Below are 57,671 nucleotides of genomic sequence, written 5' to 3'. Positions count from 1 at the left end.
GTCCACGCCAAGCTGCCGCCCGAGCGGCTGTACGCGGTCAACGGGCTGCAGTTCCTGCCGTTCAACACGCTCTACCAGCTGGCCGCCGAACGGTTCCTCGACCGGGCAGAGACGCTGCTGCTCATCCCCGACCTGCTCGCCTACTGGCTGACCGGGGAGCGCGGCGCGGAGGTCACCAACGCCTCGACCACCGGCCTGTACGACGCGAGCACCGGTGCCTGGTCCGCCGAGGTCGCCGGAGCGGTCGGGCTGCCGTCCGGGCTGCTTCCCGGGCTGCGTCAGCCGGGGACGCCGTCGGGGCTGCTGAAGGCGTCGACAGGGCTTCCCGGGGTGCCGCTGACGGCTGTGGCGTCGCACGACACCGCGTCGGCGGTCGCGGCGGTTCCGGCCGCGGACGAGAACTTCGCCTACATCTCCTGCGGCACCTGGTCGCTGGCCGGGGTCGAGCTGCCCGCGCCGATCCTCACCGAGGCGAGCCGCGCGGCGAACTTCACCAACGAGGCGGGCGTGGACGGGACCGTCAGGTACCTGCGCAACGTCATGGGCATGTGGCTGGTGTCGGAGTCGATGCGCGCGTGGGGGATGCCGTCGGCCGAGCTGCCCGCGCTGCTCGCGGCGGCCGCCGAGGTGCCCGGGCCGCGCAGCGTCGTGGACCCCAACGACCCGTCGTTCATGCCGCCCGGCGACATGCCCGCGCGGATCGCCGCGTACTGCTCGCGGACCGGGCAGACGGTCCCCGGCACTCGGGCCGAGACCGTCCGCTGCATCATGGACAGCCTCGCGCTCGCGCACCGGGCGGTGCTGCGGGAGGCGGCCGAGCTTTCGGGACGCAGGATCGACGCGGTGCACCTCGTCGGGGGCGGGTCGCGCAACGCGCTGCTGTGCCAGCTCACCGCCGACGCGACCGGCCTTCCCGTCGTCGCGGGCCCGGCCGAGGCGACCGCGCTCGGCAACATCGGCATGCAGGCGCGCGCGCTCGGGCTGATCCCCGACCTGCCGTCGCTGCGGTCCCTCATCGCCGAGACCCAGCCGCTTGAGCGGTACTTCCCTGCGACGTCGCAGACAGCGTGGCTTGACGCCGCCGCGCGTCTTGAGGCGTTCGCGGCCGCCTAGGGCGGGTCTCACCATCTGAACCGGTTCACTCACCCGGTGTTACCGAGAAAATCGCAAGATCTCGATATTTCCTATTGAGTTCATATGGATTCGGAGGGATCATCGCGGATACCTGACGGGCGCGTTCGGGGGACGCCCGGGAAACCTAGACGGCACTGCCGTGGAAAGGCGATCCGCGATGAGCGACCCCGAAAAGCCGACGGCGGCACCCCCGCCCACCACCACGGAGACCGAGACCGAGACCAAGACGGCCTTCAACGAGGACTGGGCCGCGACCGCGCTCGGCCTCGTCCTGCTCGCGCTCGCGCTGACCGGGATCATCCCCGTCGGGCTGGTGCCCTGATGAGCACCGACCAGCAGGCGGTCAGCCCCGCCCCCGCGCCCAAGACCGAACGCGCCCTGCTGTGGGGCCTGCTCGGCTTCCTCGTCGTCCTGATCCTCGGCTCGATCACGCGGCTGCTGGAGACGAAGGTCCCCGAGTGGTTCTCCGGCTCCGACCTCGCCTCGGCCATCGAGTACCCCATCTACGCGATCCTGCTCGGCCTCGCGGGCAACGCGATCCTCACCGTCACCGGCGTGCGCGACAGGCTCTCGGGCGGCTTCCGCACCGAGTTCCTGATCAAGACCGGCCTCGTGCTGCTCGGCGCGTCGATCAACCTGAAGGTCATCGTCACCGCCGCCGGGCCCGCCATCATCCAGGGCATCGTGCTCATCAGCGCGGTGTTCCTGTTCACCTGGTGGCTCGGCGGCAAGCTCGGCCTCGACGACAAGCTGCGCGCGCTGCTGTCGGCGGCGGTGTCGATCTGCGGCGTGAGCGCCGCGATCGCCGCGGCCGGGGCCGTCCAGGCGCGGCGCGAACAGCTCGCCTACAGCGCGAGCCTCGTCATCGCGTTCGCGCTGCCCTCGATCTTCATCCTGCCCGCCCTCGCCTCGGCGTTCGGGCTGTCCGACGCCGTCGCGGGCGCGTGGATCGGCGGCAACATCGACACGACGGCCGCGGTCACCGCGGCGGGCGCGCTCGCCGGTGACGAGGCCCTGGAGATCGCCACGATCGTCAAGGTCACCCAGAACGCGCTCATCGGCGTCGTCGTCATCGCGCTCACCGCCTGGTTCGCGTTCAAGATCGAGAAGACCCCCGACGCACCGCGTCCGACCCTCGGCGCGTTCTGGCAGCGGTTCCCGAAGTTCGTCCTCGGCTTCATCCTCGCCTCCGCCGTCGCGACCTGGTTCCTCACCACCGTCTCCTCCGCCGACGGCAAGGCGACCATCGGCGTCGTCAACGACCTGCGCGTCTGGTTCCTCATCCTCGCCTTCGTCAGCATCGGCCTCGAGTTCCGCGTCAGCGCCCTCAAGGAAGCCGGCTGGCGCCCCGTCATCGTCTTCGCCTCCGCCACCGTCGTCAACATCCTCCTGGCCCTCGGCCTGGCCCTCCTCCTCTTCAACAACTTCACCGTAAGCACCTAGCCGTCCACCCTGGGCCCGGGCCCGCCACGCGCGCACCCCGGGCCCAAACCCATGCCTAACGTCACTTTCCGGACATTCCTTTGCGGCCCTGCCGTTGACGGCCAACCGCCGCGTCCCTACTTTTTGGGAAGAGCCCCCGCCCGCCGCACACCCGACATGTGCGGACCGGGGGCCCGACACCGCCGCGACGCGGGCGGAGAGGCCACGGCCTCGGTGATGGAGTGGCGCGACTCGTTCGTCGCCGGGGTCGTCCCGGCGCGTCCTTCCGGGCGACTGACCCGCCGGGGAGGACGCGCCTCACAGGGGGCTTTAGGTGGTGTCGGTCAGGCGGACTAGCATTTTGCCGGTGTTGTCGCCCTTGAGGATGCCCAGGAAGGCGTCGAGGGCGGAGTCGATGCCGGTGGTGAAGGTTTCGCGGTACTTAAGTTCGCCGGAGGCTACCTTGGGGGCCATGTCGCGGTGGAACTCGCCCGCGAGGTCGGCGTGGTCGCCGACCAGGAAGCCCTCGATCCGGCCTCGGGTCTGGATGAGGCGGGAGAGGTTGTTGGGGCCGGGGGCGGGCTCGGTGTCGTTGTAGCGGGAGATCATGCCGCAGATCGCGATCCTGCCCTTCAGGCGGAGCGCGCCGAGCGCGGCCTGGAGGTGGTCGCCGCCGACGTTGTCGAAGTAGACGTCGATACCCTCGGGGGCGGCCTTGGCGAGCTGCTCGTCCACCGGGGCGTCCTTGTAGTTGAAGGCCGTGTCGAAGCCGAGTTCGTCGCGCACCCACGCGACCTTCTCCCGGCTGCCCGCCGAGCCGACCACGAGCCCCGCGCCCTTGATCCTGGCGATCTGGCCCGCGGTGCTGCCGACCGCGCCCGCCGCGCCGGACACGAAGACCCGGTCGCCGGGGCGCAGGCCCGCGATCCGCATCAACCCGGCATACGCGGTCAGACCCGTCATGCCGAGGACGCCGAGGTAGGCGCTCAGCGGGACGCCCTCGGCGGGCTGGAACTGCGACGCCTCCCCCGCCTCGAGCAGCGCGTATTCGCGCCAGCCGAGCATGTGCCGCACCAGGTCGCCGCGCGCGAGGCCGTCGGCCTCGCTGGCGATCACCTCGCCGATCGCCCCGCCCGTCATGGGCTCGCCGAGCTCGTAGGGGGCGGCGTAGGACTTGGCGTCCGACATCCGCCCCCGCATGTAAGGGTCGACTGACAGGAAGAGGTTCCGGACGAGCACCTGCCCGCCCCCGGGCTCGGGGACCTCGACCTCGGTCAGGGCGAAGTCCTCGGGCACCGGGGTTCCGACGGGCCGACGCATGAGCCGCCATTCGCGGCCGGTGACAGAAGCCATGCCCCACCCCTACCCCCGGGGCGTCATGCCGTGGTCAAGGCCCCTCCCTGACGGGGGTTCAGGCGGCGCAGGATGTCGGTGATCGTGACGACCCCGGCGACCTCACCGCCCTCGGTCACCAGCACGAGCTGGTTGGCGGTCTCCCGCATCTGGGTGAGGGCCGCGTAGACGGGGGTCGCCGCGTCGATCGCGTGGGCCGGACGGACCAGCGGGGCGATGGGGGCGTCGGCGGGTGAGACGAGGGTGTCGCGCACGTGCACGACCCCCCAGTCCGCGCCAGGGCCGGGCACGAGGATGCGCAGATGGCCCGAGCGGCGGCTCATCTCCTGCACGTCGGCGACCGTGGCGTCCGGCCCGACCGACGTCGGGCTGACGCCGGGCCTGACCAGCTCGCCCATCCGCAGGTTCTGCAGGTCGATCGCGCCGGAGAACTGCGAGGAGTAGCTGGGGTCGAGCGCGCCGACGTTCGCCGAGTGCTCCACGAGATGGCGCAGCGCGGCGGGGTCCTGGCCCGCGCCGACCTGGTCGGCCGGGTCGACCCCGACGAGGTGCAGGCACCTGTTGGCGAGGCCGTTGAGCGCCTTCAGCAGCGGCCTGGTCAGCCACATGAAGCCGCGCATCGGCAGCGCGAGCAGCGTCGCCGACTTCTCCGGGTGCGCGATCGCCCACGACTTGGGGGCCATCTCGCCGATCACCAGGTGCAGGAACGTCACGATCACCAGCGCGAGGACGAACCCGGCGGCATCGGCGACCCACAGCGGCGCGCCCCAGTGCTCGAACACCGGGGTGAGCCAGTGGTGCACCGCGGGCTTGGTGATCGCGCCGAGCGCGAGCGTGCAGATGGTGATGCCGAGCTGGGAGCCGGCGAGCAGGACCGTCAGCTCCGAGGCGCTGCGCAGCGCGGCCCGCGCCGACCTGCTGGTCTGCGCGGCGTCCTCGAGCCGGTGCCGCCTCGCGGCGATCAGCGCGAACTCGACGGCGACGAAGAACGCGCTCAGCGCGATGATCACGACGGTGACCAGCGCGACGAGCCACGGGTTGCCGGTCACGCGTCCCTCCCTTCCCTGACGGCCTCGACCGACTCGTCCGCCTCATGGGGTTCGTCCGGCTCGTTGACCTCGAGGCGGATGGACGACGGCACATGGTTGTCGATCTCCAGGACCTCGACGTGCACCCAGCGGGTGGGCGGCTCGTCGGTCCTGGCGAGGTCGGCGGGGTCGGCGGGCAGCTCGATGTCGATCTTGGCTCCGGTCTCCGGCAGGCCGCCGTGCGCGGCGATGACGAGGCCCGCGATGGTCTCGTAGTCGCCCTCGGGAAGGCGGTGGTCGATGGTCCGCTCGACCTCGTCGATGTGGAAGTCGCCGGGGATGATCCAGGCGTCGCCCGAGGCCGTCGCCGACGCCTCCTCGTCCACGTCGTGCTCGTCGGTGATCTCGCCGACCAGCTCCTCGGACAGGTCCTCGAGGGTGAGGATGCCCGCGAAGCCGCCGAACTCGTCGATGGCGCAGGCGAGCTGGGCGCGCTCGGCCGTCATGTGGTCCAGGGCCGCCGGGAGCGGGGTGAGGGTGGCCAGGACCGTCGCGGAACGCATGATCGACGTGGCGGGCAGCGCGTTGTCCGGCGCGGCGAGCACGTCGTCAAGGTGGATGACGCCGACGACGTGGTCGTCGTCATCAAGGACGGGGTAGCGGGAGTGGCCGGTGGCCATCCGCGAGCGGACGTCGGCGATGGTCTCGTCGGTCTCCACCACGTCGACCCGCGAGCGGGGGATCATGGCGTGCTCGACGTCGCGGTGCGGGAAGTCGAGGATCCGGTCGAGCAGGATCGACAGGTCGGGCGGCAGGTCGCCGCTGCGCCGCGAGTCCTTGACGATGTGGGCCAGGTCGCGTGCCGTCGCGGAGTGCTCCACGTCGTGGACCGGCTCGATCCGCAGCGTGCGCAGCAGCAGGTTGGAGGCCGCGTCGAACACGTGGACGAGCCAGCCGAACGCCTTGAGGTACACCAGCGTCGAGGCGGCGAGCCACTTGGCGACGGGCTCCGGCCTGGCGATCGCGAGGTTCTTGGGGAACAGCTCGCCGAAGACCATCTGCACGAGCGTGGAGAAGGCGAGCGCGAGCACCGTGCCGATCGCGACGCCCGCGCCCTTCGGCACGCCGGTGCCGCCGAGGAGCTCGCCGAACGCGCGGCCGATCAGGGGCTCGGCGACATAACCGACGAGCAGTCCCGTCACGGTGATGCCGAGCTGCGCGCCCGAGAGCATGAACGAGGTGCGGCCGGTGACCTTCAGGGTGCGCGCGGCGGCCTTGTCTCCGGCGTCGGCGCGGGCGTGGAGCCTGGAGCGGTCCACGGACATGAAGGCGAATTCCTGGGCCACGAAGTAGCCGGTCAGGGCGGTGATCGCGAGGACCACGGCGACGCCGAGCAGCAGGGAGAGCACGGTGATCATCGGTCGACCGGCCTCTTTCTGGCGGCGCTACCGGATCGGGTGGCGCGGGATCGGCCCGCGCCGGTGGTCGTGCGGTGGGTATGGTCGGGGTCCAAGGTGGCTCTCTGTGTTCGTACGGGATCACGGGATACAACGATCAGGCGTTCTGTCCGGTTCCCGGAGGAGGACGCGCTGATCACACAGGTCATACCCTGCCCCTTCCCGCTCATCGGCGTCGCCCTCCCCCTTTCGGCAGCGCGTCCCTGGCCGGAATACATCGGAGTTTTACCGTGGTAGTTTCAACGTCTGACCTTTGCGAGCGGGACGGGGTCGAAGGATGGCGAGACAGAACGAGGACGGCGCGGCCCCGTCACTGCCGGTGACCCGGCTGCGGCCCGCCTACCAGCAGGTGGCCGACCAGCTGCGCGACCTCATCCTCGACGGCTCCCTCGCGCCCGGCGACAGGCTGCCGCCCGAGAGCGAGATCGGCGGGAACTTCGGCGTCAGCCGCAGCACGGTCCGCGAGGCGCTGCGCGTCCTGACCTCCCAGGGCCTGGTCCGCACCGCGCGCGGCACGACGGGCGGCACGTTCGTCTGCCGGATCGCGCCCGACCAGATCAGCGACTACCTCGAGGTCGGGCTCGGCCTGATGTCCGGGTCCGCCGACCTGCCCCTCGCGGCGATCCTCGAGGCGCGTGAGCTGCTCGAGGTCCCCGCCGCGGCGCTGGCGGCCGAGCGCCGCGAGGACCGGCACCTCGAGGCGCTGACCGCGGCGATGGAGCGGGAGAAGCGCACCCGGGGCCGGAGCATGAAGTTCCGCGAGCACCGCAACTTCCACGACGTGGTCATGGACGCGACCGGCAACGGGCTGCTGACGATCATGACCGAGCCGGTGTTCCACGTGCTGCGCACCCGCTTCCTCAAGCCGGAGCAGCCCGAGTTCTGGAGCCGGGTGGACGACGACCACCAGCTGATCATCGACCGGATCGCGGCGGGCGACGGCCCCGGCGCGAGCGCGGCGATGCGCGAGCACCTCGGCAACATCCGCGGGGCCTACCGACAGTAGTGGCGGGCTTGACCCGCGCCCCGGCCCCTCCCCTAGACTCCGCGATATGTCTGACATTAACCGTCGGACGGCTCTCCATCTCCCTAGGGACGAGGCATGAAACTCCTGACCGATGAGGTCCGGGCGCTCGTCGGAAGCAAGCGGGTCTACACCGCGCCGGAGGAGTTCGGCGGCGCGGCGGGCCGGTACTTCGGCATCGCGATCGGCGACCACAACCCGCTGTACTCCGACCCCGACTACGCCCGCGCGCAGGGCCTTGACGGCGTCACCGCGCCGCCGACCCTGATCTGCGAGACCAACCAGTACGCCAACCTGCCGATCCCGCCCGACGGGTACGCCGGGCACGAGTGGGGCATCGAGATCCCCGGCACCCGCAAGGTGCGCGGCGGGAACTCCTACACCTTCCACCGCCGCCTGCGCCCCGCCGACGTCGTCACCGCGACGTGGGAGATCACCGACGTCACCGGCAAGACGACGCGGTCGGGCGCGGAGATGCTGATCATCTCCTCCAAGGCGACCTACACCGACCAGAACGGCGGCCTCCTCGCCGAGAACGAGGAGACGATCATCTTCGTGGAGCTGGAGGGAAGCCGGTGAGCGAGGCGGGCACGCACACGGTCGGGGAGACGGTTCCGCCGCTCGAGCGCAAGATCGGCCTCGCGGACATGGTCGCCTACGCGGGCGCGACATGGGACTGGTACCGGCTGCACTACGACCCCGAGTACGTGAAGAAGGCGCAGGTCCCCGGCCCGGTCGTGGACGGGCAGGTGTTCGGGGCGCTGCTGGTGGAGCAGATCCAGGACTGGCTGGGTCCCCAGTCGTTCGTGCACAAGCTTGACTTCACCTTCAAGGCGCTGGTGTTCGCCGAGGAGACCGTCCGGTGCGAGGGCACGGTGACCGAGGTCGGCGAAGACTATCTGGTGCTCGAACAGCGTGTGGTCGTCGTCGGGCCGGACGGGGCGGCGGCCCGGGTGGCGGCGGCCCCCGCGCACGCGCGCGTCCTGCTCGGCGTCCCGGACGGCCCGGCAGCGCGCTGAACCCCGGGACTTGAACCCGAATACGTCAGACCTTTAGTCTTCTGGGTAAAGGTCTGACGTTTTAGCCAGCAGGAGGAGTCGCGGTGACCGTTCACGAGGCCGGTATCGGCAAGTACTACGAGGACTTCGTCATCGGCGACGTCTACCAGCACCCGTTCGGCAGGACGATCAACGAGGCCGACAACACCTGGTTCACGCTGCTCACCCTGAACACCAACCAGAACCACTTCAACGCCGACTTCGCCGCCCGCGCCCCCTACGGCAAGATCATCGTCAACTCCGGGCTGACCGTCGCGATGGTGCTCGGCCTGTCGGTGATCGACATGTCGCAGACCGCGCTGCTCAACCTCGGCTGGACCGACATCAAGCTCACCCACCCGGTGTTCGTCGGCGACACCCTCTACTCGGAGTCGATCGTGCTGGACAAGCGCGAGTCCAAGTCGCGGCCTTACGCGGGCATCCTCACCTGCAAGACACGCGGCCTGAACCAGGACGGCGACGAGGTCGTCTCCTGGACCCGCTCTGTGATGATCTACAAGAAGGGCGCACAGAACGACAAGGGGTACTTCCCCGTCGCCAAGACCGGGGAGATGACCCTTCCCGAGGCGTCCGCGTGAGCAAGCTCAAGATCACCTTCGGCCCGTGGGGGGAGACCCTCACGGAGCTCGTCGCGGCGGGCCGGGCGGCCGAGGAGGCCGGGGCGACCACGCTGTGGGTGCCCGAGCTGCACCGCAGCGCGACGGTCTCGGCGGCGGCTCTGGCGGCGGGCACGTCACGGGCCAGGGTGGGGACCGCGATCGCGCTCGCCTTCACCCGCAGCCCGATGGTGACCGCGCTCGAGGCGATGGACCTTGACGAGATGTCGGGCGGGCGTTTTGTGCTCGGGCTCGGCACCGGCGTCAAGCGGCTGAACGAGGACTGGCACAACGCCCGCTGGGGCAAGCCGGTGACGCATCTGCGCGAGACCGTCGCGGCGGTCCGGCACATCGTCGCGCGCGCCGGGGACGGTGAGCCGATCGCGCTGGACGGCGAGCACGAACCCGTCAGGATCAGGGGCTACCAGCGGCCCTACCCGCAGGCGCGCAAGGAGATCCCGGTCTACCTCGCCGCGATGGGCCCGGCCATGACGCGGCTGGCCGGCGAGATCGGCGACGGGTGGATCTCGCACGAGCTGTGCTCGCCGTCCTGGCTCGCCGAGCGGTCACTTCCCCCGCTGGAGGAGGGCCTGGCGAAGGCGGGCCGTGACCGCGCCTCCCTCGACGTCGTCGTCTCGGCCGCCTGCTCGATAGACGGCGACAAGGCGGTAGCGCGCGGCAGGGCCGCCGGGACCGCAGGGTTCTACGCCTCGGTGCGCACCTACGCCGAGTTCTTCGCCTTCCACGGCCTCGCCGACGACCAGGACAAGGTGATCGAGGCGTTCCGCGCGGGCGCGGGCGCGGACTTCCTCGCCCCCGCCGTCTCCGACCGGATGACCGACGCCCTTACCCTGACGGGCACGCTGGACGAGGTCGCGGAGCGGGTCTCGGCCTACGCGGGCCTCGCCGACTCCGTCAAGCTCACCCCGCCGACCCACGGGATCGACGCCGCCGACATCAGGGCCGCCCAGGCCCGCATCATCGAACTGATCAGGGAGCTGTCGTGAAGCCGCTGGAGGACGTCAGGATCATCTCCCTCGAGCAGTACGGCGCGGGACCGTTCGGGTCGCTGCACCTCGCCGACCAGGGCGCGGAGATCATCAAGATCGAGGACCCGCGCACGGGTGGGGACGTCGGACGTTACGTGCCGCCGTACGCCGAGGAAGAGGACTCGATCTTCTACGAGACCTTCAACCGGAACAAGAAGTCGATCTCGCTCGACATGGCGACACCTTCTGGCCGCGCGGTGTTCGAGGACCTGGTGCGCGGCGCGGACGCGGTCTACTCCAACCTGCGCGGCGACGTCCCCAAGAAGCTGCGGATCACCTACGACGACCTCAAGCACCTCAACCCGAAGATCGTCTGCTGCTCGCTGACCGGCTTCGGGATGACGGGTCCGCGCGCGAAGCAGCCCGGATACGACTACATCCTCCAGGGCCTCGCGGGCTGGATGGACATCACCGGCGAACCGGACGGGCCGCCCACCAAGTCGGGCCTGTCGCTCGTGGACTACACGGGCGGGTACGTCGCCGCCCTGTCCCTGCTGACGGCGCTGCACGCCGCGCGGCGCGACGGCGTCGGCATGGACTGCGACGTGTCCCTGTACGACACGGCGATCTCGATGCTCACCTATCCGGGCACCTGGCACCTGAACGCCGGGTTCACCCCGATTCGCACCCGGCACTCGGCGCACCCGTCGCTCGTGCCGTTCCAGGCGTTCGAGGCGGCCGACGGCTGGATCGTCGTCGGCTGCGCCAAGCAGAAGTTCTGGGAGCGGCTGACCGTCGTGCTGGGCCGTCCCGACCTCGCCGAGGACGCCAGGTTCGCGACCTTCGCCGACCGGCAGCGCAACGCCGACGTGCTGCTCCCCGAGCTTGAGAAGATCATCGCGACCCGGACCGTCGCGCAGTGGCTTGAGCCGATGACGGCGGCCGCGATCCCGTGCGGGCCGATCAACGACGTGTCCGAGGCGCTCGCCGAGGAGCACACCGTCGCGCGCGACCTCATCGTGGAGACCGAGCACCCGCGCTACGGCACCCTGAAGAACCTCGCCTCGCCCGTGCGGGTCGGGTGGGACAAGCCCGAGTACGTGCGCGCGCCGCAGCGCGGGGAGCACCAGGACGAGGTCCTGGCCGGGCTGCTCGGCTACTCCCCCGCGCGGATCGCCGAACTGACCGGCGACGGCGCGTTCGGGACGCCCGCATGAGCACGATCGCCGAGGAACTCGCCGCCCGGGCCCTGCGCCTCAGGCCCGAGGACGTGCCCGAGACCGTCCGGCGCGCGGCGCTGCGGCATCTGCTCGACGCCGTCGGCGACGCGTTCGCCGGGGCCCGCGCGGGCGCGGCCGACGCCGCCGTCCGCACGGCCGAGGCGATGGGGCCAGGCGACGCGCTGATCCTCGGCGGCCGTACCCGGGTCTCCCGGCCCGCCGCCGCGCTGGCCAACGGCGTCCTCATCCACGCGCTCGACTTCGACGACACCCACGCGGGCGGCCTCGTGCACGCCTCCGCGCCCGTCGTCCCGGTCGTGCTCGCCGAGTCCGCCGGGGTGTCCGGCGCGGAGGCCGTCACCGCCCTGGTGGTCGGCCTTGAGACGATCTGCCGGCTCGGCGCGGCGGCCCCGCACGGCTTCCACGCGGTCGGCCTGCACGCCACCGAGGCGTGCGGGGTGTTCGCCGCCGCGCTCACCGCCGCCCGGCTGCGCGGCCTGACCGTCGAGCAGACGGTGAACGCGCTCGGCATCGCGGGCAGCCGCGCGGGCGGCCTGCTCGAATTCCTCAACACCGGCAGCTCCACCAAGCAGCTGCACCCGGGCTTCGCCGCCTCCGACGGCCTCACCGCCGCCGCCCTCGCGAGCGCAGGGGCCACCGGCCCCGCGACGGTCTTCGAGGGCGAGTACGGCGTGTACCGCGCGCTGGCCCGCCGCGACGCCGACCGCGCCGCGATCCTCGACGGCCTCGGCACCCGCTGGGAGGCCGCGCGGATCACCGTCAAGCCGTATCCCGCCTGCCAGCTCATGCACGCCCAGCTCGACGCCGCCCGCGCGGCGCGCAACGCGGGCGTGCCGCTCGACGGCGTCGTGGAGATCGCCGTCCGGGCGCACCCGGACGCCGCGAAGATCGTCTGCGGCCCCGGCAAGGAGTCGCCGCGCACGTCCTATGACGCGAAGTTCAGCCTCCCGTGGAGCGTCGCGGCGATGCTGACCGACGGCGAGGTCACCGTCGCGACCTACGACCGGATCGAGCGGCCCGAGCTGCGCGCGCTCGCCGCGAAAGTGCGCACCGAGGTCGTCGACTTCCCCGGCGTCGCCGCCGACCAGCCGGGACGCGTCGTCGTCCGGCTCGAATCCGGCGCGACCGTCACGGGCGAGGTCGCGCGCAGCGGCGGCGGCCCCGACGACCCCGCGATCGACGCGCTCGTGCGCGCCAAGGCCCTGGCCAACCTCGGGCCCGGCGGCCCGGCGCTCTCCGACGTGATCCTCAGCCTTGCCGACGCGGCGTCCCCGGCCGCCCTCATCAGCGCATTGGAGAACCATGAGCTCTAGCACCACCCGGCTGTCCGCGGTCGCGGGCGGCGTCGCCGAGGCATACGCTGGCGCGTTCGCGGCCCTCGCCGACGCGGGCCTCGGCCCGTCCGACGTCGTGTACGTGGTGGAGTACGCCACCGGCGCTGCCCTCGACGGGTACGCCGAGGTCGCGGCCGCGCGGGAGGCGGCCCTCGCCGGGCAGCGGGTGCCCGTCGCGACCGTCGGCGTTGAGGCGCTGCCGGAGGAGGGCGCGACCCTCGCGGTGGAGCTCACCGCGTTCCCGGGCGGCGGCACGCTGGTCGAGGCGCACCCCGACCACGGCTTCCACCGGGGCACGGTACGGATCGCCGACGACATCGTCTACCTGCCGAGCGTCCACCCGCACGACGGCACCGCGATCGTGCACGCCGACGACTTCCGCGAGCAGTACCGCCACACCCTGGAGAAGACCGGCGAGCTGCTGAAGGCGGCGGGGCTCGGTCTCGACGCGCTCGTCCAGACGACCGACTACACAGCGCGCGCCACCCGCGCGCAGTACCCGCGCTGCGGCCGTCCCCGCAAGGAGCTGCTCGGCGGCACCGGAAGCGACGGCAAGCCGGTGCACCCGGGCGCGGCCGGGATCGTCATCGACCAGGCCGTGGTGCCCGGCGCGATGGTCTCGCTCGACGCGATCGCCACGACGACCCCGTTCAAGGCGGTGAACCCCGGCTGGAAGCGGTACGCGACGCTGACGTACAAGCCCGGCCTGTCGAACGGGCGGACCCTGTTCATGTCGGGGTTCGGGTCGCTGGAGCCCGCCACCCAGAAGGCGATCTTCGAAGGCGACCTCCTCGCGCAAGCCGAGTACACGTACGCGAGCATCGCCGCTGTGCTGCGCGAGGCGGGCCTGGGCGAGGACCTGCCTTACGGCTCGGTGACGCGGCTCGTGGAGTACATCACCCCCGACGCCGTCGAGCGTTACCCGGAGATCGCCGAGATCCGCCGCAAGTACTTCGGCGACTCCCCCGCGCTCACCTCCGTGGTCTGCTCGGCGCTGCTGCGTCCCGAGTTCCTGATCGAGGTCGTGCCGACCGCGGTGTTCGGGGACGGGGCATGACCGTCGCGATCGTCGGGGCGGCCGAGTCCGACCTCGGGGTGACCGGCAAGTCGATCCTCACCCTCCAGACGCAGGGGATCACCCGCGCGCTGGCCGACGCCGGGCTCACCCTCGCCGACGTCGACGGCCTCGCCACCTCGGGCGTCTCGCGGTTCTCGACGCCGCAGCTCGCCGAGTACCTCGGCATCGCCCCTGCCTGGTCGGACTCCACGTTCGCGGGCGGGTCGGCGTTCGAGATGTACGTGGCGCGGGCCGCGCAGGCGATCGAGGCGGGGCAGTGCTCGACCGTCGTCATCTCCTACGGCTCCAACCAGCGTTCGGCGAGGTCGCGGTCGCTGGGCGGGGTGCAGGAGTCGCACCTTCCCCAGGCCCAGTTCGAGGACCCGTACGGGCCGCTGTTCCCGCTGTCGTACTACGCGATGGCCGCGCAGCGGTACCTGCACGCCTACAAGGGCGACCGTGAGTGGCTCGCCGAGGTGGCCGTCGCGGCACGGGAGTGGGCCCTGCTCAACCCGAAGGCGTTCCGTTACGGGGCCGGGCCGTTGACCGTCGAGGACGCGCTCGCCGCCAAGCCGATCTCCTCCCCGCTCACCGTGGCGGACTGCTGCCTGGTCACCGACGGGGGCGGCGCGGTCGTGCTGACGTCGCTGGAGCGGGCGCGCGACCTGCCCAAGCCGCCCGTCGTGGTCCTCGGGTACGGGGAGTCCACGACGAACGCGGGCATGATCGCGGCCGACGACCTGCTGCGTCCGGGGTCCGTGGCGTCCGGCGCGGCGGCGTTCGCGATGGCGGGGCTCACGCCGTCCGACGTGGACGTCCTCCAGCTGTACGACTCCTTCACCATCACCGTGCTGCTCACCCTCGAAGGGCTCGGGTTCTGCGCGCCGGGCGAGGCCGGCGAGCTCGTCGCGTCCGGGGCGACCCGGCCGGGCGGGTCGCTGCCGACCAACACCTCGGGCGGCGGCCTGTCCTACAACCATCCCGGCATGTTCGGGCTGCTGCTGCTGGTCGAGGCGGTCCGGCAGCTGCGCGGCGAGTGCGGAGACCGCCAGGTCGCCGACGCCGAGATCGCGCTCGCGCACGGCACGGGCGGCATCTTCTCCACCCACGCCACAGTCCTGCTGGGGGCCGACCGATGAGCGCACCGGAGATCCCCACCGACGAGATCACCGAGCCGTGGTGGGACGCGACGCGTGCGCGTCGGCTGACCGTTCAGCGCTGCGCGGCCTGCGGACGCCTCCAGCACTACCCGCGCGCGCTGTGCACCGGCTGCGGCGGCACGGACCTGGACTTCGTCGACGTGTCCGGCGACGCGACGGTCGACGCGTTCACCGTCGTGCACCGCTCCCCGAGGCCCGACCTTCAGGCCCCCTATGTCGTCGCGCGCGTGCGGCTCGCCGAGGGGCCGATCCTGCTCACCCAGCTCGAAGGCGCGGAGCCCGGCGTGTGGCGGTGCGACGACCCCGTCAAGGTCGCCTGGCGGGCGCTGCCCGACGGCCGTCACCTTCCCGTGTTCCGTCCCGCCGCGTCCGGCGCGGACCAGAAAGCCGAGGACTAGATGGACTTCTCCCTTTCGGAGGAGCAGAAGCTCTTCCGCGACACCCTGCGCGACTTCGCCAACAAGGAGATCCGCCCGGTGGCGATGGAGTGGGAGGCCACGGGCCGCTACCCCACCGAGATCGTCGAGGGCATGAAGCAGCTCGGGCTGTTCGGGCTGACCGTGCCCGAGGAGTACGGCGGCCTCGGCGTCGACATGGTGTCGTTCGCGCTGGTCTTCGAGGAGATCTCCAAGGCGTGGATGGGCATCGCGGGCATCCTCGGCAGCCACTCCCTGGCCTGCTGGATGATCGCCAAGCACGGCACCGAGGAGCAGAAGGCGCGGCTGCTGCCCGCGCTGGCGACCGGCGAGCGCCGCACCGGCATCGGCCTCACCGAGCCGGGCGCGGGCACCGACCTGCAGGGCATCGCCACCACCGCGCGCCTGGACGGCGACCACTACGTCGTCAACGGCGCGAAGACGTGGATCACCAACGCGCGGTACGCGGACCCGCTGCCGGTCCTGGTGAAGACCGACCCGACCGCGTCGCCCGCGCACAGGGGCATGTCGGTGCTGCTCATCGACGCCGACACCCCCGGCTTCGAGGTGTCGCGCGACCTGCCCAAGCTCGGCTACAAGGGCACCGAGTCGTGTGAGATCACCATCACCGACTGCCGGGTGCCCAAGGAGAACCTGCTCGGCGGCGTCGAGGGACGCGGCATGCAGCAGGTCCTTTCCGGGCTGGAGATCGGACGGGTGAACGTCGCCGCGCGCTCCCTCGGCATCGCCCAGGCCGCCTACGACGAGGCGCTGTCCTACGCCGGGCAGCGCGAGGCGTTCGGCAAGCCGATCCACGACTTCCAGGCGATCCAGCTCAAGATCGCCGAAATGGGGATCAAGGTCCAGGCGTCGCGGCTGCTCGTCTACTGGGCCGCCTCCCAGGCCGACGCGGGCCACCGGATCGACATGGAGGCGGGCATGGCCAAGACCTTCGCGTCGGAGGCCGCGATCGAGTGCGCGCTGACGTCGATGCAGGTCCACGGCGGCTACGGGTACTCCAAGGAGTTCGTCGTGGAGCGTTTGTACCGTGACGCGCCCTTGATGAGCATCGGCGAGGGCACCAACGACATCATGCGGACGGTCATCGCCAAGGCGCTCATCAGCGGCAAGGGCGTCGTCGGATGACGGCACGCTCGGCCCTCTACGTCCCCGGCGACGCGCCCGACAAGCTGGCCAAGGCGCTCGGGCGCGGGGCCGACGAGCTGATCGTCGACCTTGAGGACGCGGTTCCGCAGGGGGGCAAGGAGGCGGCGCGGGAAACCGTCGCATCCTGGCTCGCTTCTCGCGAAGAGGGCGTTCCTGGCCCTGCGGTATGGGTGCGCATCAACCCGGGCGAACAGGGCCATGAGGACGTCCAGGCTGTTGTCGCCCGGGGCGTCGCGGGCGTCTGTGTGGCGAAGGCGGAGGATCCGGACGACCTCGTGGCGCTCGACGCGCTGCTGACCTCGTTGGAGGCCGAGCGTTCCGTGGCTCCCCTGGGCGTGGTGCCTTTGCTGGAGTCCGGTGAGGCGGTCTTCCGGGCGCGTGAGCTGGCCCGCGCCCCGCGCGTCACGCGGCTCCAGCTCGGCGAGGCCGATCTCGCCGCTGACCTCGGCGTCGAGCCCGGCCCGGACGGGCTTGAGCTGCTGTGGTGCCGTTCCCAGGTCGTCGCGGCGAGCGCGGCGGCGCGGATCGCCGCGCCGATCGCGCCCGTCAGCGTCAACTTCCGCGATCTCGCCGGGCTGCGGGCGTCCACCGAGGCGCTGCGGCGGCTCGGGTTCTGGGGACGCGCCTGCATCCACCCGGCCCAGATCCCGGTGGTGAACGAGGTATTCACGCCGTCGGCCGAGGCCGTCGCGAAGGCCAAGGACGTGCTGGCGCGCTATGAAGCGGCGCTGGCTTCCGGCTCCGGCGTCTGCGTGGACGCCGAGGGCCGGCTGATCGACGAGGCGGTGGTCCGCTCCGCACGCCGTCTCCTCGGGTGACCTCGCGCGGCCCCCGTGCCGCGCGAGGTCGTCTATGAGCCCGCCGGGGGACCCCGGCGGGCTCTCGCTCTCTCAGTCCGCGACGAGCCTGGCCCGCAGGCCCGACATCTCGCGCTGCCGCCGCACCGCGTAAGCGCCGGGCGCGCATCCTGAGCCGCCGTGCTCGGGGTGCAGCAGGTACACCGGGGCGGTCGCCTCGAAGACCCCCAGCGCGAGCCGGTCGAGGTCGAACACGTCGAGCGTCCAGCGGCAGGTCCCGGGGTCGGCGACGAGGGTGTGCGGGTTGCCGCCGTCCTCGCCGCGCAGCAGCACGGCCCCCTCGGGCGGGACGTCGGTCCAGCGCGCGGCGCTGTGCGCGCCGACGCGTCCGGCCAGCAGGGGCAGCGGGACGACGATGAGGTCGCCTTGGGCCTGGAGGCCGTCGACCACGGGGATCGCGACGTCGAACTCCAGGTGGTCGAGCGGGACGAGGCCGGTCTGGTGGCAGAGGTCGGTAAGTGTCACGTTCATGCGCATCACCATGAGGGGTTCTGGCCGGGCCTCAGGTCCGGCGGGAGAGGGTGGCGTACACGTCGCCGGACAGGCCGTAGGTCCAGGCCGCGGCCTCGACGGGATCGGCGAGATGGCCAGGCACGGTCAGGCCGTAGCGGCGGCGGTGCCCGTCGCGCTCGACCGAGCCGTTCACCGCGAGCAGGACCCGGGTGTTGCGGCGTTCGGTGTCGTAGAGCCGCAGCTCGAAGCCGGGATTGCCGGGATCGGGCGCGGTCGCGACGAGGGCGAGGCCCGCCTCGTCGAGGTAGGCGCCCCAGCCCATCCGCTCGATCGCGCACCGCCGGATCTCGACGTTGTGCTCCCGGGCGATCCGCGCGGCCGACGGGCGTTCCACCACCCACTCCGGGACGGTCGTGCCATGCCAGGCGTGCGCCGACCAGCCGTCGGCGTACCTGACGGCGGGGCCGTCGGCGCGGTGCAGGCGGACCTGGCCGTCCGGCGAGTCCGGCTCGGTGTGGATCTCCCTCGGCCGCTCGGAGACCACGCACACGTCCTCGCGCGGCCACCATTGGCCCGCCGACGCCGCGGCGGCCTTCCACAGGTCGAGGAACCTCTTCGACCCCTCTGGGAGGGCGACGCCGTAGCGGCGGCGTGCGGCGTCGGCCTCGGCCGCCCAGTCGCCGCGCAGAGCCCCGTACCACCCGGTGGACCTGAACCGCGTCTCCCAGGCGTCGACAAGGCCCGGCTGGTGGACCGCCGTCGCACAGGCCGCGACCGGAAGGCCGACCTCACGGCGCACCTCGGCGTACGCGCCGGCCGGGCGGATCAGCGGGTCGAGGGCGAGCCTGACGTCCACGATCCTGGCGCGCAGCGCCACCACCACGGGCAACGCGTCGAAGCCCAGCTCCGCCGGCGGCGTCGCCGCGCGGAGGCCGGGTGGCGCGGTGTGCAGGGCGGCGAACGGTGAGGGGACCCAGTGGAAGCGCGGCGGGGCGAATCCCGCCTCTTCGTACAGTCCGGACAGGGCGGCTTCGGCGGCCGGACGATCGGCGGGCGACGTCGAGAGCGTCATGCCCAGCCATTCCTGACGGATCAGCGCGACATCCCGTCGCTGCGATCCCGTCATCTCACGAGGGCGTGACGCCCCTTTCGCATGATCATGTCGCCGAGGATGACAGAGATCTCCCGGTCTGTCCAGCGCGTGTTCGGCGGGCCCGGGCCCGTCTCGGGGTGCGAGACCGGCGTCTTCGCACGTCGGGGGCGTTTCTGGAGGGAACCGTCAGACGGGGTCGGAACCGGACGGGATCTCGGCGAGGGCGTGGACGAGCGGGGCGAGCTCGGGCTTGGCGGCGGCGTCGGCGAGGGCCTCGCGCAGGGCGCGTTCGTTGGTCGGGCGGGCCGCCTCGAGGAGCGCGCGGCCCTCGGGGCTGACGTCGGTGTAGATGCCGCGCCGGTCGGTCGGGCACAGGTAGCGGGCCAGCAGGCCCCGGTTCTCCAGCCGGGTGACCAGGCGTGTCGTGGCGCTCTGGCTGAGCACGACGGCCTCGGCGACCTGCTTCATCTGGAGGTGGCCGCCCTCGCCGTCGTGCTGGCGGCTGAGCACGTCGAGGAGGGAGAACTCGCGGACGCTCAGGCCGTGCCCCGCCTCGAGGGCGCGTTCGATGTGCGCCTCGATCCTGCCGTGCAGCAGGGACAGCGCGCACCAGCCCTGGGCGAGCGAGGCCGTCGCTGGTCCTTGTGCGGCGGGGCTCGGGGCGGTCATGCCGCCAAGGATAGCAAAGGCCAGCCGATAGCCAGCGTTTGCAAGTATCCGGCGTCTGCAACTATTGTCGGCGACGGTTACATTCTCAAGCAAGTGATCAGGAGGGCCGTCGTGCCTCTCGCGCTCCTCGCCCTGGCCATCGGGGCGTTCGCCATCGGCACCACCGAGTTCGTGATGATGGGGCTGCTCCCGCTCACCGCCGCCGAGTTCGGCGTCTCCATCCCCGTCGCCGGATGGCTCGTCACCGGCTACGCCCTCGGCGTCATGGCCGGGGCCCCGATCATGACCGCGCTCGGCACCCGCGTCTCCCGCAAGAAGATGCTCATGCTGCTCATGGGCCTGTTCATCGCGGGGAACGCGCTCTCAGCCGTCGCGCCAGTCTTCGGGGTGATGCTCGCCGGACGCGTCGTGGCCTCGCTCACCCACGGCGCGTTCTTCGGCATCGGCTCGGTCGTCGCGGCGGGACTCGTCGCGCCCTCGCGGCGGGCCGGGGCGATCGCCGCGATGTTCACCGGGCTCACCGTCGCCAACGTCGTCGGCGTCCCCCTCGGCACGTACGTCGGCCACGCCCTCGGGTGGCGCGTCGCGTTCGGGGCGGTCGCCCTGCTCGGGGTCGTCGCGCTCGTCGGGATCGCCCGGCTCGTCCCGGAGATCCCCGCGCCGAGCGGCGTCAGGCTGCGGCACGAGATCCGCTCGCTCGGCGACGTCCAGGTGCTCCTGGCGATGGCCATGACCGTGCTCGGCTTCGGCGGGGTCTTCGCCGCGATCACCTACATCGCGCCGATGATGACCGAGGTGGCCGGATTCGCCGAGTCGTCCGTCACCTGGCTGCTCGTCCTGCTCGGGCTCGGCATGGTCGCGGGCAACCTCGTCGGAGGCAGGTTCGCCGACCGCGCGCTGATGCCGATGCTGTACACGTCGTTGGGCGGGCTCACGCTCGTCCTCGCCCTGTTCACCTTCACCGCGCGCTCACCGCTGCCCGCCGCCGTCACGCTCGTCCTGGTCGGCGCGCTCGGCTTCGCGACGGTGCCGCCGCTGCAGAAGCGCGTCCTCGACCACGCCTCGGGCGCGCCGACCCTCGCCTCGGCGGTCAACATCGGCGCGTTCAACCTCGGCAACGCACTCGCCGCCTGGCTCGGCGGGCTCGTCATCGCGGCGGGACACGGCTACACCGCGCCCAACGCCGTCGGCGCGGTCCTCGCCGCGCTCGCGCTCGGCGTCGCGGGCGTCTCGCACGCGCTGGAGCGGCGCGCGCCCGTGGTCGCGGTCCCGGCGGGTTGACCTCGGAGGCGAAGGGGCAATCCATCCGTAACCGCACCGGAACAGCGCGGACACCGGAATGGGACACCTTCTTTCCGACAGGATGTTCCGGTTCACGGACGGAGGTGGGACGGGTGCGGGCAACGGGTGATCTGCGGCGGCTCGTCCACCGGACCGCGTGGACGAGGGGGCGCGTCGCGCACGGGAGCCATCGGGCACGGGCCCTCCGGGCCTGAAGCACGCGCGCCGGACGCGACCGCGTACCGGCCGGGGGCCTTGGCCGCCCCCCTTCTCCCGCGCTCCCGAACGGAGTCCTGATGACCATCGCGTCGCTCCCCCGCGACTGCACCTTCGACCCCGCCGACTGGGCGATCCTCGCCGCGCACTGGTATCCCGTCGCGCTCACCCGCGACATCGGCGACCTGCCCACGGCCGTCACCCTCCTTGACGAGCGGCTCGTCGTCTACCGGGCGAACGGCTCGGTCGTCGTCGCGCCCGACCTGTGCCCGCACCGGGGCCTGCCGCTCAGCATGGGCACCGGCGACGGGACCGCCATCGCCTGCGGCTACCACGGGCTCAGGTTCGGCGAGGGCGGCAGATGCGTCGGCATCCCCGCCCACCCGACCGCGCGAATCCCCGAACGGATGCACCTCGCGACGTACCCGGCCGTCGAGCGTTACGGGCTCGTCTGGACGTGTCTGCGCCCGACCGGCGACGAACCGGACATCCCGCGCATGGCGCACTGGGACGAGCCCGGCTTCCAGCAGATCAACTGCCCGCACATCGACATCGCCGCGTTCGCCGGACGGCAGCTCGAAGGGTTCCTCGACGTCGCCCACTTCGGGTTCGTCCACCTCGAGTCCTTCGGCGACCCCGGCAACACCGAGGTGCCCGAGTACACGCCGGTACGGCATGAGAAGGGCTTCTCGGTCGACTACTGGAGCACGGTCAGCAACTACGCGCGCGGCGGGCCGAAGGCCCCCGAGGGGTTCCGGTGGCTGCGCCACTTCGACGTGCACCTGCCGTTCACCGCCACCCTCGTCGTGCACTTCCCCGGGGGTGGCAGGCTCAACATCATGAACGCCGCCTCGCCCGTCTCGGCCCGGATGACCCGGATGTTCGCGCCCATCGCGCGGGACTTCGACACCGACCAGCCGGTCCAGGGCGTCTACGACTTCAACCGGACGGTCTTCGAGGAGGACGCGCGCATCGTCGAGGCGCAGCGGCCGGAGAACCTGCCGCTCGACCCGCGCATCGAGGTCAACATCCCGGCCGACCGCAGCTCGGTCGCCTACCGGCGCGGCCTGCGCGACCTCGGCCTCAGCCACTTCTTCACCGCCTGACCCACCCCTCGCTCATCTGGAGAACCCATGGACGTTTCCGCCCTCGCCACATCCTTCGGCGCCCGCCTTCCCGACTGGGTCCTCGAGGAGATGGCCGACGTGCCGGAGACCCTGCCGTCCGACGCCGACAGGCTCACGCTCACCAACCGGCTCGCCTCACGCAACCACCGCGAGGACACGGGCGGGCCCTTCGCCGCCCTCGTTGTGGAGCGCGTCAGCGGACGCGTCATCTCCGCCGGTGTGAACGTCGTGCTGGCGTCCGACCTGTCTTCCGTGCACGCGGAGGTGACCGCCCTATCCCTCGCGCAGACCCGGCTGGGCCGCTGGGACCTCGGCGCGCCCGGCACGCCCGACCTTGAGCTCGTCGTCAACTGGCGGCCCTGCGTCATGTGTTATGGCGCGGCCATGTGGTCGGGCGTACGCCGTCTGCTCATCGCGGGGGACGGCCCGGAGCTCGAGGAGCTCACCGGCTTTGACGAGGGGCCCATGCGGGAGGACTGGGCCGCCCAGTTCGCCGCCCGTGGCATCGAGGTCTCTTACGGCGACTCCCCTGACGAGGCGATAGCCGTCTTCAAGGAGTATGGCTCCCGCGAGGACGCCGTCGTCTACAACGCGCGCGGCACCTCCTGACGTTCGCTTCTGGCCCGCCGACCGGCGGGCCGGAAGCGTCATCGGTAAAGGCCCTCCGAAAAGGCGGCCGCGGTCCACAATTCCGGGTGCCGGAACCCACTTCCGCGACGCCGACAAATGCGATCTTGAACGCGTTGTCCGCCGATCTCCGGGAAGATCGTTGACTTCGGGATAATCGCGGATCACTCGTCTACGATGACGGCGTGGACGCCCCCTGGACGGAATCCGTCGCGCAGTACCTCGGCGGCGGCATTCTCGCCTTCGTCGTCCTGTTCCTGCTGTCGTCCCTCGCCGAATCCCTGCTCGGCGGCCTGTCCCAGCGCATACTCGGCGGCCTTTCCCGGCTGGTCCGCGCGCTGTTCTCCATCGGCGGACGCCGCCGTCTGCTCCGCAAATACCGCGCCCGAGTGCTGTCCTGGTACGGCGAACACCGCCTCAACGAGAACAAACGCATCCTGCTCGACGGCGTCTACGTCGAATTCCGCTACCTTGACGACGGCCTGCGCCGCGACTACCGCGCCGACCTGACCCCCAAACAGGCGGTCCTCGTCCTCGGTGAGGCGGGCGCGGGCAAAAGCGTCCTGCTGAAACGGCTGCTGCTCGACTGGGCGGCCGACTCCGGCAGGCGCGGGCGCGTCCCGGTCTACGCCGCGCTCCACGAGATCACCGGGCCCGACGTCGACCTCGTCGGCCTGCTCGCCGCGCAGTTCGTCGACCTGTGCGGCCGCCGCAGGCCCGACGGCACCGACCCGGCCCGTCTGTTCGTGGAAAGGGAACTCGACAAAGGCCGCGTCCTCGCCCTTTTCGACGGCCTTGACGAGGTGGGTCCCGGCCTGCACCAGAAGGTCTCCACCGCGCTGCGCGACTTCCGCCGCCGCCACGCCGACCGCGGCAACGCCGTCATCGTCACCTCCCGGTTGTCGGTCTCCACCGGGGCCGTCGGCGACGCATTCGAGGCGATGCCCATCCCACCGTTCGACGACGCCTCGGTCCAGGAGTTCCTCGAACTGTGGACCGAGAGCGTCCGCGCCGACCGCCCCGGCCTCGCCACCCACCCGCCGGAGACGCTCTTCACCGAGATCCAGCGGATTCCCGCGCTGATGGACCTCGTCCGCAGCCCCCTGCTGCTCAACCTCCTTGTCGAGCTGCACGCGGCCGACCCCTCCGCGCCGCTTCCCGCGTCGCGCGGCGCGTTCTACCGCGAGATCGTCGCGCACATGCTCGACCGCGACGAGTTCATGAACCGCGTCCCCGACACCGAACGCGGCAGGTTCGACCGCGACGGCAAGCACACGGTGCTCAAACACGTCGCGCTGGAGATGAGCGGCTCCCTCGGAAGCGAGGACGACCGGCTGTCCGTCGGCTGGGAGCGGCTGCGCGGCGTCGCCGAGGAGGTCGTGCCCGGCCATGGCGAACGGCTCCTCGCCGAGATCCACGACCGCAGCCGCCTGCTCGTCCGCACCGCCGAGGGACGGTACCGCTTCCAGCACCGCTCGTTCCAGGAGTTCCACACCGCGCTGGCGTTCGCCGAGCAGTCCCGCGCCGGAGACCTGCTCGCCGCCTTCCGCACCGACCCGGCGTTCTGGCGCGACACCGTCCGGTACTGGTGCGGGCTGCGTGAGGTCGACTGCTCCGACGTCGTCGCCGCGCTGTTCGCCGAACCCGACCACCGAATCCTCGCGTTGGAATGCGTCGCCGAGGCCGCCCGCGTCAGGGACGAGGTCGCGCGGACCGTCCTCGCGCACTTCCTCACGGCGCTCACCGACGACGCCGACGAGGCGGTGCCCACCACACTCGGCCTGGTCGCAGCCACCACGAGCCGGTTCAGCCAGGAGGTCTTCGGGGCGCTCACCGCGCGCGCGGACCGTCCCGCGATCGACGCCCTGGCGCGCTCCGGGCGTCCCGAGGCGGCGACTTCCCTTGTCGGGCTCGCCTCCGCCGACCCGTACGCCTGGGAAGCCCTCGTCCGCATGGGCGAGGCCGCCATCCCCGCGTTGGAGACCGCGATCCGCGACGCCGGGTCGGCCCAGGCCGTCGACGCGCTCGGCTCGATCGCCACGCCCGCCGCCGCGCTCGCGCTCGCGCGCATGGTGTTCCTGCACGCCGAAGTCGAGCTGAAGCAGCGCGCGGCGTGGTGGCTCGCCGCCCTGTTCGACCGGCCCGCCGTGCTGCGCGCGCTCCGCGACCGCGCCGACCGGGCCTACGCCACGATGCCGTTCATGATCCGCACGGAGTCGTGGCGCAAGGACGCCTGGGCGCCCTTCACCGCCAAGGACGGCTCCGACACCGTCCTCGCCGCCGTCGCCTGCTGGGTCTCCGCCCTCATCCAGGACAGCGACCCGCCCCACGGCGTCGACCGCATCTCCCTGCGCCTCGGCGTCCGCATCGCCGCCCTCCAGCTTCGGGGGGAGACCATGGAGACCGGAACGATGTTCACCACCGAGCCCTCCGCGGACCCAACGTTCTCCGCCACGTTGCCCATGTCCTTTATGACGAACTCCTCCGAGGCGCGGGCCCGCCACCGGGACCTGACCGACCGCCTGCGCGGCTCCGACGGCCCGTCCATCGAAGCCGCCGTCGCCGAAACCCTCACGGAGTACGGGTGCGCCGACCGCTCCCGTGAGCTGATCGGACTGCTGCCCCCACAGGTACAGGCGTGGATCGTCCGTGAATGGGTGCTCAACGTCATGCCCTCGTTCTCCTTCCGGCTCGCCTGGGTGCCGACCGACAGCGCGTGGCTGAGCGCCGGTGAACAGCCGGTACCCGGCAGGAACCGCTGGGGCGTGGCGACCTCGGCCGTCGGCATCCCCTTCCTCGTCGCCGCGGTGGTGCTGCTCGGCGTCCTGACGGTGCGCGCCCAGTTCTTCTCCGGCTGGTGGCCGTTCCCCTGGCCCGCCTGGGCCCTGTGGGCGCTCCTGGTCGGCGCGGGCGTCGGCTTCTTCCTTGACGAGGTCGTCTTCGTCTTCTCCAGCTTTGGAGAGCTGCTTGTGGTCGGCTGCCTTCTGATCGCCGGACTCGGTTCCCTGTTCATGCTCGGCGTCGCCGTCGCCACCTTGACGGGATGGGCTCCGGCCGTCGCGATCGTCGGTCTGCCGACGCTGTTCACCCTGTTCGCGAACTCCCGGAAGCGCCGCCTTGACCGGATCAACACCAACTCCTTCGGCAGGCTGCTGCGCGAGTTCGGTCTCGTCTGAGGGCGCTCACCCGGTGGGGTGCGGGGCCTGGAGCGCGGCGGAGAGCATCGCGACGAGGTCGGCGGTGAAGGCGTCGTGCGACAGCAGGTGCGGTTCGGCGCGCGCGGCCCGCTCGGCGAGCACCGCGGTGAGGAAGGCGATGAGCGCGGCGACCCGCTCGAGCACGACGGGTTCCGGCAGCGCCTCGGCGAGGTGCTTCTCCAGCACCGACAGCTGACGGGCGATCTCGGTGCCCGCGAGGAACGGGGGCGCGTCCCTGGTGCGGACCCCGGCCTGGCCCGACACCTGCGCGACGACCCGCAGGAAGTCGCGGCCCTCCTCGGTGCGCAGCTCCGCCGCGATGGGCTCGACGATCGCCGCGACGACGCCGGGGACGTCGGCGCCGACGAGGTCGGCGTCGGCGCGGACGGGCTCCATCCGGTCCATGCCCGCGCGCAGGATCGCCTCGAGCAGCCCGCGGCGCGAGCCGAAGTGGTAGGTGATCGCCGAGTCGTTGGCCTGGCCCGCGAGCCACACGATGTCGCGGGTTTTCGCGGCGTCGACGCCCTGCTCGGCGAACAGCCGCGCGCCGGCTCGGACGAGCCGCGATCTTGTCTCGGTTGCGTTCCTGGCCACGGGGTGATACTAACAGAGGGCGTTAATAACGCGTGCCGTTAATTCGAATATCCGACAGATCCCCCGGAACGTGAACGAAATCCGACAGCGAGGTCCCCCGATGCGTTACGACCCGTTCGACCCCGGCTTCCAGGCCGATCCCTATCCCGCCTATCGCGCGCTGCGGGACGGCGAACCCGTCCACCGGCATGACGAGCCGCACTTCTGGGCGCTGTCGCGGTTCGCCGACATCTGGGCGGCGGTGCGCGATCCCGTCACCTGGTCGTCGGCGCAGGGCCTCACCTTCCTGCCGGACGAGATCACCATGCTCGGCCTCGCGCCGACCATCGTCATGCTCGATCCGCCACGGCACACCATGCTGCGGCGGCTCGTCTCGGCGGGGTTCACGCCGCGGCGCGTCGGCGGCATGGAGGAGATGCTCCGGGCGTTCGTGCGGGAGCGGCTGACGCTGATGGAGCGCAAGGCCGCCGACGGCGTCACGCCCGACCTGCACCGCGACTACGCCTCGCCGCTGCCCACCTTCGCGCTGGCGCACCTGCTCGGCGTGCCCGAGGCCGACCGGGCGAAGTTCGACCCATGGGTGTCGGCGCTCACCACGATCCAGGACACCGGCCTCGACCTCGAGGACGACGCCGCCGTCAACGCGGTCGCCGAGATGTTCGAGTACTTCGGGGCGGTCATCACCGCCCGCCGCGCCGACCCACGCGACGATCTCATCAGCGCGCTCACCGCCGCCGAGATCGAGGGCGAACGCCTCACCGACTGGGACATCCTCGGCTTCTGCTTCGTCATGGTCGCGGGCGGCAACGACACCACGGGCAACCTCATCTCGCACGCCGTCATGCTGCTCGACGGCGACCACGTCCAGCGCGAAATGCTCGTGTCCGACCCCATGCTGATCCCCGGCGCCCTGATGGAGTGCCTGCGGCTTGAGGGCTCGGTCCAGGCGCTGGCCCGCACCACAACCCGGCCCGTGGTGCTGCACGGCGTCGAGATCCCCGAGGGCGAGAAGGTGATGATGCTCTACGGCTCGGCCGGGCGCGACGAACGCGAGTACGGCCCCACCGCCGACCGCCTGGACATCACCCGGCGGATCGGCCGCCACCTCGGCTTCGCCAGCGGCGTCCACTTCTGCATCGGCTCCCACCTCGCCAAACTCCAGGCCCGCATCGCCCTCGAAGAGCTCTACCGCCGCCACCCCCACGCCGGCGTAGACCTCACCCAAGCCCACCGCATCTCCTCCCCCTTCACCCGAGGCTGGACCACCCTCCCCACAACCAACATCCACCCCTCCTTACCCACCCCCACACCCCCGCCCCGCCCCACACCCCGCCCACCACCCCACGTCCCTGCACCCGCACCACACCACCCTCGCCCACCGACCCTGCGCACCACCCCGCACCCGCGCCACACCAGCGTCACTCAGACACCCTCACTAGCGCCCCAATACGCACACAGCATCCACCTCGCCCACCGGCCCGCGTTACCGCCCTGCCACCCGCGCGCGCCCGCGTCTCTCAGCAACCCTCGTTACCACCCCTAGACGCGCGCAGCGTCCACTTGGCTCACCGAGCTGCGTTACCGCCCGTGCACGAGCGGTGCACCAGCCTCGCCCACCGACCCAGTGCGCCACCCCCGCACACACGCCGCACCAGCGTCGCTCAGGCACCCTCATCACCACCCCGGCACGCGCGCACCCACCGCGCTCACCGGGGTCGGGCAGCCCGCGGTTCCCGGGCGCCCCGGTACGCGCGCGCCCACCTCACTCACCGGCCCGCATTACCGCCCCGATACCCCTACCGCACCAGCGTCGCTCAACAACACTCGCCACCACCCCTCGACGCGCGCAGCGTCCGCCTCGCTCACCGACCTGCGTTACCGCCCATGCAGGAGCGGTGTGCCAACCTCACCCATCGGCCTGCTTGACCGCCGTTGAGCAAGCGGCGTCGCGCTCACGCACGTCGGCCACGCCCCGGCCACCGCCGCCCTCCCGGCCACCGCTCCCACCGCCCGCGTCGCCCACCGGCCTGCCTGACCGCCGGTGCACAAGCGGCGCGCCAGCGTCGCTCACCGGCCCACTTCGCCGCCCCTCGCGCGCGGTGCGTCAGCGTCGCTCAGTGGCCCGGTTCACCGCCTCGGTATGCGCGCCGCGTTCCAGTGGCGGGAGCAGCGCCCCGACGGGTACCGCCCCTAGAGGCGCGCCGCGTCCGCCGTGCTTTATCGCCGGTGCAGGAGCGCCGCGCCAGCGTCGCTCAACAGCACTCGTCACCACCCCTCGACGCGCGCAGCGTCCGCGGCGCTCACCGGCCCGCGTTGCCGCTTGTGCGGGGGCGGGGCACCGCGTCGCGCACGGGCCTGCGCTGCCTCCCCTGCGGGAGCGGGGTGCCCGCGTCGCTCAGCGGCCTGCGTTGCCGCCCGGGCGGGGGCGGGCTTCGGCGTCGGGCAGCGGCCCGCGTTGCGGGTTGTGCGGGGGTGGCGTGGCAGGGCTGCTCAGCGGTTCGCGTTGCGGCTTGTGTGGGAGCGGGGTGTTGGCGTCGGGCAGTGGTTTGTGTTGCGGGTTGTGCGGGGGTGGTTAGTGGTTTGGGGTGTTGCGGTCGGGTTGGGGGTCTGGGGCGCGGAGGTGGGGGTGGGGGGTGGGGGTGGGGCGGGAGGTGGTGGGGCGTTGGGTGTGGTGTCGGAGGGTGGCGGCGGTGGCGGTTGCGGCGAAGGCCGCGAGGCCCAGGGCGGCGAGGGGGTAGCCGAAGTCGGCGCGGTCGTCGGTGATGAGCTGTGGCGGGATGTCGCCGCGCGGGTCGGCGAGGATGGGCAGCTCGGTGCCCGGGTCGTAGAGGCGGACGTCGCCGAGGGTGCCGTTGAGGGGTTCGCCCTCGGGGCCGGTGAGGCGGTAGGTGTAGTAGCAGCCGGAGTCGGTGCTGTCGGTCTGTTCGCAGGCCACGTCGCCGACGACGCCGGTCGTGCGCTCGCCGAACGCGTTGAGGTAGGCGTCCTTGGGGATGACGCAGCCGCCGACGAACACCGCCCCGGCGAACAGCAGCGCCGTCCAGGCGGGCCACCAGGCTTGCTGGCCGTCCGCCTTGACCTCGGTCGCGACGGCGAGCAGGAACGGCGCGGCGAGCGCCGCGAGCCCGAGCGGCACCCCGAGGATCCAGGCGACGGCCCCCGGCCACGCCGCGATCGCCCACCCCTCAAGCAGGGAGACCGCCGCGAGCCCGCAGGTGATGAGCGCCGCGCGCACGCCCACACTTTCCGGCACGAACCGCCGCAACCCGGAGATAACGGGAGTACCGCGCCGCGCGTTCAACTCCCCGAGGATGAGGGCGAGCGCGACGAGCAGCGTCCAGGCCGTGAACGCGGCCGCCGAGGCCACGTCGTACCCCCGCTCGTCGACCTCGGTGGTCAGCCGGGGCGCGAGGAGGGAAACAGGGTCCACGACCACGTCGAGCGGTGCGCCCGGCTCGAGCCCGTCGGCGGCCCCTTCGACAGTCCCGCCGATCGGGTGCCCCGCGCCGTCCGCGACCTCGTAGACGTCGTAACCCCCGTGCTTCGCCGTCCTGTGCTCAACCCCGACCACCACAGCCTCGACCCGTTCCCCAAAGGCCCGCAGGTAGAGATTCGTCGCCACCCCCGTCTGGACCAACCCGAGCAACGGCAGTCCCGCGACAACACACGCCAGCACCGCGGCCCACCCCGCACCCCACCTGGTCAACAGCACCCACGCCCCCACCAGCGCTCCGGCCGCCACGATCCCGAACCCCCCACCCCACAGACCACCCAGACCCACCGCAAGCCCATCAACCGCCCACACCACCACCGCCCCACCCACCAAAACCGCCCAGCGCCCCACCACCACACCCCACCCATCTCCACCCACCACAACCCCCTCCTCAAGCCGTCCCCCGCCTTCCGACGCTCCCCACCCCCCAAAAGTTCACCCCCACCCCAACCCCCGGCCCCGGCCCCGGCCACGGCCACGGCCACGGCCCCACCCTCAGCCCACCCGACCTCCGCCTCCACCCCTAGCCCCGCCTCCGCCCTCCCCCAGCCTCTGCACCCACACCGCCCCCACTCCCAACCCACATCCGCCCACGCAGCCCACCCCCGAATCCCCTCACCACCGCCCCCGCCTCACCCCGACCCCGACCCCGACCCTCCCCGCCCTCCACCCCCCGGCCCCGGCGCTACCCTCAGCCAGCCTCTGCAACCGCGCCGCCCCACTCGCCTCCGCCCCCGCCCCCGACCCCCCTCCCGGGCCTCCGCCCCCAGCCCCACCCCCCACCCTTCCTCCGCGCACCCCACCCATCTCCACACCCCAACCCACCCCGGCCTCCACCTCCACTTCCCACCACACCAAACCTTCCGCACCCCCGCCCACCCCGAACCCCGCACGCCAACCCCTCCTCACCCCCACTCACGCCGCCCCCGATCGCCCGGCATCGCCCCGAACCCACCCGCCCATACCGCCGCAGGCCAAACCCTCCGAATGACCCGCCCGCACCCCCACCCCAGCACACCAAACCCCCCTGAACCGCCCACCCACACCGCCCCCGATCACCCGGCACCACCCGCCCACGCCGCCCCAAATCGCCCGGAACCGCACAAACTCCACCCACACCCCCACCCCACTAAGCCAACCCCCCCCGAACTACCCGCCCACGCTGCCTCCCATCGCCCGGCACGGGACGAACCCCGCCCGCCCACCCCAGTACGCCGAACCCCTGGACCACCCGCCCACCCAACATCCGCCCGCCTCGGAGCGGCCGGGTGCGGCCTGCGGGCCGGGTTAGCTGCGGTAGCCCCGGGTACGGCCTGCGGGCCGGGACGGCCGGATGCGGCTCGTCAGCCAGGGTGGCCGGGCCAGCCCGGGCTCGGCAGCCCGGGCTCGGTAGGGCGGGACAGGGCCTGTTGGCCGGGAAGGACGGGTGGCCGGGCGGGCGGGTGGGGAGTGTTAGTCGGGGTGGGCGGAAGTGGGGCGGCGTGGGTGCAGAGGTTTAGTGAGGGCGGAGGCGGGGCGGGGCCGGAGTTTAGGGTGGAGGCCGGGGTGGGGGTGGGTTGGGGAAGTAGGTGCGGGGTGGGTGGGGGTGGAGGGTGAAGAGGGGTGGGGGTGGGGTTGGTTAGGTGGGGTGGGAGAGGGTCCAGGCGGTGTTGATCAGGCCGATGTGGCTGAAGGCTTGGGGGGTGTTGCCGAGGTGTTCGGCGGTGCGGGGGTGGATTTCTTCGGGGAGGAGGCCGAGGTCGTTGCGGTGGGAGAGGGCGCGTTCGAAGACTTCGTGGGCTTCGGCGGTGCGGCCGGCGAGGGCGAGGGCGTGGGCGAGCCAGAAGGTGCACATGAGGAAGGAGCCTTCTTCGCCGGGGAGGCCGTCGGCGGTGAGGTAGCGGTGGACGAGGCCGCGTTCGTCGGTGAGGCGGTCGGCGACGGCGTCGATGGTGGCGAGCATGCGGGGGTCGTCGGCGGGGAGGAAGCCGGTGAGGCACATGGTGAGGGCCGAGGCGTCGAGGTCGGTGGAGTCGAAGTCGCGGGTGAACGCGCCCACCTCGGGCTTCCAGGCGCGGGCGAGGACCTCGGCGTGGATCGCGTCGCGGGTCTCGGTCCAGTACGCGACGCGGTCGTGCGCGCGCAGCAGATCGGCGAGGGCGAGGGCGTGGTCGAGCGCGGCCCAGCACATCACCTTGGAGTGGGTGAAGTGACGGGGCCCGCCGCGGACCTCCCAGATGCCCTGGTCTGCCTCGCGCCAGCGGTGCGCGGCCGCGTCAGCGCACGCGACGAGGAACGAGCGGGTGGCGTCGTCCATGTCGGTGAGGTAGTCGGCGAGGCGGCGGGCCGCGCCGAGCAGTTCGCCGTACACGTCGAGCTGGCGCTGGTTCCACGCGCCGTTCCCGACCCGGACGGGTCTGCTGGAGCGCCACCCGTCGAGGTGGTGCATGACGCGTTCGGTCAGGTCGTGCTCGCCGCCGATCCCGAACATGATCTGCAGGGACAGTTCCTCGTCCACCGCGCCCGCGCCGGTGGCGGTCAGGAAGGAGAAGAAGACCTCGGCCTCGGTCGGGCAGGCCGCGACCCACAGCGCGCCCATGGTGAGGCTCGCGTCGCGCACCCAGGTGAAGCGGTAGTCCCAGTTGCGTTCGCCGCCGACGTCCTCGGGCAGCGAGGTCGTCGGGGCCGCGACGATCGCGCCGGTCGGCTGGTAGGTGAGCGCCTGCAGGACGCGTCCGCTGAGGCGTACCTCGTCCCGCCACGGCCCCTCGTACGCCTGGTGGAGCTCGGACCAGGACCGCCACGAGGCCGCCGTGCCGTCGAGGACGCCGACGAGTTCGTCCTGGGTCCACACCCGCGCGGGCTCGTGTCCCAGCGCGCTGTGGTGGAGCGCGAACAGCAGCGGACGGCCCGGCGTGAGCCGTGTCGTGCCCTCCGCCGCGCCCTTGGCGAGCCGCAGCGGGACGGGGCTGGTCAGCACGAGCCGGTCCGCGCCGCCGGACGCGGTGACCCCGCCTTCGGTCTCGGCGAGCAGCGGGTGGATCAGCCCGTACTCGGGCCTCGGCCGGAACACCGTCTCGATCTCTGCGTCGCCGCCCCGGCACTCGACCCGCCGCACCAGCAGGTGCGGCGCGTGCGCGCCGAGCGCGTGGGCGCGCTCGCCCGTCCCGAGGGCGAGGGCGTCGGTGAGGACGACTTCGGCGTCATCGAGCCGGAAGGTCGTCTCGAGCACCATCGTGTCGTCAAGGTACCGACGGGAGGACGTTGCCTCGCCGGTCGGCCGGATCGACCAGTGCCCTGCCTCGTCGTCGAGGATTCTGGCGAACTGCGAGGGGGCGTCGAAGCGCGGCAGGCACAGCCAGTCCACCGAGCCGTCGCGTGTGACGAGCGCCGCGGTCCTGCAGTCCGACAGCAGCCCGTGGTCGGCGATCGGAATCCTGCTCATGCCCGCCCCCGTGGTGAGTCCCTGCTCCCAGCCCTACCCGGCGGCGCGCCCCGGCACCCGGACCGCCGCCCCGGCCGAAAGCGACCAGATTGGGGGAATGTGGGCGGTTTTTGGGATTCGCCGGGGGCGCGGTGAAGAAGCGGAGGGTACGGGGCCGGTTAAGGGGCGGAAAAGGGGGCTCGCATGGTGATCGGGGACGCGGGGGCCGTGCAGGCGGCGTTGAAGATCAACTGGGCCGAGATGCCCACCTACAACACGATCATGGCGGTCGCGGCGGGGGCCGGGCTGCTGCTCGTGGCGGGACTGTGGCGGAAGCTGTCCACGCCGGGCGGGGAGCTGCACGCCGAAGGGTGGGCGCTGGCGTTCGGAGTGCTCGGCACGATCCTCACGCTGACCGGCCTGCACATGACCCTCACCTGGCCGCTCGCCGCCGGGGGCTTCCCGTTCGACAACATCATCTTCGGCGAGCCGTCGCTGGCGTTCGGGGTGCTGCTGCTGTTCGCGGGCGGCTACCTGTGGCGGCGCGGCCGTCTTGTGGAGGAGCATCCGGAGCGGGAACGGCATCTGGCGGGGCTCGCCGGGCCGGTCTCGGTGTTCGTGTTCGGCATGGGCCTGGCCTGCTGGGGGATAGCCGCGGCCGGCGTCTGGTACCAGCTGTTCGCCGCGCCGAAGGAGGAGCCGATCTCCGGCCTGTTCGCCGACCACCCGATGGTCGAGGCGGTCTTCGTCTCCCTGCTCTACTTCCTCGTCGGCCTCGGCGCAGTGCTGTTCCCGTTCGCCCTCGGCGGCCGTCGCGCGGCCCTGGGCAAGGTGATCGTCTGGGCGTGGGCGATCTCCGGCGCGCTCTTCCTGCTGTTCGGCGCGCTCAACTACTTCACCCACATCGGCCTGATCGTCAACACGATGTGACGCCGGAGCCTAGTCGTCGTCTTCGCCCGCGTAGACGGCGAGTTCTACGAGGTTGCCGTCGGGGTCGCGCAGGTAGAGGCTCGTCATCGAGCCGAGCGCTCCGACGCGCGCGACGGGCCCCTCGACGGCGACGCCGTGGACGCCCAGGGCGGCACTGACCTCAGCGAGGGTCGCGCCTTCCAGGACAAAGCACACATCAGCACTGCCGGGCGTCGGCGCCTTGGCGTCCGGCCGCCCATCGCCGCACTGATGGAAGTTGATCTTGCTGGGCCCGAAGGCGACGGCGCGACGCCCGGGTTCGGCGGGTGCGTCCCGCATGCCGAGGACGTCCCGGTAGAACGCCGCGCTCCGCTCCACGTCGGCGACGGTGAGGACAAGGTGGTCGAGTCGTGAGATGCGCACGAGTCCCCTCGTTCCCCGCAGGCCCGGACGCCACGCCGTCGTCTCAGGGCCGGAGCAGGGCCTTGACGGCGCGGCGTTCGTCCATCGCGCGGTACGCCGAGGCCGCGTCCTCCAGCGGAACCTCGAGGTCGAAGACGCGGCCGGGGTCGATCTGCCGGGTCCAGATGAGGTCGATCAGCTCGGGCAGGAACCTGCGGACGGGCGCGGGCCCGCCGTGCAGGTGGACGGCCGAGAAGAACAGCTCGTTCCCCGACAGCTCCACATCGTGCGAAACCCCGACGAAGCCGATGTGCCCGCCGGGCCGGGTCGCCCGGATCGCCTGCGTCATCGACTCCTGGGTGCCGACCGCCTCGATCACGCTGTGCGCGCCGAGACCCTCGGTGAGGTCCTTGAGCCGCGCGACGCCGACGTCGCCGCGCTCGGAAATGATGTCGGTCGCGCCGAACTCGAGGGCGAGCTTCTGCCTTGAAGGGTGCCTGCTGAACGCGATGATCCGGTCCGCGCCCATCCGCTGCGCCGCGAGCACGCCGAGCAGGCCGACGGCCCCGTCGCCGACGACCGCGACGGTCTTGCCGGGCCCGGCCTGGGCGGCGTCGGCGGCGAACCAGCCGGTGCCCAGCACGTCGGACGCCGTCAGCAGCGACGGGATCAGGTCGTCCTCGGGCGGCTCGGGCGTCGCGACGAGGGTCCCGTCGGCGAGGGGAATCCGCGCGTACTGCGCCTGGGTGCCCATCAGGTTCATGGGCACGGCGTGCACGCAGCGCGACTGGTAGCCCGCCAGGCAGATCTCGCAGGTGTCGTCGGAGGCGAAGAACGACCCGACGACGAAGTCGCCGACCGCGATCCGCCGCACGTCGGGGCCGATCTCCTCGACCACGCCGACGTACTCGTGGCCCATCGGCACGGGCCCGTCGGCCTTCTCGATCCCCCGGTAGGGCCACAGGTCGGAGCCGCACACGCACGACGCCGTCACCCGGATGACCGCGTCGGTCGGCTCGATGATCCCCGGGTCCGCGCGGTCGGCCACCACGACGTCGCCCGGCCCGTTCAGCACAACTCCACGCACGGGATCTCCCCCTCCGCTCGCCGACCCTTCTGAGCGGTCATTCCTCGCATCACTGGCGAAGCTCACGTCCCGGCGGAGTCTTTGCCCCCGCCGGACTGGCCCGTGACCCGTCAGTCCTCGGCGGCGCGGAGGGTCGCGGTGCGGGTCGGCCGGGTGCGGCCCCGGACGGTGACCTCGCCGCTGATCTCCCAGTGCGCGGCCTCCCCGGGATCGGCCGCGTCCAGGACGGTCCCCGCGGCCATGAGCAGCCCCGGCGTCTTCTTGGCCAGCTCGGTGAGCCGCGCCGCCTCGTTGACGGGGTCGCCGATGACCGTGTACTCGAACCGGTGGACCGCCCCGATGTGCCCCGCGACGACCTCGCCGCCCGACACGCCGACCGCGGCCGTCACCCCGGGGACCTCGGCGGCGAGCCGCGCGGCCATCGTCCGCGCCGCCGCGAGGGTCCTTGTCGGCGCGTTGTCGAGCGGTGAGGGCGCGCCGAAGACGGCGAGGGCGGCGTCACCCTCGAACTTGTTGATCCAGCCGCCGTGCCGCTCCACGACGTCCACGACGACCGCGAAGAACTCGTTCAGCAGCGTCACCACCTCGATCGGCGGCCGGGTGGCGGCGAGCCGCGTCGAGCCGACGAGGTCGACGAAGATGACGCACACGTCGCGCAGCTCACCGCCCAGCTCGACGCCGTGTTCGAGGGTGAGGCGCGCGACGTCCTCGCCGACCTGGCGGCCGAACAGGTCCTGGATCAGCTCGCGCTCGCGCAGCCCGGCGACCATGTGGTTGAACCCGGCCTGGAGCTGGCCGATCTGGCTGCCGTCGTACACCGGCACCTCGACGTCGAGGCCGCCCCGCTCGACCTCCGCGATCGCCTGCCGCACCGAGTCGATCGGCGCGGCGACGGCCTGGGCCACAAGGTAGGTGACCGCGACCCCGACCACCAGCGCGGTTCCGCCGAGCGCGAGGGCCACCCAGGCGAGTTCGGCGGCGGTCACGTCGACGCCGAGCAGGGTGACCGCGCCGAAGATCAGCAGGCCGAGGACGGGGATCGCGGTGCCGAGCGTCCAGGCGAGCACAAGCCGCGCCACGACGCCCGGGACGCCCGACTCCTCGGGCACCCGAGTACTGAGCGCGTCGGTGACGAACCTGCGGAACAGCCGCTCGGTCAGCAGGTAGATGATCGTGCTGGTGGTCAGCCCGCCGAGCAGGCAGGTGAGGCCGACCTTGAGCGCCATCAGCGGCGAGAACCACAGGTTGACCGCGGCCCATCCGACGCTGGCCAGCCCCCACAGCACGACGTGCACCCGCATCATGCGCAGCGGCGCGCGCAGCATCAGCCGCCGCTCGTCATCGGCGAGCCGCCGTCCGGTGAGGAACAGCCGACGCATGGGCCGGAACAGGCGCAGGCCCCAGACCGCCCCGACGACGATCGCGACGGTCAGGTACGCGAGCAGCAGCGCGGTGTTGAAGGCGCGGAGCGCGGCGGCGTCGGCGAGGTCGGCGGGGTCGGGCAGCACGACGATCGCCAGGGCGAGCACCACGAGCGCGCCGCCGATGTTCGCCACGACCACGCTGGACAGCACGAGCCGCCGGGTGCGCGCCTCGATCCGCTCCCGTGACGCGGTGGGGGGCCCGTCGAGCACCCGCGCCAGCACCCGCCCGACCCGTCCCATATGCCCCAACCCTAGTGCGGAAGCCGCCCACGGAAAGGCCGGCCGCGGAGCCCCCACCGTGCCCGGGGACCCCACGTGACATAACGAGCACCATCCGAAAAGGTCACGCGAACCGGACGCGCTCATGCCGGGGGCCGGCGGACCCCGCTGACCTTGGACGACGGGAGACGGCCCGCCTTGGACGTCCCGGTGAGGGTGTCGCCGTCGACGGTGACGGCGAAGGCGAGGTTCAGCCGCAGGGGCTTGGTGATCGACTGCTTCCAGGTGAGCCGGTCGCCGTCCAGGACGACGTCGCTGAGCCGCACCTCCTCGCCCGCGCCCCGGGCCGTGCCGGTGAGGACGCCGTCCGCGCGGTGGAACTCGGCGACCGCCTTGATCCTGCCGATCGGGGTGGACATGGTCAGATCCCAGGTGCCTTCGACGGACATGCTGTGTTCTTCCTTGCTCTGTGGTGGTTTGGTGAGATCAGAACGCGGCGGGGGCCGGGCCGGTGTTCCGCCAGACCGTCCCGCGCCGCTCGTACGCGAACAGGGACTCGACGGCGTGGGCGACCCGGGGGCCCACCTCGCGTTCCAGGAGGTAGAGGGCCAGGTCGAGGCCCGAGGTGACGCCCGCGCCGGTGATGACGTCGCCGTCGTCCACGACCCGCGCGTCGACCGCGTGGACGCCCGTGGCGTCGAGCATGTCCATGCCCATGTGATGGGTCGTCGCGTGGCGTCCTTCGAGCAGGCCCGCCATGGCGAGCACGAGCGAGCCGCCGCACACTGAGGCGACGATCACGTCGGGGTTGTCCATCGCGGCCTTCAGCAGGCCGGGCAGTTCGGTGGTGAGGGTCCTGCCGAGCAGGACGGGGATGGTCGGCTCCGGGTCGCCCTCGTCGGGGACCTCCTCGGGGTCGCCGATGCGCCCTGACGCGCCCGGCACCACGATCAGGCCGGGGCGGGCGGGGTCGAGCGCGGCGGTGGCGCGCAGCGTGAGCCCGCCGGTGCCGCTGACGACGTCGCGCGGCCCCTCGGCGGACACGAGCTCGACGGTCACCGCCCCGGGGGCCGCGGTGCCTCCGGCGCTCAGCACCTCGAAGGGGGCGATGGCGTCGAGCGGGTCGAAGCCGTCGAACAGAACGATCTGGGCGTGCATGAGCCGGGTCCTTCACGAGCGGGGAGCCCGGCGCGTTCCGGGCACGTCTCCGACGGTAGTGAGCCGCCTCCCCACCCGCCCAGTGGCAAAAATGACACCTTCCCCCGGGATAGTGCCAAACCCTGTAAGTAGCCTCTGACCTGGGAGCAAAGGCCGCGACCCCCTACTTTTCGTCATGGCGAAGGGGTATTTTTCTGCCATGCACACCGTCGCCGTCCTCGCGCTCGACAAGCTGATCCCGTTCGACCTGGCCACCCCGATCGAGGTCTTCACCCGCACCCGCCTGCCGGACGGGCGTCCCGGCTACCGGGTCAGGGTGTGCGCCGAGCGGCCCGAGGTCGACGCCGGGGCCTTCACCCTGCGCGCCCCCTGGGGCCTCGACGGCCTGCGCGGCGCGGACACCGTCATCGTCCCCGGCACCGCGACGCCGACGGCACCGCTCCCGCCTGCGGTCCGCGACGCCCTGCGCGAGGCGGCCCGCGCCGGCACCCGCCTCGCCTCGATCTGCACGGGCACCTTCCCCCTCGCCGCCACGGGCCTCCTCGACGGCCTGCGCGCGACCACCCACTGGGCCGCCGCCGACCTCCTGGCCGCCGCCCACCCGGACATCGAGGTCGACCCCGACGTCCTGTACGTCGACAACGGCCGCGTCCTCACCTCGGCCGGGGCCGCCGCGGGCCTCGACCTGTGCCTGCACCTGATCCGCCGCGACTACGGGTCGGCCGTCGCCGCCGACGCGGCGCGCCTGTCGGTCATGCCGCTGGAACGCGAGGGCGGCCAGGCCCAGTTCATCGTCCCCGACCACCCGCCCGCCCCGCAGGGCGCGACGCTGGAACCCCTCCTTGCCTGGCTCCAGGACCACCTGGACCGCGACCTCGCCCTCACCGACATCGCGGCCCAGGCCGGGACCAGCACCCGCACCCTCATCCGCCACTTCCGAGAGCAGACCGGCACGACCCCGCTCCAGTGGCTGCACCGCGCCCGGATACGCCGCTCGCAGCACCTGCTGGAGACCACCGACCATCCCGTCGAGCGCATCGCCGCGCAGGTCGGCTTCCGGTCCCCCGCCGCCTTCCGCGACCGCTTCAAGCGCACGACCGGCGTCACCCCGCACACCTACCGGCGCACGTTCGCCTGACGCGCGGCCCGGTCACAGGAGGGAGCGGGCGATGACCAGGCGCTGGATCTGGTTGGCGCCCTCGTAGATCTGGGTGGCCTTGGCGTCGCGCATCATGCGTTCGGCGGGCAGGTCGCGGGTGTAGCCGAGGCCGCCGAGGAGCTGGACGGCGTCGGTGGTGACGCGCATGGCGGTGTCGGAAGCGAAGCACTTGGCTGCCGCGCCCGCCGCCGTGACGTCGGGGCCGTCCGCGTCGAGTTCGCGTGCCGCCGCGTAGGTGAGCGCGCGGGCCGCGCGGAGCTGGATCTCGAGGTCGGCGACCATGAACCGCAGGCCCTGGAAGGCGGCGAGGGGGCTGCCGAACTGCTCGCGCTCCCCCAGGTGCGCGACGGCGAGGTCGAGCGCGCCCTGGGCGATGCCGACGGCCTGGGCGGCGACCGTCGCCCGGGTGCGGTCAAGGGTGCCGAGGGCGACGCGCATGCCGTCGCCGGGCGAGCCGACGAGGCGGTCGGCGGGCACGCGCACGTCGTCGAGGAACACCTCGCAGGTGGGCGAGCCCTTCAGGCCCATCTTGCGCTCCGGCGCGCCGAAGGAGATCCCCGGGTCGGCGGCCTCCACCACGAAGGCCGACAGCCCGCGGCCCCCGGCGTCCGGGTCGGTCGAGGCGAACACGACGTAGCCGTCGGCGTGGCCCGCGTTGGTGATCCAGCGCTTGGTCCCGCGCAGCACCCATCCGTCCCCGGCCCGGGTGGCCCGGGTGGTGATCGCGGCGACGTCGCTTCCCGCGCCGGGCTCCGACAGGGCGAACGCGCCGAGCCACTCCCCGCTCGCGATCCTCGGCAGGTACCGCGCGCGCAGCTCGGGCGAGCCGTGCAGCAGCAGCGGCAGCGCGAACAGCTCGTTGGACCCGGCGACCTGCTGGGTGGTCGCGCAGACCCGCGCGAGCTCCTCGGCGACGACGGCGACGGCGAGGTGGTCGCCGCCCTGGCCGCCGTAGACCTCGGGGACGCCGACGGCGTGCAGGTCGGCGGCGACGAGCGCGCGCAGCGACTCCGTCGGGAACCGTGAGTTCTCGTCGACGTCGGCCGCGTGCGGCGCGAGCCGTTCCTCCGCCACCGCGCGTGCCAGCTCGCGCAGCGCGAGATGCTCCGCGCCGAGCCCATGGGACTGTCGCATGCCCGAACTCCTCAATCAACAGGAAACCTGACGATTGACCCTGCTGCATCATCAGGTTTCCTGTCAATAGGGCGTGCGATGCCCCGGGTCAGGGCGCGGGCGGCGTGCCGTTCTGGAAGAACTTGACGGCGGTCGGCATCGCGCTGTTGATGTGCGTGCGGAAGAACCCATAGAGGTCGACGCCGAAGTTGTCGCCGCCCCTGCGTTCGGCGAGCGCGAGGTGCAGGTGGGGCGGGCTCGACGCGACGACGACGCCCATCAGCTCCCCGCGCTTGATCCTGCCGCCGGTCACGATCCGCGGGGCCAGGCTCTTCAGATGCGTGTAGAACGCCTCGAGCTCGAAGGCTCCCGTGGTCTTGCTCTGGTTCCGTGTCGGTTGTCGCGTCGGTCAGGCGGGCCGCCAGGACGCGGGGATGAGGACTGTGTCGAGGAAGACCGTGCTGTCGCGCAGCTCCTGGGGTGCGGGGAAGGGCACCGGGGCGGGGAGCCGTTCGATCTCGCGGACGCGCAGGCGGAGCCTGGCGGTTCCGGGCGGGAGGGCGAGGGTCGAGGGCGTTTCCGGGGCGTCGCTGACGACGGTTCCGCCCGGGACGGGACGCCAGGCGGGCAGGCCAGAGCCGCCGTCGAGGTCGATGAGCGTGAGGGCCTGCGGATCCGCGCCGACAGGCGCCTCCTCCAGGACGACCTCAAGGCGGTTGGGCGGGTTCGGGCCGATCCCGAGCAGCGAGACGCGCACGCCGGCACCGCCGCGTTCCACCACAAGCCGTCGATCGGGCAGCAGCCGCACAGGATCGGCCTCGACCAACGGCGACAGAGACAAGCCCGCCAGGCTGTGCCGTTGGAAGCGGGCGAGGACGAGCCGCACGAAGGGCGCGTAAGACGACCCGACGGATGCGGGCGGCTCAAGCGCGACGTCCGCGTACCAGCGATCCCCTTCCCTTGTCGCCGCGTAAGGGACGAGCACGGTACGCGGCCCGAGGTCGGCCGACGCCGAGGGCGGCTCGGCGAAGCCGCGGAACCAACTGGCCGACGGCTTGGCGGGCAGCGCGGGCGACGCGAAGACCGGGTCGCGCCCGAGCCGCGTCACCGGGTGCGCCGGGTCCTGCCCGTCGGCGGCGAGCACGACGGCCACCGCCTCGCCCTCCCCCGTCGCGAACCACGGCGGCGCGAGCTCCACGCGCAGCCTGCGCGACGCGCGCACCCGCTCGATCCGGTCGGCCCCGACGGTCTCCGACCACCGGAACGACGGCGTCACCGACCGCACGTCGAGCGCGGGCGGCCGCGCGCTCGACGGGACGCTGACGGTCTCCTGCGTCCGGAGCAGCTGGAAGGCCGTGTCCGGGTCGGCGGCGTCGAAGTAGGCCCGGTACCGGCTGATGGCCTTCACCGTGTAGGCGATCCTGCGGTGCCTTGTGTCGCCGAACTCGTGCCGGAAGACGAGGTCGGGCACGGGCCCGCGCGCCACGGTCTCGCCGTGCACATAGGCGACGGCGCGGGGCGTCTCCCCCGCGTCGGTGAACTCCCGCCACGCCGCGGCGATCTCCAGCCGCCCCGTGCTGTCGGTGTCCAGCGCGGTGAGCAGCGGTCGCAGGACGGCGTTGGTGTCGTTCTCGGCGCGGAAGATCCGGTCGGCGGTGAGCTGCCAGACGGGCTCGGCAAGCGGCTTGCGCACCGCGTGCACGAGCAGGATCGCGCGCACCGGCGACAGCAGCGGATGCCGTCCGGCGCGGGCGACGGCGAGCCGCCGCTCGATCTGCGCGGCGCTGACCGGCCCCGCGGCCCCCGACGGGTTCTCCAGCCAGAGCTTGACGGCGAAGTCGTCGAGCAGGTCCTCGTGCACGGTCGAGGACAGCTCGAGCAGCACCTCCTCGCCCTGGCGCAGCCCGATCGCCAGCGCGCCGGACGCGTCCCAGCGCGCGTCGGCGGCGGGCCCCTGCCCGGCGCGTTCGGTGAGCGTGACGGTCTTGGGGTCGCTCGCGGGCCACGCCGCCCACGCCGAGGTGTCCTGGACGTCCTCGGCGAGCCCGCCCGGCGCGGCGACAAGGCGCGCGTTGACGCCGACGGCCGCCGGATCGGGCAGCGCGCCGTGGATGTCGCCGTTCTCCTCGGCCAGGAGCGCGCGCACCGCGAGCCGCCAGGTCCGCTCGGCGAACTCCGGATCGGTCCCCGCGGGTCCCGGGTCGAACCCGCCGTGCTGCTCGATCGTGGCGAAGCTCGCGCTCGGCGGGTGCAGGGTGCGCGTCTCGACGGCCGGGTACTGCGGGTTCGCCGCGTGGAACGCCGCCGCGCTCATGCCCGGGTCGCTGCGGATGACCATCCGGTCGACGGCGGCCCCGGTGGCGGACCCGCCGTCGTGGCTGAGCCGTGGCGGCTGGATCGGGTCGTTGCGGACATACCTGACGGGCTCGCTCGCGGTGTCCGCCCCGGCGTCGGCGAGGCCGGGACCGCCGCCGGTGAGGTCGGCGACCCGGATGCGCATCTGGTAGAACTTCCCGAACCGCAGCCGGGGCAGGCTGCCGTCGGGCGGCCTGAAGTCCCAGCGGAAGACGTAGGGCGGGTCCGCGCCCGGGGTCGCCGACGGGCCCGGCGAGTCGGCGAGGAGGTTCAGGAACGGGACGGCGAGGCTCCAGCCGTCCCAGCGGAGCACCGCCTCGTCGGCGTGCAGCGCGCCGTCGGGCGTCTTCACCGCCGCGAACGGCTTGACGTGCCCTTCCTCGCGCGTCCCCGGCGCGCCGAGCGCGACAGTCACGCCGTCCGCGCCCTCGACGGTGTAGGTGGCCTCACGCTCGCACAGGGAGCGCCAGGGCCGGTCGGCGGACCTGATGTCCACCCGGTAGCCGAGCACGAGGTCTTCGGCGGTGAGTTCGGCGTTCTCCAGTGACTCCCCGGCGCGCGCCGCGGCGACCTCGCCGCGCGCGGCGAACTCCGCGCCACGGCCGGGGCGGATGAGGGTGAGGCCGTCGGTGCGCAGGTCGGGCAGGGCGGGCGGGCGTCCGTCGTCGCGGGTGTCGGCGCGTTCGCGGAGCGCGCGGACCGCGCCGTCCACGTCGATCGTCGTGAACGCCCACTTCGGCGTCCCGGCCTCGGCGAAGTCGACCATCAGGGTGCCGGACAGGTCGAGCATGCCCCGGGCGAGCCCGCCGTCGGGGTCGGCGGGGGCGGGCCAGAACCCGTCGGCGGCGAGGTCGTAGCGGGTCCACGGCGAGGTGACCATGTCGCGCAGCGGGTCGTCGGCGCAGCGGACCGACACGCGGCGGACGCCCCGCGCGGCGACGAGGTCGGCGGCGTCGACGGTGAGCGTGAAGATCAACCCGAGCGCCTCGAGCACGGCCGGGTGCTCGCGCAGCGCGGCGACGGTCCTGTGGAAGTCCACGGGCGGCGGCAACGGCGGCAACGGCTCCTCGACCTCGACGGCAGGGGCGGCGGGCGCGAGGAACCGCTCGATGCTGCGGCGCACGTCGTCGGCCGCGCCGTCGGGACCCTTCTCGGCGAGCACCGCGGCGCACTCGCGGTAGGAGGTCGCGACGGTAAGGGCCTGGGCGTGGGTCGGGCGGACCTCCGGCGTCGGCTGGACCTTGGGCGTGTACGGCTCGATCACGCCTGCCGCGCCGTCGAAGAACGCGTGCCACGCCTCGCTCGCCGCGACGGGCTCTTGGCCGGGCACCGCGTCGAGCGTGCGGACGCCGTCGTCGTCCTTGACCCGCACCTCGAAGGAGCTGTTGGCCAGCAGCGACGGCCAGTCCTGGAACCCGAACTCCTCGAGGACGCCGCCGCCGAGGCGCGGCACGACGAGGACCCGGATCTGTACCGTCGCGGGCGTGGCGCGCCCGGCGGGCACGGCCACCCACAGCATGTCGTTCATGGCCGCTTCCCCGGGTAGACGCGGGCGATCTTGTCCGCGCAGGCCGTCGCGAGGAGCTTGCCGTCGGGGCTGTAGGCGAGGTCGTTCACCGCGCCCGGGTGGGCGAGCGTGCTGAGCTCGGCCCCCTGGACCGGGTCGATGACGGTCACGACGGGTTCGGGTTCCTCGGCCACCATGGCGAGGTCGGGCCCTGCGGGGTGGAACGCGAGCTGGACGACCATGCCGGGCAGCAGAAGATCGCGCACCGGGACAGGCTGGCCGCCGCTCACGTCCACGATATGGACCGCTTTGTCCCGTCCCGCGCTGGCCAGCATCCCTCCCGGTCCGAACGCGAGGGCGGTCACCGGCTTGGTGTGCGCGGCGCGGTCGGTCTCCTGCCCCGTGCCGGTGTCGATGACCTTCACCTGGCCGTTCTCGTCGCCCGCCGCGAGCCGCCCGCCGACGGGGTCGAACACCAGCGCCCTGATCTTGGTGTCGTGCCTTGACCTGACGCGCTCGACGCCCGTCGCGGCGTCGAGGAGACGGGTGAAGCGGTCCGCGCTCGCGGTGGCGACGTGCGCGCCGTCGGCGCTCGCGGCGACCAGCGCCACCGCGAGGGGGTGTTCGGACTTCCAGACCGGCGGGTCCGCGCCGTCGCGGCCCAGGCGGGCCACGGTCTTGCCCGCCGCGGCGACGACGTCGCCGTCCGGCAGGAACACCACGCCGGTCACCGGCGAGCCGAGCGCGGCGGCCCAGACCCGGTCGCCGGTGCGCGCGTCGAACAGGCGGACGCCGCCGTCGAGGCCGCCCGTGGCGAAGCGCCGCCCGTCGGGGCTGAACGCCGCGGCGGTGATCGCGCCCGGCTGGTTCTTCTGCAGGACGAACGCGCCGGTCTCGGCGTGGAAGACCGTCGCTCGGGTCTCCTGGCTGACCGCGACCGCGAGCGGGTCGGGCCCCGCGGTGAGCGCGACCCGCAGCACGGGACCCTCGCACAGCAGGTGGGAGATGTCGGCGGGGTTCATGTCGTGAATCCTGACGAACCCCCCGGTTCCCGCCTCGCCGCAGAGCGCGAGGCGCAGGCCGTCGGCGGAGTAGGCGAGGGCCGTCAGCGGCTCGGCGGGCGGTGCCCACACCGTCGTGCCGAGGTCGGTGTTCAGCACCTTGACCCCGCCGCGCGAGGCGACGGCGACCTCGGGGAGCCTCGGGTTGAACCTGACGTCCGGGGCGTCGCCGGTCGCCGTCTCGAACCTGCGCGCGCCGCCGATGAGGTCCCACAGCACCGCGCGCGCCTCGCCCGCCCTGACCAGGCGGGTGCGGTCGGGGCTCAGCTCGGCGGGGCCGCCCGGCAGCGGGTCCGCGAAGTCGACGAACGCCTTCTCCCTGCCGTCCCCGGCGTCGAGCACGTATGCGCGGACGTCGGTGACGGCGAGGAGCGCGTCCGCGCCGAGGAACGCGCACAGCACGGCGGGCGCGGGCAGCACGGCGGTCCAGGTCTCGGCGTGCGCCGCGGCGTCGAAGGCGATGACGCGTTCGGCGTCGACGGTCGCCAGGAGCCGCGAGTCGGCGCTGAACACCGTCGAGCGCAGTGTCGTGTTCAGGGTGTCGTGGTCCATCAGGACGGTGCCGGTGCGCGCGTCGAGCAGGCGGAGCGTCTTGCCGCCCGCGACGGCCAGGAGCGAGCCGTCGGCGCTGAAGACCGCGTCGCGCAGGACGAGGTGCTTGTCGTCGTCGGCCCACAGCGCGCGGCCGTCCGCGACGTCGAGCAGCGCGATCTCGCGTTCCGGCAGTTCGTGGCCGCGTACTCTGAACCCGGCCTCCTCCCGGTTGAACCGCTCGCACTCCGCCCGCTTGAACGGCGGCACCTCGGTGCAGTCGAGGAACTCGACGAACTCCATGATGGTCCGCACCGGCCCGATGCGGCCCACGACGGCGAGCCTGTCGCCTGCCGGGTTGAACGCGACGGACGTCACGTCGAGCGCGTCGTGTTCCCAGGCCACCGCGCCGGTCCCGGCGTTCAGCAGGACGAGCCGCTGGGTCTTGAAGTGCTCCGACGACTTGTGGAAGCCGAAGGCCGCGACCCACCGGCCGTCCGGGCTCCACACGGCGCGTCGCGGGGCGAAGGGAAGGTCGGCTCTGGCGAGCACCTTGCCGAACTCGCTCATGGTTGGCGGTCTCCTCGCTGTCATGGGGTTGTCTCACAGGGGTGCGAACGCGGCCTGGTAGGCGCGCCAGCGCGCCAGGCCCTCGGGGGTGGCCCCGCCTCCGGCGAGGACGCGTTCGCGGTCTCCGGCGCCGCCGCCCGCCAGCACCCAGGTGCCGCTGTCGAGCTCGACGCTGTCGGACCACAGGGTCAGATCGACCTCGATGACCAGGATCGCCCTGCCGACCAGCGCCTTCGTGGACGACTGGTAGGCGAGCTCGATGAGCAGCTCGACCGACACGGTGATGACGCCGAGCACCTCAAGGCAGCCGCCGATGCGCAGGTAGCCGGTGAGCGACACCTCGCCGTCGCCGGTCAGCACGAAGCGGATACCGCCGAACGCGTGCACCTCGCCGTGCGCGACCACGAAGTCGACGGCGATCATCGCGCCGAACTCGAGGGCGGCCTCCAGCCTGCGCAGGCCGGTCCTGTCCACTTCGAGCTCTACGTAACCGCCCCCGCCGAACATCAGCACCGCGAGCGTGAACGGGTTCTCCCGGGTGCCGAAGCCGAACGACATCGACACCGGGCGGCCGTCGAACGGCACGGCGATCCCGGCGTTCAGCGACATGTCGCGCATGATGAACGCGCCGGCCGCGACCGACGGCAGCGGCAGCGAGTACCCCGCGACGAGCCCGGCGGGGGTGACGTCGAGGAGCGGGCCGAGATCGCCGAGGTCGACGACGTCGCCGAGCTGTTCCAGCAGCTGGAGTTCGCCGAGGAACTTCACGTCGACGCCCGTCACGTCGAGCACGGGCGGGCGGCCGCTGGTCTGGGTGAACGACAGCGCGGCGAACTGCACGCGCAGCAGCGGATGTGCCGGGAGCGGGAGTTCGAGGGCGAAGTTCCGGGCGGTGCACAGGGTGTCGACGCCGTCTTCGGAGACCGTCACGGTGAGGTCGAGGGTGCTCGCGCCGACCGGCTTGAACGGGCCGGCCTCCTTGAGCTTGACGCCCGTCCACTCCATCCGCGTCGCGGGCGGGCGGCCGGGACGCAGCACCGAGGTGATCTTGGGCGCTTCCTTCAGGTCGGTGACGAGGTCCTTGAGACCGAAGCCCATCAGTGTGGCGTCGGCGGGGAACAGGCTCCGCGGGTCGATGAGACCGGTGCCGGGGTCGGGCAGCGCGGCGAGGTCGACCGGGCCGACCGTGCGGGAGATCGCGTCGGTGACCAGGTGCGGGGCGACGAGGCCGCCCGACCGGTCGGTGCGGCCGACGAAGCTGACGTCGATCGGCTCTTCCAGTTCCAGCAGGACGTCGCGGACCGGGCCGTCGCGCAGGTAGTCCTCGGCGAAGCGGACCTGGCGGAGCGTGTCCTCGCCGAGCAGCGTCCGCAGCGCGGGCAGCTTCACGGCGAGCGCGTCGAGCCTTGGGAGGAAGCCCGCGGCGTCGCGGGCCCCGGCGACGACGAGGCGGTGCACCTCGTGGACGTCGCCGTCGCGGTGGCCGGTCTCTGAGTCGGCCTCACGGCTCGCCCGCACGAGGTCGAGGGGGACGCCGGGGAGGGCGGCGGAGCGCGTCCCGTAGGCCGCGGCGAACTTGGCGGCCATCGTCGGGTCGGTGAGCGACGGGAAGCCGGGCATGAGGTCGGCGACGAACAGCAGTGGGAGTTCGAACCTCACGTCCCCTTCGGGGGTGCCGCAGCGGAGGGGGAACGCCACCTCAGCGTTGCCCGCTTTGGGCCAGAAGTGGGTGGGGACGCGGCCCATGCCGGGTACGTCCTGGTCCTGCCACTGTGCTCCGTCAAGGTCGGGGTAGGCGAGCGTGGTGATCTCGACGTCGTCGAAGGGGAAGGCGCGGGCCGCGGGGCCGTCCTGGGGCGGGCGGCGCACCGGCTCGGTGACGGTCAGCGCGAACCTGACGCGCAGGACCGCCGCGCCGCCCGCCGCCGGGTCGAAGGTCCGCTCGCTGAACTCCAGGTAGACCGCGCGGTGTCCCAGCGGGTACAGGACGCCCGAGGTGAGGGTGCGCACGCGCATGTCGCGGCCGAGCACCGCGTCGTGCTCCCACCTGAAGTTCTCCCAGGTGCCGCGCGCCGACAGGGTGCCGCCGAGCGAGCTCAGCTCAAGCCGTGACGCCGTCGCGGGCCGCACCGCGGCCTCGGCGGCGAGCCGCATCCGCTCGGCCCTGCCGAGCGGCGGGATCTTCTCCGACGGCGGGTCGAAGACGGGGTCGGGGGTGGCCGCGGCGGCGGCGTCGACGGCGCGCAGGGCGAGGTTCGCGTCGCTCCCGGGAGGCTCGCCCGGCGGGACCGCGACGAGCCGGGTCCGCCACAGGCCCGCGACGTCGCCGACGCGCACCGGAGCCTCGGGGTGGACCGCGCGGAGTTCGTCGCCCGCGTCACGGGTCTCCGGCGCGAAGATCATCCGCCAGGGCAGTTCCACGGCGGTGTCGGCGACGGGCCTGGCGTCGGCGAGCGCCGCGAGGACGCCCTCTGCGGTCGGGGTGAACACCGTGTCGCGGGCCGCCGCGAACACCAGACGGCTCGGGCCCGACAGCGCGGCGCGCCACACCGGCACTGAACCGCCCGGCGGCGCGGGCCGCGTCTCGGGCGCGGGGCTGTTCGGCTTGGACGCCTCCTCCGCGAGATGCTGCGGCGGGAAGATCAGGACGATCCGCGCGTTCTCCCCCGCGGTCAGCCTCGGCAGACCGTCGGGGCCCGTGCCGGTGACCGTGAAACCCGACCAGTCGACCCCGAGCAGCAGATGGTCGGCGGCCCTGACGATCAGCAGATTCGGCACGGGAATCTCCCCGGAAATTGCGGATGCGCTTTCTTCTTTCGAGCGTGCCCGGGTCGGCAGAAAAGCCGGAACCGGTCGCCGGTAAAGCTGCCGCCCACTTGCAGACGCGCCGGGGCACGGTAACGCCACATCGCGAAAAGCGGCGGAAATACCTTCGATTTCCCCGGGACGGCCCGGGTAGCCTGTCAGCGCCTCCCGAACGTTTCCGACGGACGGACGGACGGCACGATGCGCGGCGACTTCGACGGCGACGGCAGAGCCGAGATCCCGGTCACCGGCTCCGCCGGACTCGGCCTACTCGGCTGGTCCGGCGGCGCGCTGCGGGCCGAGCTGATCGCGCCGAACGGCGTCCTCGCCGGAGACTGGCTCCTCGACGCGGAGAAGAACCGGTTTCACCTCGTCGCTGACCTCGACGGCGACGGGCGCGCCGAGATCCTCGTCAGCGGGGTCAAGGGGATCGCGGTGCTGGCCCGCGACGGCCCGGGGGCGCTCGGCTCGGTGATGACGGCGCGCGACGGCTCGGCCGTGGGCGGCCGGCTCCTCGACGTCGTCAACGACGGCTTCGGCCCGGCCGGAGACCTCGACGGCGACGGGCGGGACGAGGTTCTTGTCGTCGGCGAGGCGGGGATCGCCGTCCTCGCGCTCGCCGGGCCCGGCGCGCCGGACTCCCTGGCGACCGTCCCGAACGGGGCGCGGATCGGCCCGTGGACGCTCGACACCGCGCGCGATCGGTTCGGGCCCGTCGGCGATCTCGACGGGGACGGGCGCGCGGAGATCGTCGTCTCCGGGCCGGGCGGGCTCGGGGTCTTGAAGCTCGACGCGGGGGCGCTGACGTGCCCTTTCATGCTCGGCCCTGCGGTGCTCGGCGAGGTCGACTTCCCGATCGCGGCAGCCGACTTCGCCGGGGATGGGCGGGACGAGGTCCTGCTCGTCGGGGCCGAAGGGCTCGCCGTGCTGCGGGGCGGCTCCCTGCTGGCGTCGCCGCACGCCGCGCGGGTGGGGCCCGTGGGCGACTTCGACGGTGACGGGCGCGCCGAGATCGTCGTCTCCGGGGCCGATGGGATCGCGGTGCTCGGCCTCAGCGACGGCGGGTTCGCGCCGCGCGCGGAGGCATCCGACGGGGACGTGCTCGGCGCGTGGCGGCTCGACGCCGGGCGCGACAGGTGCGTCGCCGCCGCCGACCTCGCGGGGGACGGGCGGGCCCGCGTCGTCGTCGCGGGTCCTGCGGGGCTCGGGGTCCTGGAGTGCGCCGACGGCGGGCTGCGCGCGGTCTCCGCGACGCCCAGGGGCACGGGCCTCGGCGACTGGCCGCTCGACGCCGCCGACCGGATCGGGATCGAGCCTGAGGTGGTCCGCGTGCACGTCAAGATCCTCGCCGTCCCGGACGTCGCGATCGCGGAGATGTTCGCGGCCGCCGAGCGGGTGTTCGGCACGGCAGGGCTGCGCCTGCACCTGGCCGGCACACAGACGCTCGACCTGCCCGACCTCGCCGATCTCGACATCGGCGGCTGCCACAGCGGCCAGCTCACCGGCGAGCAGCGCGCGCTGTTCGGGCACCGCGACGGGGCGGGGCCCGGTGATCTCGTCGTCTACTTCGTGCGCGGCACTGTGCCGCCGATGGACGGCTGCGCCGCCCACCCGCCAGGGCGTCCCGGGGCCGTCGTCGCGCGCGGGGCCGGGCTGTGGACGCTGGGCCACGAGCTCGGGCATGTGCTTGGCCTCCGGCACGTCGACGCCGCCGACCGCCTCATGACCGGGGGCGGCACCCGCTCGATCACCCGGCCGCCGCCCGACCTCAGCCCGCCCGAGGCCGCCGTCCTGAGGCACCGGGGGATGCCGTGACCGTCACGCTGAAGGACGTGCTCGACCGGCTCATGCCGGAGGAGGTCGACTACCCGGCCGCTGCGGCGCTCGGGCCTGGGGCGCTGCCGTATCTCACGCTGCTCGCGCGGGGTTCGAACGTGCCGCTGGCGGCCAAGGCCGTCTATCTGGCGGGGCGGATGGGCGCGGGCCATGTGCTCGCCGACGCCGCGCGGGAGGCCGATCCGAGGCTGCGGGTCGCGGCGGCGGCCTGCCTGGCGTGGGCGTCGCCGGAGACCGCGGCCCGCCTCGCCGTCCGGCTGCGCGACGACCCCGACCCCGGCGTCCGCAAACACGCCGGCGCCGCCGTGTCGGGTGAAAAGGACTCCGCAAATCTGGAGAATCCTTAGCCGGATGATTCTGTGCCGCGGATTACGCTCGCATAAAGAAAGGGGCCTCATCCCGGGGAGATCGACAAATGAAGGGAGCGGGCTCGGGGGCGGCTGATCGCCGCTGAGAGGAAGGGGCCCGTGATGGGTCTGGAACTCACCGGATTCACCCCTGAGGACCATGGATTCAGGTTCGCGAACCGGTTCGTCACCGTCGTGCCGACCGCGATGCTGCCGGGCGTCTCCGGCAACACGGCGCTCGCCGGGCTGTGCGGTGGCATGGCGTTCGCCGCGCTCGACTACTTCCACGCCGGAGCCCCCGTACCCACCCATTCCACCGCCGACTACACGGGTTCGCAGGGCGTCCCGCCGACGGGTTCCCGGCTGTGGAAGACGATCCTGATGCGGCACCTGTCCTCGGTCGGGCTCGAGGAGTCGCCGTTCGGGCTGCCCGTCCCCCTGCCTCCGCTGACGCCGCTGCTCCACCTCGCGGACGGGCACGCCGCGGCGAGCTTCCTGAAGCTGACGCACGCGCCCGCGCTCCTGCTCCCCACCCTGCTGACCGAGCAGGTCGCGCAGGTCAAGGCAGAGATCCAGGCGGGCAGGCCGGCCCCGGTCATCCTGGTGCACCCGGGCGGGATCGAGCGGTCCCACCAGGTCGTCGTGTTCGGGTTCGACGACACCACGCCTGGCTCGCTCGCGCTCCTCGCCTACGACAACCGCTTCCCCCGCAAGACCTCGGTGATCGTCGTGACCCCGGCGTCGGCGTCCTGCACGCAGACCACGCCGGGTGAGGCTTCGGACACCTGGCGTGCCTTCTTCGTCAACCATTACAGCCCGGTTCCGCCCGCGTACCAGGACTGGCGGCTTGTGTCCGGGCTCGCCGCGACGCCGTCGGGGGTGCTCGGGTCGCGGCAGTTCGATCTGTTCTTCATCGCGCGCAACGTCGGCGAAGCGCCCGCCCACGCGGCGGAGATGACCGTCGTCGGCGATCCCGACCCGGGCGGGCTGCCCCTGGAATCGGCGGGGACGATCCCGCCGAACGGGGACGTGGTGTACGCGTTCGCCTTCGACTTCCCGGCGTCGATGGCGGGCGAGACGGTGTCCCTGCGGCCCGGCTTCACCGACGAGGCGAGCGGGGCGTTCTCGGTCCTGCCGCGGGGCGAGCCGGGGACGTCCGACGGGGTGACGGTGATCGTCCCGCTGGAGTTCTAGCCGGGTGGACCGGGTCTCACCTGCGGCGCTGTGTGGCGGTGGGGCGAGTCGGCGTGATATCCAGGTATTTCCTATCAGATGTACAGAGTTATGCCCCTGGCGGTTCCGGGGCGGGCTTGAGGAGAGGAAATGCTCTTGTTGTTCGATATCGAACGGGTATGCGCGGTCTGGCTGAGCGGCGAGCTCTGTCGCAGCCGGGAGGTGTGTTCCGCGTGATCGAGATCGTTCCCCTGGAGACGCCGACGCTCGGCGACCGCAGCTACCTGGTGCACGACGGCTCCGCCGCCGCGGTGATCGACCCGCAGCGCGACATCGACCGGATGCGGCGGCTCGCCGCCGACCTCGGCGTCCGCATCACCCACGTCTTCGAAACCCACCTGCACAACGACTACGTCACCGGCGGGCTCGCCCTCGCCGAGGCGGCCGGAGCCGAGTACCACGTCAACGCGGCCGACGCCGTCGCGTTCGACCGGGTGCCCGTAGCGGACGGCACGGAGATCGCCGTCGGGGACATGACCGTGCGCGCGCTTGCGACCCCCGGCCACACGCACACCCACCTGTCGTACGTCCTTCTCGCCGAAGGCTCCGACCCCGCTGTGTTCACCGGGGGCTCCCTCCTGTACGGCTCCACAGGACGGCCCGACCTGCTCGGCCCCGAGCACACCGACGCCCTCGCCCGCGCGCAGTACGCGTCGGCCCGCCGGCTCGCGGACGCGCTGCCGGACGGCACCGGGATCTACCCGACGCACGGTTTCGGGAGCTTCTGCTCGGCGACCCAGAGCCAGGCGACGTCGTCCACGATCGGCGTGGAGAAGCGGACGAACCCCGTGCTCACCGAGTCCGAGGAGCGGTACGTCACGGCGCTTCTGGCCGGGCTCGACGCTTACCCCGCGTACTACGTCCACATGGCCCCCGCGAACGCGGCGGGCCCCGGCGCGCCCGACCTGTCCGAGCCGCGCCGCGCCGACGCGCGGGAGATCCGCCGCAGGATCGGCGACGGCGAATGGGTCGTCGACCTGCGGACCCGCAAGGCGTTCGCCGCGGGCCACGTCGCGGGAACGCTGAACATCGGCCTCGACGGCCAGCTCGCGACCTACCTCGGCTGGCTCATCCCGTGGGGGACGCCGCTGACGCTGCTCGCCGAGACGCCCGCCGAACTGGCCGCGGCCCAGCGCGAACTCGTCAGGATCGGGATCGACCGGCCCGCCGCCGCGAACGTCGGCACGCCCGCCGAGTGGTCGGACGGCGAACCCCTGCGCACCTACGAGACGGCGACGTTCGCCGAGCTCGCCGACGTGCTGCGGCACCGGCGCGTCACCGTCCTCGACGTCCGGCGCGACCTCGAATGGACCGCGTCCCACATCCCGGGAGCGCTACACATCCCGCTCGCCGCGCTCGCCGACCGCCTGGGCGAACTGCCCGACGGGGAGATCTGGGTGCACTGCGCGGCGGGCTATCGGGCCTCGATAGCCGCCTCCCTCCTCGACACCATCGCGCATCCCGTCGTCGCCGTAGACGACGACTTCGCTAACGCCGCCACGTACGGCCTCGTCTGAACCGTCCGGGAGGCCGCCGTACGCGCGGCGGCCTTCCGGACTCAGCGTGCGCCGCGGTAGGCGGCGGCGAAGCAGGTCGCGGCGGCGGCCCCGGTAAGGAAGCGGACGTGGTTGACGGCCGTCCAGCGGGACAGGTACGCGGTCCAGAAGTCGACGGTCACGGGGGCAAGAGGATCGAGCGCGTCAAGGCGGTTGTTGTAGGGGACGTGGTAGACGACGGTCAGCACGACGGGCGCGAGCGCCAGGGCCGCCCCCGCGACCGTCAGGGCCGCGCCCGGCGCGGAGGTGTCACGCAGCGCGGTGACTCCGGCCGCGACGCCCGTCGCGGCGGTGCCGAACAGCACGAGCATGAACAGCGGGTGCGGCGCGGCCCGGTTGACCGCCTGCATCGCCGCGACGCCCTGCGCGGGCGGCAGCGTCCCGAGCGCCCGCATGACAAACGTGGAGAAGGCGAAGAAAACGCCCGAGCCCACTCCCGCGCCGACGGCCGAGGCGAGCAGAAGTACACGGGTCATGGAAGCTCCTTAACGAGGGGTGTCCGATGCGTCCATTCCACAGGCCGCGCACCCCCGGCTTCCATCTTCGAAGGGCTCACCCGCATACGCGTGCGTCTCACGCGCTACCGTCCTGCCATGGACGCCCTAGCCGCCCTGCTCAATGGCCAGCGCGCACGCGGCGCGTTCCTCCTGCGCTCGGTCATGGACCCGCCCTGGTCCATGCGCATCGAGGACGAGGCCCCCTTGACGGTCGTCGTCCTCGCCCGCGGCACGGCCTGGATCACCCCCGCCGCGGGCCCACCCGTGGAACTCACCCCCGGCGTAGCAGCCCTCGCCCGAGGCCCCGCCCCCTACACCGTCGCCGACTCCCCCGACACTCCCCCGCAGATCTCTATCGGCCCCGGCCAGATCTGCCGCTCCCTCGACGGCACCCGCCTCGAAGAGCCCATGTCCCAGGGCCTCCGCACCTGGGGCAACTCCCCCGACGGCCACACCGTCATGCTCACCGGCACCTACGAAACCCCCGCCGAAACCGCCCGCGACCTCCTCACCACCCTCCCCCCACTCCTCACTTTCCCCCCCACCCCCACCCACACCCCCCTAATCACGGCCCTTTCCACCGAAATAACCACCGACGCCCCAGGCCAATCCACAGTCCTAGACCGCCTCCTAGACCTCCTAACCATCACCCTCCTCCGCACCTGGCTAACCACCCCCACCTCCAACCCTCCCGCCTGGTACCAAGCCCACTCCGACCCCCTCGTCGGCCAAGCCCTACGCCTCCTCCACCACAACCCCGCCCACCCCTGGACCCTCAACTCCCTGGCCACCCACCTAAACACCTCCCGCTCCACTTTGACCCGCCGCTTCACCGCCCTAGTAGGCGAACCCCCCATAACCCACCTAACCCGCCACCGCCTAAACCTAGCCGCCGATCTCCTAAACAACCCCTCCCTAACCCTAGAATCCATAGCCCACCGAGTCGGCTACACCACCCCCTACTCCCTAAGCACCGCCTTCAAACGCCACCACGGCCACCCCCCAAAACCCCCTCACCATCCCACCCACCCCAAACCCAAACCCCCACACAACCAAAAATAACCATTAACCCACACCTAACGAAAACACCCTCCTCCCAACCCAAAGCCACTGGTCAACTCCTCTACTCCCCGCGCACGCGGGGGTGTTCCCGGCCCCAGCTTCCTCGACCGCCGCGACCAGGCCTACTCCCCGCGCACGCGGGGGTGTTCCCACGGCTGGCTACCACGCTGCTGCTCGAGGGAGCTACTCCCCGCGCACGCGGGGGTGTTCCCACGGCGACTGGGTCGCACGGCGGCGCGTGGACCTACTCCCCGCACACGCGGGGGTGTTCCCGACATCGGCTACTCGTGGGCGGTCTGTCCGCACTACTCCCCGCGCACGCGGGGGTGTTCCCGCGGTCAGCAGGGCGGCGAGGGCCACGTTCCCCTACGTCCTGCGCACGCGGGGTGTTCCCTGGAATGGCACAGCTCGCCCCACCCTCCCGATCTACTCCCCGCGCACGCGGGGGCCTCTCCGATAGGGCGGAGTGGTCGCGCCCGTTTCTTCCCTCGCCGCGAGGACCTGCCTACTGTCTAGGAACTGGCCGGGTTCTCTAACGCAGTGGCGACGCCCTCGTGCGCTTGATTCATGCCCATGAGGCCGAGGCGATCGCGTCAGAGTACACGGCCCGCCGCGCCGCCACTCTCCACGCCGACATCCGCACCCGCCTGAACCAGCCCGGACGCCCCCACTCCGTCGGCCCACCAAAAGAATCCCATCCACAACACCCAAAAGCCAGCATTCAAGACAACCACCCCAAACCACAAGAAGCCCTTCATCCCCACCCCTCCAGCCCCATAATCAAGAAGAGCCCCACACCCCGATCCACCCGCCCAAAACCAAAACTACCAAACAACCGAAAATGACCATTAACCCACAACTAACGAAAAACGCCCTCCTCCCAACCTAAAGCCGCTGGTCAACTCCTCTGCTCCCCGCGCACGCGGGGGTGTCCCCATCATCGAGTCCCTCGCCAGGGCGATCACCACCTGCTCCCCGCGCACGCGGGGGTGTCCCCGGCCCAGCGGCGGCAGGACCAGCGCGTCAACGCTGCTCCCCGCGCACGCGGGGGTGTCCCCGGACGGTCGCGGTGCGGTCGGGCCACATCACGCTGCTCCCCGCGCACGCGGGGGTGTCCCCCCCTGGCGCTGGGCGAAGTCGAGGGAGACGTCCTGCTCCCCGCGCACGCGGGGGTGTCCCCAAGTACATGCACCTGCACCTGGAGCGTTACCTCTGCTCCCCGCGCACGCGGGGGTGTTCCCGAGATCCAGGACGCGCAGCTGTCCGAGATGACCTGCTCCCCGCGCACGCGGGGGTGTTCCCTTGCGGAGGTCCCACTCGATGGCTCCGGAGTGCTGCTCCCCGCGCACGCGGGGGTGTTCCCTACGGGCGGGCCGCCTACCGCGCTTCGTAGC

Annotated in this window: 47 protein-coding genes and 1 CRISPR repeat array (1 of these 48 running past the window's edge); of the genes, 27 read left to right on the top strand and 20 right to left on the bottom strand. The window is 72.4% G+C overall.

Going from position 1 to position 57,671, the window contains the following annotated elements; translation table 11 throughout:
- The 3 genes from R9X44_RS29110 to R9X44_RS29100 all read left to right on the top strand — a co-directional run.
- Positions 1–1,113 carry the 3' portion of a rhamnulokinase family protein gene (locus R9X44_RS29110; protein WP_319817521.1) on the top strand. Its footprint begins 321 nt before the window's first position, so the window shows 1,113 of its 1,434 coding nt (coding positions 322–1,434); its start codon lies beyond the left edge, outside the window; its stop codon occupies positions 1,111–1,113.
- Between the two features lie 178 nt (positions 1,114–1,291).
- Positions 1,292–1,456 carry a hypothetical protein gene (locus R9X44_RS29105; RefSeq protein WP_319817520.1) on the top strand — a complete coding sequence of 55 codons (165 nt, stop codon included), beginning with the start codon at positions 1,292–1,294 and terminating at the stop codon, positions 1,454–1,456.
- A complete protein-coding gene (locus tag R9X44_RS29100; RefSeq protein WP_319817519.1) occupies positions 1,456–2,577 on the top strand; it encodes a YeiH family protein in 1,122 nt (373 codons plus the stop codon). Before R9X44_RS29105 ends, R9X44_RS29100 begins: the two co-directional genes overlap by 1 nt.
- A gap of 309 nt (positions 2,578–2,886) precedes the next feature.
- Here R9X44_RS29100 and R9X44_RS29095 read toward each other — a convergent pair whose 3' ends face one another.
- Genes R9X44_RS29095 through R9X44_RS29085 form a run of 3 tightly spaced genes read right to left on the bottom strand, consistent with a single transcriptional unit; the run spans position 2,887 to position 6,355 of the window.
- Positions 2,887–3,909, bottom strand: a complete 1,023-nt coding sequence (locus R9X44_RS29095; RefSeq protein WP_319817518.1) for an NADP-dependent oxidoreductase — start codon at positions 3,907–3,909, stop codon at positions 2,887–2,889.
- A 23-nt stretch (positions 3,910–3,932) separates the two neighbouring features.
- Positions 3,933–4,958, bottom strand: a complete 1,026-nt coding sequence (locus tag R9X44_RS29090; protein ID WP_319817517.1) for a hemolysin family protein — start codon at positions 4,956–4,958, stop codon at positions 3,933–3,935.
- The gene (locus tag R9X44_RS29085) at positions 4,955–6,355 is read right to left on the bottom strand and encodes a hemolysin family protein (protein ID WP_319817516.1); all 1,401 of its coding nucleotides are present in this window, start codon (positions 6,353–6,355) and stop codon (positions 4,955–4,957) included. Before R9X44_RS29085 ends, R9X44_RS29090 begins: the two co-directional genes overlap by 4 nt.
- A gap of 316 nt (positions 6,356–6,671) precedes the next feature.
- Between R9X44_RS29085 and R9X44_RS29080 the strand changes: the two genes are divergently transcribed.
- From R9X44_RS29080 to R9X44_RS29025, 12 genes are all read left to right on the top strand, one after another.
- Positions 6,672–7,400 (top strand): FadR/GntR family transcriptional regulator, encoded by a 729-nt coding sequence (locus R9X44_RS29080; protein ID WP_319817515.1) that lies wholly within the window; start codon positions 6,672–6,674, stop codon positions 7,398–7,400.
- 96 nt (positions 7,401–7,496) lie between these two features.
- Entirely contained in the window at positions 7,497–7,997 is a 501-nt protein-coding gene (locus tag R9X44_RS29075; RefSeq protein ID WP_319817514.1) for a MaoC family dehydratase N-terminal domain-containing protein, read from the top strand.
- Positions 7,994–8,437, top strand: coding sequence for a MaoC/PaaZ C-terminal domain-containing protein (locus R9X44_RS29070; RefSeq protein ID WP_319817513.1), 444 nt, complete (start codon positions 7,994–7,996; stop codon positions 8,435–8,437). The genes R9X44_RS29075 and R9X44_RS29070 overlap by 4 nt, the downstream gene beginning before the upstream one ends.
- A gap of 83 nt (positions 8,438–8,520) precedes the next feature.
- A complete protein-coding gene (locus tag R9X44_RS29065) occupies positions 8,521–9,054 on the top strand; it encodes a MaoC family dehydratase (RefSeq protein WP_319817512.1) in 534 nt (177 codons plus the stop codon).
- Complete coding sequence (locus tag R9X44_RS29060; RefSeq protein ID WP_319817511.1) at positions 9,051–10,079, top strand: LLM class flavin-dependent oxidoreductase; 1,029 nt, start codon at positions 9,051–9,053, stop codon at positions 10,077–10,079. The genes R9X44_RS29065 and R9X44_RS29060 overlap by 4 nt, the downstream gene beginning before the upstream one ends.
- Complete coding sequence (locus R9X44_RS29055) at positions 10,076–11,278, top strand: CoA transferase (protein WP_319817510.1); 1,203 nt, start codon at positions 10,076–10,078, stop codon at positions 11,276–11,278. The genes R9X44_RS29060 and R9X44_RS29055 overlap by 4 nt, the downstream gene beginning before the upstream one ends.
- Positions 11,275–12,615 carry an MmgE/PrpD family protein gene (locus R9X44_RS29050; RefSeq protein WP_319817509.1) on the top strand — a complete coding sequence of 447 codons (1,341 nt, stop codon included), beginning with the start codon at positions 11,275–11,277 and terminating at the stop codon, positions 12,613–12,615. The genes R9X44_RS29055 and R9X44_RS29050 overlap by 4 nt, the downstream gene beginning before the upstream one ends.
- Entirely contained in the window at positions 12,605–13,693 is a 1,089-nt protein-coding gene (locus R9X44_RS29045; protein ID WP_319817508.1) for a RidA family protein, read from the top strand. The genes R9X44_RS29050 and R9X44_RS29045 overlap by 11 nt, the downstream gene beginning before the upstream one ends.
- Positions 13,690–14,832 (top strand): acetyl-CoA acetyltransferase, encoded by a 1,143-nt coding sequence (locus R9X44_RS29040; protein WP_319817507.1) that lies wholly within the window; start codon positions 13,690–13,692, stop codon positions 14,830–14,832. Before R9X44_RS29045 ends, R9X44_RS29040 begins: the two co-directional genes overlap by 4 nt.
- Positions 14,829–15,251 (top strand): Zn-ribbon domain-containing OB-fold protein, encoded by a 423-nt coding sequence (locus R9X44_RS29035; RefSeq protein WP_319817506.1) that lies wholly within the window; start codon positions 14,829–14,831, stop codon positions 15,249–15,251. Before R9X44_RS29040 ends, R9X44_RS29035 begins: the two co-directional genes overlap by 4 nt.
- Positions 15,252–16,415, top strand: a complete 1,164-nt coding sequence (locus R9X44_RS29030) for an acyl-CoA dehydrogenase family protein (protein WP_319817505.1) — start codon at positions 15,252–15,254, stop codon at positions 16,413–16,415.
- Positions 16,412–17,254, top strand: a complete 843-nt coding sequence (locus R9X44_RS29025; RefSeq protein WP_319817504.1) for a CoA ester lyase — start codon at positions 16,412–16,414, stop codon at positions 17,252–17,254. The genes R9X44_RS29030 and R9X44_RS29025 overlap by 4 nt, the downstream gene beginning before the upstream one ends.
- Before the next feature lie 72 nt (positions 17,255–17,326).
- Here the strand turns inward: R9X44_RS29025 and R9X44_RS29020 are convergent, their stop codons facing one another.
- From R9X44_RS29020 to R9X44_RS29010, 3 genes are all read right to left on the bottom strand, one after another.
- Positions 17,327–17,764: a hypothetical protein gene (locus tag R9X44_RS29020; RefSeq protein ID WP_319817503.1), complete on the bottom strand. Its 438-nt coding sequence runs from the start codon at positions 17,762–17,764 to the stop codon at positions 17,327–17,329.
- Between the two features lie 31 nt (positions 17,765–17,795).
- Entirely contained in the window at positions 17,796–18,872 is a 1,077-nt protein-coding gene (locus R9X44_RS29015) for a DUF6745 domain-containing protein (protein WP_319817502.1), read from the bottom strand.
- A 153-nt stretch (positions 18,873–19,025) separates the two neighbouring features.
- A complete protein-coding gene (locus R9X44_RS29010; RefSeq protein WP_319817501.1) occupies positions 19,026–19,508 on the bottom strand; it encodes a MarR family winged helix-turn-helix transcriptional regulator in 483 nt (160 codons plus the stop codon).
- 111 nt (positions 19,509–19,619) lie between these two features.
- Between R9X44_RS29010 and R9X44_RS29005 the strand changes: the two genes are divergently transcribed.
- The 4 genes from R9X44_RS29005 (at position 19,620) to R9X44_RS28990 (ending at position 25,935) form a co-directional block, all read left to right on the top strand.
- Complete coding sequence (locus R9X44_RS29005) at positions 19,620–20,789, top strand: MFS transporter (RefSeq protein WP_319817500.1); 1,170 nt, start codon at positions 19,620–19,622, stop codon at positions 20,787–20,789.
- Between the two features lie 296 nt (positions 20,790–21,085).
- On the top strand, positions 21,086–22,111 hold the full coding sequence (locus tag R9X44_RS29000) for an aromatic ring-hydroxylating dioxygenase subunit alpha (protein ID WP_319817499.1): 1,026 nt from the start codon (positions 21,086–21,088) through the stop codon (positions 22,109–22,111).
- Positions 22,112–22,138: 27 nt separating this feature from the next.
- Positions 22,139–22,741 carry a nucleoside deaminase gene (locus R9X44_RS28995; RefSeq protein ID WP_319817498.1) on the top strand — a complete coding sequence of 201 codons (603 nt, stop codon included), beginning with the start codon at positions 22,139–22,141 and terminating at the stop codon, positions 22,739–22,741.
- A gap of 203 nt (positions 22,742–22,944) precedes the next feature.
- Positions 22,945–25,935: an NACHT domain-containing protein gene (locus tag R9X44_RS28990; protein WP_319817497.1), complete on the top strand. Its 2,991-nt coding sequence runs from the start codon at positions 22,945–22,947 to the stop codon at positions 25,933–25,935.
- Positions 25,936–25,941: 6 nt separating this feature from the next.
- Here the strand turns inward: R9X44_RS28990 and R9X44_RS28985 are convergent, their stop codons facing one another.
- Positions 25,942–26,550, bottom strand: a complete 609-nt coding sequence (locus R9X44_RS28985) for a TetR family transcriptional regulator (RefSeq protein WP_319817496.1) — start codon at positions 26,548–26,550, stop codon at positions 25,942–25,944.
- 100 nt (positions 26,551–26,650) lie between these two features.
- On the opposite strand from R9X44_RS28985, the gene R9X44_RS28980 reads away from it, so the two are divergent.
- The gene (locus tag R9X44_RS28980) at positions 26,651–28,093 is read left to right on the top strand and encodes a cytochrome P450 (RefSeq protein ID WP_319817495.1); all 1,443 of its coding nucleotides are present in this window, start codon (positions 26,651–26,653) and stop codon (positions 28,091–28,093) included.
- A 1,029-nt stretch (positions 28,094–29,122) separates the two neighbouring features.
- Here the strand turns inward: R9X44_RS28980 and R9X44_RS28975 are convergent.
- On the bottom strand, positions 29,123–30,292 hold the full coding sequence (locus R9X44_RS28975) for a hypothetical protein (RefSeq protein ID WP_319817494.1): 1,170 nt from the start codon (positions 30,290–30,292) through the stop codon (positions 29,123–29,125).
- 1,369 nt (positions 30,293–31,661) lie between these two features.
- Positions 31,662–33,467, bottom strand: coding sequence for a glycoside hydrolase family 15 protein (locus R9X44_RS28970; protein ID WP_319817493.1), 1,806 nt, complete (start codon positions 33,465–33,467; stop codon positions 31,662–31,664).
- 183 nt (positions 33,468–33,650) lie between these two features.
- On the opposite strand from R9X44_RS28970, the gene R9X44_RS28965 reads away from it, so the two are divergent.
- A complete protein-coding gene (locus R9X44_RS28965) occupies positions 33,651–34,376 on the top strand; it encodes a DUF981 domain-containing protein (protein WP_319817492.1) in 726 nt (241 codons plus the stop codon).
- Between the two features lie 9 nt (positions 34,377–34,385).
- Here R9X44_RS28965 and R9X44_RS28960 read toward each other — a convergent pair whose 3' ends face one another.
- The 5 genes from R9X44_RS28960 to R9X44_RS28940 all read right to left on the bottom strand — a co-directional run bounded on the left by R9X44_RS28960 (position 34,386) and on the right by R9X44_RS28940 (position 38,645).
- Positions 34,386–34,778: a VOC family protein gene (locus tag R9X44_RS28960; protein ID WP_319817491.1), complete on the bottom strand. Its 393-nt coding sequence runs from the start codon at positions 34,776–34,778 to the stop codon at positions 34,386–34,388.
- A gap of 43 nt (positions 34,779–34,821) precedes the next feature.
- Positions 34,822–35,844 carry a zinc-dependent alcohol dehydrogenase family protein gene (locus tag R9X44_RS28955; protein WP_319817490.1) on the bottom strand — a complete coding sequence of 341 codons (1,023 nt, stop codon included), beginning with the start codon at positions 35,842–35,844 and terminating at the stop codon, positions 34,822–34,824.
- A 110-nt stretch (positions 35,845–35,954) separates the two neighbouring features.
- Complete coding sequence (locus R9X44_RS28950; protein ID WP_319817489.1) at positions 35,955–37,508, bottom strand: adenylate/guanylate cyclase domain-containing protein; 1,554 nt, start codon at positions 37,506–37,508, stop codon at positions 35,955–35,957.
- A 122-nt stretch (positions 37,509–37,630) separates the two neighbouring features.
- Positions 37,631–37,936: a hypothetical protein gene (locus R9X44_RS28945; RefSeq protein WP_319817488.1), complete on the bottom strand. Its 306-nt coding sequence runs from the start codon at positions 37,934–37,936 to the stop codon at positions 37,631–37,633.
- A 37-nt stretch (positions 37,937–37,973) separates the two neighbouring features.
- Positions 37,974–38,645, bottom strand: coding sequence for a DJ-1/PfpI family protein (locus R9X44_RS28940; protein ID WP_319817487.1), 672 nt, complete (start codon positions 38,643–38,645; stop codon positions 37,974–37,976).
- A 199-nt stretch (positions 38,646–38,844) separates the two neighbouring features.
- On the opposite strand from R9X44_RS28940, the gene R9X44_RS28935 reads away from it, so the two are divergent.
- Complete coding sequence (locus tag R9X44_RS28935) at positions 38,845–39,783, top strand: GlxA family transcriptional regulator (protein WP_319817486.1); 939 nt, start codon at positions 38,845–38,847, stop codon at positions 39,781–39,783.
- Between the two features lie 12 nt (positions 39,784–39,795).
- Here the strand turns inward: R9X44_RS28935 and R9X44_RS28930 are convergent, their stop codons facing one another.
- The 5 genes from R9X44_RS28930 to R9X44_RS28910 form a co-directional block, all read right to left on the bottom strand.
- Entirely contained in the window at positions 39,796–40,938 is a 1,143-nt protein-coding gene (locus tag R9X44_RS28930) for an acyl-CoA dehydrogenase family protein (RefSeq protein WP_319817485.1), read from the bottom strand.
- Positions 40,939–41,026: 88 nt separating this feature from the next.
- On the bottom strand, positions 41,027–41,230 hold the full coding sequence (locus R9X44_RS28925; protein ID WP_319817484.1) for a hypothetical protein: 204 nt from the start codon (positions 41,228–41,230) through the stop codon (positions 41,027–41,029).
- 96 nt (positions 41,231–41,326) lie between these two features.
- Entirely contained in the window at positions 41,327–44,800 is a 3,474-nt protein-coding gene (locus R9X44_RS28920; protein ID WP_319817483.1) for a hypothetical protein, read from the bottom strand.
- Positions 44,797–46,941, bottom strand: coding sequence for a WD40 repeat domain-containing protein (locus tag R9X44_RS28915; RefSeq protein ID WP_319817482.1), 2,145 nt, complete (start codon positions 46,939–46,941; stop codon positions 44,797–44,799). Before R9X44_RS28915 ends, R9X44_RS28920 begins: the two co-directional genes overlap by 4 nt.
- Positions 46,942–46,974: 33 nt before the next feature.
- Positions 46,975–49,719: a hypothetical protein gene (locus tag R9X44_RS28910; RefSeq protein WP_319817481.1), complete on the bottom strand. Its 2,745-nt coding sequence runs from the start codon at positions 49,717–49,719 to the stop codon at positions 46,975–46,977.
- A 228-nt stretch (positions 49,720–49,947) separates the two neighbouring features.
- On the opposite strand from R9X44_RS28910, the gene R9X44_RS28905 reads away from it, so the two are divergent.
- The 4 genes from R9X44_RS28905 (at position 49,948) to R9X44_RS28890 (ending at position 54,679) form a co-directional block, all read left to right on the top strand.
- Complete coding sequence (locus R9X44_RS28905; protein ID WP_319817480.1) at positions 49,948–51,561, top strand: VCBS repeat-containing protein; 1,614 nt, start codon at positions 49,948–49,950, stop codon at positions 51,559–51,561.
- On the top strand, positions 51,558–51,929 hold the full coding sequence (locus R9X44_RS28900; protein WP_319817479.1) for a hypothetical protein: 372 nt from the start codon (positions 51,558–51,560) through the stop codon (positions 51,927–51,929). Before R9X44_RS28905 ends, R9X44_RS28900 begins: the two co-directional genes overlap by 4 nt.
- Positions 51,930–52,052: 123 nt before the next feature.
- Entirely contained in the window at positions 52,053–53,123 is a 1,071-nt protein-coding gene (locus R9X44_RS28895; RefSeq protein WP_319817478.1) for a hypothetical protein, read from the top strand.
- A 212-nt stretch (positions 53,124–53,335) separates the two neighbouring features.
- Positions 53,336–54,679: an MBL fold metallo-hydrolase gene (locus R9X44_RS28890; RefSeq protein ID WP_319817477.1), complete on the top strand. Its 1,344-nt coding sequence runs from the start codon at positions 53,336–53,338 to the stop codon at positions 54,677–54,679.
- Between the two features lie 41 nt (positions 54,680–54,720).
- Here R9X44_RS28890 and R9X44_RS28885 read toward each other — a convergent pair whose 3' ends face one another.
- On the bottom strand, positions 54,721–55,194 hold the full coding sequence (locus tag R9X44_RS28885; RefSeq protein WP_319817476.1) for a DUF1772 domain-containing protein: 474 nt from the start codon (positions 55,192–55,194) through the stop codon (positions 54,721–54,723).
- A 117-nt stretch (positions 55,195–55,311) separates the two neighbouring features.
- Between R9X44_RS28885 and R9X44_RS28880 the strand changes: the two genes are divergently transcribed.
- Positions 55,312–56,277 (top strand): AraC family transcriptional regulator, encoded by a 966-nt coding sequence (locus R9X44_RS28880; RefSeq protein WP_319817475.1) that lies wholly within the window; start codon positions 55,312–55,314, stop codon positions 56,275–56,277.
- A gap of 906 nt (positions 56,278–57,183) precedes the next feature.
- Positions 57,184–57,640: direct repeats of the CRISPR family, unit length 29 nt; unit sequence CTGCTCCCCGCGCACGCGGGGGTGTCCCC.
- Between the last annotated feature and the right edge of the window lie 31 nt (positions 57,641–57,671).

Source organism: Actinocorallia sp. A-T 12471 (assembly GCF_033875155.1).
GTDB lineage: Bacteria > Actinomycetota > Actinomycetes > Streptosporangiales > Streptosporangiaceae > Actinocorallia.
Note: the sequence above shows the minus strand (reverse complement) of the source record. Positions and strands in the feature narration are given on the sequence as shown.

Excerpts from the sequence above, each read along its gene's own strand:
- R9X44_RS29105 (WP_319817520.1), top strand. The coding sequence starts at position 1,292 with ATGAGCGACCCCGAAAAGCCGACGGCGGCACCCCCGCCCACCACCACG.
- R9X44_RS29100 (WP_319817519.1), top strand. The coding sequence starts at position 1,456 with ATGAGCACCGACCAGCAGGCGGTCAGCCCCGCCCCCGCGCCCAAGACC.
- R9X44_RS29095 (WP_319817518.1), bottom strand. The coding sequence starts at position 3,909 with ATGGCTTCTGTCACCGGCCGCGAATGGCGGCTCATGCGTCGGCCCGTC.
- R9X44_RS29085 (WP_319817516.1), bottom strand. The coding sequence starts at position 6,355 with ATGATCACCGTGCTCTCCCTGCTGCTCGGCGTCGCCGTGGTCCTCGCG.
- R9X44_RS29080 (WP_319817515.1), top strand. The coding sequence starts at position 6,672 with ATGGCGAGACAGAACGAGGACGGCGCGGCCCCGTCACTGCCGGTGACC.
- R9X44_RS29075 (WP_319817514.1), top strand. The coding sequence starts at position 7,497 with ATGAAACTCCTGACCGATGAGGTCCGGGCGCTCGTCGGAAGCAAGCGG.
- R9X44_RS29050 (WP_319817509.1), top strand. The coding sequence starts at position 11,275 with ATGAGCACGATCGCCGAGGAACTCGCCGCCCGGGCCCTGCGCCTCAGG.
- R9X44_RS29045 (WP_319817508.1), top strand. The coding sequence starts at position 12,605 with ATGAGCTCTAGCACCACCCGGCTGTCCGCGGTCGCGGGCGGCGTCGCC.
- R9X44_RS29040 (WP_319817507.1), top strand. The coding sequence starts at position 13,690 with ATGACCGTCGCGATCGTCGGGGCGGCCGAGTCCGACCTCGGGGTGACC.
- R9X44_RS29035 (WP_319817506.1), top strand. The coding sequence starts at position 14,829 with ATGAGCGCACCGGAGATCCCCACCGACGAGATCACCGAGCCGTGGTGG.
- R9X44_RS29030 (WP_319817505.1), top strand. The coding sequence starts at position 15,252 with ATGGACTTCTCCCTTTCGGAGGAGCAGAAGCTCTTCCGCGACACCCTG.
- R9X44_RS29025 (WP_319817504.1), top strand. The coding sequence starts at position 16,412 with ATGACGGCACGCTCGGCCCTCTACGTCCCCGGCGACGCGCCCGACAAG.
- R9X44_RS29020 (WP_319817503.1), bottom strand. The coding sequence starts at position 17,764 with ATGAACGTGACACTTACCGACCTCTGCCACCAGACCGGCCTCGTCCCG.
- R9X44_RS29015 (WP_319817502.1), bottom strand. The coding sequence starts at position 18,872 with ATGACGGGATCGCAGCGACGGGATGTCGCGCTGATCCGTCAGGAATGG.
- R9X44_RS29010 (WP_319817501.1), bottom strand. The coding sequence starts at position 19,508 with ATGACCGCCCCGAGCCCCGCCGCACAAGGACCAGCGACGGCCTCGCTC.
- R9X44_RS29000 (WP_319817499.1), top strand. The coding sequence starts at position 21,086 with ATGACCATCGCGTCGCTCCCCCGCGACTGCACCTTCGACCCCGCCGAC.
- R9X44_RS28995 (WP_319817498.1), top strand. The coding sequence starts at position 22,139 with ATGGACGTTTCCGCCCTCGCCACATCCTTCGGCGCCCGCCTTCCCGAC.
- R9X44_RS28980 (WP_319817495.1), top strand. The coding sequence starts at position 26,651 with ATGCGTTACGACCCGTTCGACCCCGGCTTCCAGGCCGATCCCTATCCC.
- R9X44_RS28970 (WP_319817493.1), bottom strand. The coding sequence starts at position 33,467 with ATGAGCAGGATTCCGATCGCCGACCACGGGCTGCTGTCGGACTGCAGG.
- R9X44_RS28965 (WP_319817492.1), top strand. The coding sequence starts at position 33,651 with ATGGTGATCGGGGACGCGGGGGCCGTGCAGGCGGCGTTGAAGATCAAC.
- R9X44_RS28950 (WP_319817489.1), bottom strand. The coding sequence starts at position 37,508 with ATGGGACGGGTCGGGCGGGTGCTGGCGCGGGTGCTCGACGGGCCCCCC.
- R9X44_RS28945 (WP_319817488.1), bottom strand. The coding sequence starts at position 37,936 with ATGTCCGTCGAAGGCACCTGGGATCTGACCATGTCCACCCCGATCGGC.
- R9X44_RS28940 (WP_319817487.1), bottom strand. The coding sequence starts at position 38,645 with ATGCACGCCCAGATCGTTCTGTTCGACGGCTTCGACCCGCTCGACGCC.
- R9X44_RS28935 (WP_319817486.1), top strand. The coding sequence starts at position 38,845 with ATGCACACCGTCGCCGTCCTCGCGCTCGACAAGCTGATCCCGTTCGAC.
- R9X44_RS28930 (WP_319817485.1), bottom strand. The coding sequence starts at position 40,938 with ATGCGACAGTCCCATGGGCTCGGCGCGGAGCATCTCGCGCTGCGCGAG.
- R9X44_RS28920 (WP_319817483.1), bottom strand. The coding sequence starts at position 44,800 with ATGAACGACATGCTGTGGGTGGCCGTGCCCGCCGGGCGCGCCACGCCC.
- R9X44_RS28915 (WP_319817482.1), bottom strand. The coding sequence starts at position 46,941 with ATGAGCGAGTTCGGCAAGGTGCTCGCCAGAGCCGACCTTCCCTTCGCC.
- R9X44_RS28905 (WP_319817480.1), top strand. The coding sequence starts at position 49,948 with ATGCGCGGCGACTTCGACGGCGACGGCAGAGCCGAGATCCCGGTCACC.
- R9X44_RS28895 (WP_319817478.1), top strand. The coding sequence starts at position 52,053 with ATGGGTCTGGAACTCACCGGATTCACCCCTGAGGACCATGGATTCAGG.
- R9X44_RS28885 (WP_319817476.1), bottom strand. The coding sequence starts at position 55,194 with ATGACCCGTGTACTTCTGCTCGCCTCGGCCGTCGGCGCGGGAGTGGGC.
- R9X44_RS28880 (WP_319817475.1), top strand. The coding sequence starts at position 55,312 with ATGGACGCCCTAGCCGCCCTGCTCAATGGCCAGCGCGCACGCGGCGCG.